Below are 56,485 nucleotides of genomic sequence, written 5' to 3'. Positions count from 1 at the left end.
GTTCTTGCCGGGGAGACGCCGTCGGTACTGGCGCCACGGCCGCAGGCCCGCTTCGTGGTCGCGCGTGGGCGCCTGTTCGATGTGATGGAGGCCGAGGTCACCGAGGCGTTCGAAGCGGGTCTGGACCGGTTGCGGCGCGCCGGCCTGAGCGTCGAGGACGGTTCGCTCGATCCGAGCCTCGATGCCCTGGCCGCGCTCGACAAGATCGGTGGCTTCCCGTCGATAGAGCTCGGCGCGACCCTGCGTGATCTCGGCGTCGACGGCCTCGACGAGGTCGACCCCAAGACCCGCGTGCGCATCGAGGCCGGCGCGGGAATTCTGGGTGTCGATTATGTGCGCATGCAGCGCCGGCGCGCGGCGGCTGTCGCGGCTTTCGCGGCGGCGATGACCGACGATACCGTCTACCTCGTGCCGACGACCCCGATCCGGGCGCCGCTCCTTGCCTCGGTCGCCGACGATGCCGGCTTCCACCATGCCAACGGCCTGGTCCTGCGCAATCCCCGCGTCGGCAATCTGCTCGATACCCCCTCGCTCTCGCTGCCTCTGCCGGTTCCGGCGGGCGCTCTTCCGGTCGGGATGATGCTGATCGGCCGGCGCGGCGCGGACCGCCCGCTGCTGGCAATGGCTGCAAGTGCCGAGGCCGCGCTCGCCCGCGTGTGAGCGGGATCGGTCCGTTCGCGCTCGCCTGGAGGCGTGGCGGTTTAGCCGTACCTGCGCCCGTTGGCGAAGGGGCCGACGCGCCAGCCGAGCTTGTCCTCGATGCGCCGGGCCGCAGCCTTCACTGCTTCGACGAAATTCGCATGCTCCTCGTTGACGCGGAATTCGGGCAGGACGATCGAGACGGTGATCGGGCAAGCGCCGGCCTCGTCCAGCACCGGCGCCGCGATGCAGGCGACCGCGTAGTCGGACTCGCCGGCCTGAATCGACACGCCCGCCGCGAGCGCGTCGCGCGCCTGTGCGAGCAGGGTGGCGGGATCGGTGACGGCGCGCCCGGTCGGCGACGCCTTGGCGCTTCTGCGGAAGAGCGCGGCCCGCTCGGCCTCATCGAGCCCGGCGACCAGCAGGCGGCCGGACGCGGTCCAGTTCAGCGGCACGCGCGTGCCGACGCGCGAGGTGATGACGAAATGGCCGGGACCCTCGGCCATCGCCTCGACCACCATCATGCCGCCGTCGCGGCCGCAGATCTGCACGGTCTCGCCGACCTCGCGTGCCAGCACATGCATCTCATGCGTCGCGACATTGATGACCTGGAGGTCACGGGCATAGGCGAGGCCGTAATGATAGAGCCGGGGACCGAGCCAGACGCCGCCATCGCCGGAGCGCGCCAGCAGGCTCTTGTCGAGCAGATCCTCGACGATGGCATAGACGGTCGAAAGCGGCGCGCCGATCGCGCGGGCGACCTCATAGGCCGTCTGGGCCCGGCCCTCCTGCTGGAGGTGGTCGAGGATCTGCACGGCGCGGTCGATGCCGCTGACGCGCGAGCGTCGCTGCGGCGCGCGCTCCGGCTCGTCTCCGCTGGCTTCCGTCGTCGTGGCTTTGGTCATGTCCGGGCTTTCATCCCTGCCGCGTATCGACTCAAACGGCGGTGACCCGCAGTGGTTTCCGTCGGGGCCGCGAACCTCTCCGCTTTGCCGCCCGTTTCGTCAACGCCGGTCGCTATAGCATCGGCCCGAAAAGTGGCATCCGGTTTTCGGGAAAAGCCGATGCAAGATCAAAGAGCTAGAGTATCGGACTGAATACGATATTCAGTCCGATACTCTAGTCCGGCCATTTCGCCAGCGAGGCGGCGCGCCGGTTGCGGCGCTCGATCAGCGGGCTTGCGATGATCGTGTTGCTGCGCCGCGCGGTCTCCAGTTCGGTGACGATGCGCGCGGCGACGATCTCTTCCTCATCCGGATGCAGGTTGCAGGGATCGAGGAAGAAATGGCCGTGCTCGACCTCGTGATCCCTGACGATGACCGGCGGCGTGCCGCGCGCCAGCGCGTCGGCGAGGTCCCAGGCGGTGATATGCGCCTGCTCGGGATCGACGGAGAGCTTCATCCGGTCGAGCGGATTGTTGGTCGGATCGGGCTCGATGACGGCCGTCACGCCGGGCCGCTCGGTGAAACGGGAAAGCCAGAGGTCGAGCGCGCGCTGCTCGCGCGCCCTGATGCCGGCATGGTCGCGCTTCTCCCAGGCTTCGAGCGCGGCCATCGTGCCGAGCACGCTTTCCTTGCCGACCTTCATGCCGCGGCCGATGCCGCCATTCTGGATGAAGGCGGCACGGACCAGCGCCTTGCGCCCGGCGACGATGCCGCCGGTCGGCCCGCCCAGGAACTTGTGCGAGGAGTAGAGCACGATGTCGGCGCCGGCCTCGAGGAAGCCGCGCAGGTCGTATTCGGAGGCCGCATCGACGATGACCGGCACGCCGCGCTCGTGGCAGATCGCTGCGAACTCGTCGAGCGGCAGCAGCCCGTACTGCACGGTATGGTGCGAGACGACGTAGAGCGCGGCCGCCGTGTGTTCCGAGATCGCGCCGGCGAGCTGGTAGGCGCGGGCGCTGGTGGCCTGCCCGACGACGATCGGCGTCGCGCCCGCAAGCCGGATCGCCTGTTCGACCGGCGCGCCATAGCCGACCATATGCCCCATCATGATCACGACCTCGTCCTGGAGGCCGCTGGCATCCGGCAGTTGCTCGACGGCGTAGAGGTCGTCGCCCGTCATCGCACCGGCGATCGCCAGCGTGATCCCGGCCGAGCAGGAGGCGGTGACGAAGCCGGCCTCGCTGCCGCAGAGCCGCGCGATGACGGCGCTGGCCTTGCGCTGGAGATCGTCGATCTCGACGAATTGCGGCAGGATCGCTGTCATCGCCGCGACCGCTTCCGGCACGACGATCGAGGCGCCGAGCGCAGTCATCGTACCCGAGACATTGATGACGGGGCGCAGGCCGAGGGAAGGGCGGATATCGGGGGCAGTCATCGGTTTCTCCTGAAAGGCGGGCGGGGCTGCTGCCCCGGTTAGAGCATCGGCTCGATGCTCTAGGACACGGCGACGATCGCCTCGATCTCGACGGTGATCTGGCGTGGCAGCGAGCCGAAGCCGACAGCCGAGCGGGCGTGCCGGCCGGCTTCACCGAAGACGGCGACGAAGAGGTCGGAACAGCCGTTGATGACGGCCGGGTGATCGCCGAAATCCGGCTCGGCATTGACCATGCCGAGCAGCTTGACGATACGCCGGACGCGGCCGAGGTCGCCGAGCGCACCATGCAGCACGGCGAGCAGGTTGAGGCCGGTCAGCCGGGCATGGTCATAGGCCTGGGCGACGCTGACATCGCGGCCGACCTTGCCGGTATGGAGCCGGCCGTCCTCATGCGTCGGTCCCTGGCCGGAGAGGTAGATCAGGTCGCCTTCGCGGATATGGGTCGCGAAATTGCCGATCGGCTGCGGCAGCGCGGGAAGCATGAGGCCGAGCTCCGCCAGTCGCCGGTAAGGCGCGCTGTCGGGCAGGGTGGACAGGGCGGCGCTCATGGTTTCCTCACGCCGGGTTGGGGCGGAAGCCGGCGAAGCGCGACAGGAAGGACCGCAACCGCTCATGCGGCTGTTCGCCGAAAACCTGCGCGGGCGGCGCGTCGATGACGATCCGGCCCTGGTCGGTGAAGACGACGCGGTCCGCCACCTCCTGCGCGAAGGCCATCTCATGGGTGACGAGGATCATGGTGCGGCCCTCGGAGGCGAGCTCCTGCACCACGGCCAGCACCTCGCCGACGAGTTCCGGATCGAGCGCGGAGGTGATCTCGTCGAGCAACAGCACCTTCGGCTCCATCGCCACGGCCCGCGCGATGCCGACGCGTTGCTGCTGGCCGCCTGACATCTGCGCCGGCAAGGCATCGACCTTCGCGGCAAGTCCGACGCGGGCGAGCCATTTCTCGGCGGTGGCGCGTGCCTCGGCCTTGGGGCGGCCGCGCGATTTCATCAGGCCCAGCATGATGTTCTGCGCGGCGGTGAGATGCGGAAACAGGTTGAACTGCTGGAACACCATGGCCGCATCGACGCGGATCGCGGCAAGCTCCCGGTCGTTGCGGCGCTTGCGGCCCCCAGTGCCATCGCGATAGCCGACCTCGGTGCCATCGATCCGGATCGAGCCGCCGTCATACTCCTCAAGGAAGTTGATGCAGCGCAGCAGCGTGGTCTTGCCGCTGCCGGAGGGGCCGATGATCGCGACGACCTCGCCCTTGCCGACGGAGAGGTCGACCCCCTTCAGCACCTGGTTGGCGCCGAAGGACTTGGTCAGGCCCTCGATCGCGATGACCGGTTGCGCGGCGGAGGGACGGGCATCCGTCTCGGCCATGGATGCCTCCTTTCAGACGAAGCGCTTCTCGAGCCGGCGGCTGAGCGCCGAGAGCGGGAAGTTGATGGCGAAATACATCAGCGCGCCGATGAGATAGAGCGGCAGCGCCACATGGGTGCGCCCGATCACCTGCTGCAGCGACAGCATCAGGTCGACGATCCCGAGCAGCGAGACTAGCGAGGAGCCCTTCACGGTGTCGACGACGCTGTTGACGAAGGGCGGCAGGAAACGGCGCACGGCCTGCGGCGCCAGCACATGCGCGAAGCGGTCGAACATCGTGAGGCCGATCGCCTTGGCGGCCTCGGTCTGGCCGGCCGGGATCGACTGGAACGAGCCGCGCGTGATCTCGATGATCTGCGCCGATTTGAATGCGGTCAGCGCAACGATCGCGGCGAGCAGGCTCGGCAGGTTCACCTTGATCGCCGGCAGGCCGTAATAGACGAAATAGAGCAGCACGAGGATCGGCACGCCGCGCACGAAATCGGCATAGAGCCGGATCGGCGCACGCGCCCAGAGCGGCCCGAAGGCGAGCACGCAGCCGAGCGGCAAGCCGACGATCAGCGAGAGCACGATCACGCAGGCCGAGACCAAGAGGGTCGTCAGCAGGCCGTCGACGAGGAAGGGCAGGGTCTGGATCAGCGTCGCCATGCCGTCACCGCGCGATCGCGTAGCGCCGCTCGGCGAGCCGAAGCAGCAGCAGGATGGCATAGCTGGTGATCAGGTAGATCGGCGTCGCCACGAGATAGACCTCGACGGTGCGGAAGGTCTGGGTCTCGATCCAGCGCATACCATAGGCGAGCTCGGGCACGGCGATGGCCGAGGCGATCGAGGTGTCCTTGAACAGCGAGACATAGGTGTTGGAGAGCGAGGGCAGGGCGATGCGCATCGCCGTCGGCAGGCGAACATGCCAGAGCACCTTCATCGGTGTCAGCCCGATCGCCTTGCCGGCCTCGATCAGCCCGCGCGGCACGGCTTCCAGTCCGGCCCGCATCACCTCGACCAGATAGGCGCCGGAATAGATCGACAGCGTCGCGACGAAGGAGGTGACCGCGTCATATTGCAGGTCGATGGCGCTGGGGATGCCGTAGAAGACGAGATAGACCAGCAGCAGCAGCGGCACGTTGCGGACGAATTCGACATAGGCCGCGATCAGCGGGCGCGCCCATTTCGGGCCGTCCAGGCTGATCAGCGCCAGCACGAGGCCGATTGCCATGCCGATCGCGATGCTCGCGGCGGCGAGTTCGAGGCTGAGCCAGAGCCCCTCGAACAGCTTGCCGGCATAGCGCCAGACGATCGCGAAGTTGAAGTGATAGTTCGCCATGGTCCCGCGATCAGCCGGGCGACAGGGACGGAAGGGCGCCGGGCGCCCTTCCGCTTGCGAAGCGTGGAACGGTCAGAACCGGGGCAGGCCGGGCTGGCGCTGCGGCGGCTCGGCGCCGAAATAATCCTTCACCGCCGCGTCGTAGAGCTCGTTCTGGTGGCCGAAGATCGCGATGTCGAAGGTGGTGTTGACGAACCGCACCCAGTCCGGGTCGCCCTGTTTCATGCCCGCGCCGTAGAGCATCGTGTTCCAGGACTTGCCGGCATCGGCGTATTTGTCGGGATGGCGCTTGGCGAGCCACCAGACGGTGGAGAGATCGACCGCCGCGGCGTCCGCCCGCTTGGAGTCGAGCGCCAGGATGACGTTGGCCTGGCTGTCGAGCTGCATCACCGTCGATTGCGGCAGCACCTTCTTCACCGAAGCCTCGGCATCGACGTTCTGCAGGATCGAGACGCGGGCCGAGGAGCCGGCTTTGAGCAGCGCGTCGAAGCTCTTCTTGTCGCTGTCCGGCCGGGTCAGGAGCGCGATGCCCTCGACATAATAGGGGCGCGAGAAAGCGATCAACTGGGCGCGGGCCGGCGACATCGTCATGAACTGGATGACGATGTCGACCTTGCCTGTATTGATGTTGGGGATGCGCTGGGCCGCGTCCTGCCGGACGAACTCGACCTTGCTGGCGTCGTCGAACAGCCCCTTGGCCAGGATGCGGCCCATGGTGATGTCCATGCCGACGAGCTGGCCCTTCTCGTCCTCGAAATGCCAGGGCGCATTGGTGGAGCCCGTGCCGACGATCAGCTTGCCGCGATCCAGCACCGTGCGCAGCAGGCTGTTGGGCGCCGATTGCGCCGCGGCCTCGCGGGCGGTGCTCGCAGCCGCAGCCAGCGCGAGGCCGCCGACCAGTCCACCCTTCAGCAGAAGCCTTTTGCCTTCATCCGTCTCGCTCATCGGCGGTTCCCCTCTTTGCAAGAATAATCCATAATTAGAGAATATATCTTGTAATTAAGGATGCTAGAGAGTCTTTCGCCCGGAAGTCAAGCGCCCGGCCGGCGGGCGTCCGCGCCGGGGCGGCGCAGGGCCGCGCCGCAGCATCGTGCCTGCAACTTCAGCGGGCTGCGCCGGAGTTTCGCGAGCCACGGAAGGCATTGACAAGCTCGCACACGAAATCATTCTTTCCCTTCGGCCGTTCGAGCCGCCAAAAACAGGGAGGGGTATTCGATGGTGCCGGTCTCTCGCCGTACCGTGCTCGCCGCCGGTGCAACCCTGCCTCTCCTGAGCCTGCGGACCCATGCCCAGGCCGCGGGCAAGGTGCTCCGCTTCGGCCTGTCGAGCTTTCCGCCGAGCCTCCAGCCCTGGCTTCACACCGGCACGGCGGCGCTCACGGTCAAGCTCCTGATCTTCCGGGGGCTGACCGGCTTCGACGAGAAGGGCGAGGTCAGGCCTGAGCTCGCCGAGTCCTGGGCGCGCGAGGGCGAGACGACCTGGGTCTTCAAGCTGCGCCAGGCGACCTTCCAGAACGGCAAGCCGGTCACCGCCGAAGACGTGAAATGGACGCTGGAGCAGGTCGCCGCACCCAATTCGACCGCCTTCATGAAGGCCGAGTTCGGCGGCGTCGAGCGCATCGAGACGCCCGATGCCAGCACCGTCCGGATCGTCATGAAGCAGCCGACCGTGACGCTGCCGATCTGGCTCGCCAGCCCGCATATGCCGATCATCGCCAAGGATTCGATCGAGGGGCGTGCCGGGCTCGGCGTCGGCGCCGGTCCGTTCATGATCAAGGCGCAGGAGCGCGGCGCCTCGATCGAGGTCGCGAAATTCGACAAATACTACAAGCCGGGCCTGCCGAAGCTCGATGGCATCAGGCTCGTCGCCTATGCCGACGAGAACCTGCGTGTCGCAGCCCTCCAGGCCGGCGATGTCGACCTGATCGAATACGTGCCCTGGCAATCCATGGGCACGATCGAGAACGATTCGCGCCTGCGGCTGGTCGCGGTGGACGGACCCTTCATGGGGCTGAATTTCAACGGCGGTGCCGGGCCGTTCAAGGATGTCCGTCTGCGCCAGGCGGTGGCGCACGCCATCCGCCGCGAGGACATCGTGCAGGCGGCCTTCTTCGGTCGCGGCAGCAAGCTGCAAGGCATCCCGATCGCATCGAGCAGCCCCTATTTCGACAAGGGCCGCTCCGAGTTCTGGCACTACGATCCGGCCAAGGCCAAGAAGCTGTTGGCCGAGGCCGGCGTGCCGAACGGCTTCACCTGTACGCTGCTCTCGACCGCCCAGTACGGCATGCACAAATCGACCGCCGAGGTCGTGCAGGCCAATTTGGCCGAAATCGGCATTCAGGTGACGTTGAACCTGCCGGACTGGGCGGCCCGCGTCGATCTCGCCGGCAAGGGCCGCTACGATTTCATGGTGCAGGGCACGACCGCGGACAATAACGACCCCGACGGCCTTGCCCCGCTGATCGACGGCGACCTGCCGCCCAATATGGCCCGAAGCTGGCAGATTCCCACGCCCGAGATCCATGCGCTCTTCGCCAAGGGCCGCGCCGAGTTCGATCCGGCCAAGCGCAAGGCGATCTATGCCGAGCTGGAGAAGCTCGCTCTGGAGCAGGCGCCGCTCGTCGGCCTCGCCTGGCGCTCGCAGGGCTATGCCATGGTGACGGGCCTCAGCGGCTTCAAATGCTATCCGGGCGGCACGAACTTCTTCTCGGCCTATTCACTGGACGAGGCGGCGCTCGCCTGAGCGCCCGCTTCACCTCGCCCGTGTCGTCCGCTCCAGCCGCGCGAACCTCTCCAGCCGGAAGGGCTTGGGATCGATCAGCGGTGTGCGGCCGCTGACCAGGTCGGCGATCAGGCGGCCGGCGCCGGGGCCGATGCCGAAACCATGGCCCGAGAAGCCCGTCGCAAGGAAAAAGCCGGGCAGGCGTGGCACCTCACCGATGATCGGCACGGCATCGGGCGTCGCATCGATCAAGCCGCCCCAGCTCTCCTTGACCTTGAGGCCGGCAAAACCCGGGAAGGCGGCGATCAGGTTGCGTCGCGCTTCCTGCAAAATACCCTCGGACGGCTTGGGATCGAGGATGCGGTTGCGCTCGAACGGCGTTTCCTGATCGAGCGACCAGCTTTTCGGCGTGCGGGCCTCCTCCAGGAAGCGCTCGCCGAGCCGCAGCCGCAATTCATGGCGCTGCCTGGCCAGGGACGGCAGGAAATCGAACAGCAGCCGGAAGCTGTCCGGCACGATCTCGGCGACGCTCGCCCCGCGATGGGCGATCGTGTAGCCGCCGTCCTGCCGTTTGCGGAAGGCGAAGTCGGAAGCACCGACGGCATGGGTCGGCGGGCCGTCGAGCGGCTCGGTCCGGAACACCGAACCCAGAATCTTGAGCGCCGGCAGGTCTATGCCGAGATTGTCGAGGAAGAGTCGCGACCAGGCACCGCCTGCCAGCACGGCACGCTGGCAGGCGATCCGCCCGCGCTCGGTGACGACGCCGCTGACGCGTCCCCCGGCCGTCTCGATGCCGCGCACGGCGCAGCGCGTCAGCACGGTGCCGCCATGGCGGCGCAGCGCCCGCGCCATCGCCGGAACGGCCTTCTGCGGCTCGGCCCGGGCATCGCTCGGGGTGAACATCGCCCCGGCATAGGCGCGTTTCCCCCCGGGCAGGACGGCGTCGATCTCGCGCTTGCTCAGGAGCCGGGAGTCGAGCTGATAGGTCCTCGCGTGCTCGAGCCAGGCTTCCTGCTCGGCGAACTTCGCTGCCGTGTCGGCGACATAGACGATGCCGGAGCGGGTGAAGCCGGTATCGCCGCCGACGAGCCGGTCCATATCCTCCCAGAGCCGCATGCTTTCGAGCCCGAGCGGGATCTCGCCGGGATCGCGCCCCATGACGCGCACCCAGCCCCAGTTGCGCCCGGACTGCTCATGGCCGACCTCGCCCTTCTCGCAGACGGTGACCGAGATGCCCTCGCGCGCCAGGAAGAGCGCCGTGGTGATGCCGATAATGCCGCCACCGATGACGACGACATCGCTGGCGGCGGGAAGGGATGCGTCCGGCTCGATGGTCTCGATGGTGATGCCCATCACGAAGGCTCCGGCGGTGGCGGGAAGGGGCTGGCGGTCGGCGGCACGAGGTGTCCGGTATAGACCAAGCTCAACGCCCTTCGTAGGCCCGACGAGTCTTGCGCCGAGCCAGTCCTGCGCTGATCGAAGAGATGTTCGGCGTCGACGGCGCTTTCATCGCCGCCGCTTCGCTTGCCATACTGGGAGCCGGCGTTGCAGCCTGCCGAGGCGGCGATGCTGTAACGGGAGGAAGGCAGAGATGGCGTGGCGGATCGGGATCGATTCCGGAGGCACATTCACCGATGTCTGCCTGTTCGAGGACGCGACGGGCATGGTCGCGGTCTGGAAGGTGCCGTCGACCCCTGACGATCCCTCCCGCGCCATCGCGCGGGGCACGCAGGAGGGTGTCGAGCGCGTCGGCGCCGGCCCTGGTGACATCGTCTATTTCGGCCACGGCACCACGGTCGGCACCAATGCGCTCATTCAGCACCGCGGCGTGAAGACGGGACTGATCACCACCGAAGGCTTCCGCGACCTGATCGAGATCGGCCGGCAGAAGCGGCCGGACCTCTACGACCTCCAGGCCGACAAGGCCCCGCCGCTGGTCACCCGCGACCTGCGCTTCGGCGTCGCCGAGCGTGTCCGCCATGATGGCACGGTCGAGACGCCGCTCGACGAGGACGCTGTCAGGCAGGCAGCGCGGGCGCTGAAGGCGGAGGGCGTCAAGGCGGTCGCCATCGGCTTTCTCTACGGCTTCGTCCGGCCGGAGCATGAGGAAGCGGCCAAGCGCATCGTTACCGAGGAGTTCCCCGAGGCCTTCATCTGCGCCTCGCATGAGGTCGCGCCCGAGTTCCGCGAGTACGAGCGCATCTCGACCGCGGTGGTCAACGCCTATCTCGGCCCGGTGATGCAGGGCTATATCCGCCGTCTCGCCGATCGGCTGAAGGAACTGGGGCTCAAGGCGACGCCGCATCTGACACAGTCCAATGGCGGCGTCATCGGCTTCGACATGGCGGCGCGATTGCCGGTGCGCACGGTGCTCTCCGGCCCCTCGACCGGCGTCGTCGCGGGCCAGGCGATCGGTGCCATGATCGGCATCCCGAACCTGATCACCTTCGATATGGGCGGCACCTCCTCGGACGTCGCCCTGCTCGACGACGGCGAGGCGAAGCTCGCTTCCGAAGCTAATGTCCACGGCTACCCGATCAAGGCGCCGATGCTCGATATCCACACGGTGGGCGCCGGCGGCGGCTCGCTCGCCGCGATCGATTCCGGCGGCCTGCTCAAGGTCGGGCCGCGCTCGGCCGGCGCTGACCCCGGCCCGGTCTGCTATGGGCGCGGCGCGACCGAGCCTGCCGTCACCGACGCCAATGTCGTGCTCCAGACCTTGAATCCGACGCATCTGCTCGGCGGCCGCATGCCGATCGACCAGAGCCTGTCGAAACAGGCGATCGGCCGGCTCGCCGACGAACTCGGCCTCGATGTGATGGCGACGGCGCAGGGCATCATCTCGGTCGTCACCGCCAACATGGCCAAGGCGATCCGCGTCATCAGCGTCCAGCGCGGCCATGATCCGCGCGATTACGCGCTGGTCGCCTTCGGCGGGGCGGGGCCGTTGCATGCGGCGAGGCTCGCCCGCGAGCTCGACATGAAACGCATCGTCGTGCCCCGCAATCCCGGCATCGGCTGCGCGCTCGGCCTGCTGCTCACCGACCTGCGCGCCAATTTCGCCACGACCCGGCTCGCGACGCTCTCCGACGCGCTGGTCCCCGACATGGCGGAGATCTTCGTCGCCCTGCAGGAGCAGGCGGATCACTGGTTCGAAGAGGAGGGCGTCGCCTCGGCAGATCGCCGGCTGAAACGCACCGCCGACCTGCGTTATCACGGCCAGAACTACGAACTCGGCATCGACGTGCCGGACGGGCCGATCACGCCGGCGACCGTGGCCGCGCTGGCGGAAGGCTTCGCCGCCACGCACAAGCGGCTCTACGGCTTCGTCGCCGAGGGCGAGGCGGTCCAGCTCGTGACCTATCGTGTCGAGGCGGTCGGCCTCGTGCCCAAGGCCGCCTTCCGGCCGGAGCCCGATGCCGGGCCGGATGCGTCCCACGCTGTCATCGGCAGCCGCGAGGTCTGGTTCCCCGAGGCCGGCGGCTTCGTCGCCTGCCCGATCTACGACCGCGACAAGCTCAAATCCGGCAATCGCTTCGCCGGCCCGGCCATCGTCGAGCAGATGGATTCAACCACCGTTCTGCTGCCGGGCATGACTGCGACGGTCGAGCCCTATCTCAACCTGATCCTGGAGATGCCGTGATGACCGCGACCGCATCCGTCAGCGTTGACCCGATCACCGTCGAGGTCATCGGCTCCTCCTTCGCCTCGATCGCCGAGGAGATGGGCGAGGCGCTGGTCAAGGCGAGCTATTCGACCAACATCAAGGAGCGCCGCGACTGCTCGACCGCGCTCTTCGACGTCGAGGGGCAGACGCTCTGCCAGGCCGAGCATATCCCGATGCATCTCGGCTCCTTCATCGGCATCATCCCGCATATCCTGAAGCGCCACTCCGTCGCGGAGATGAAGCCGGGCGACGTCTTCATCGGCAACGACGCCTATGAGGGCGGCGGCACGCATCTGCCGGACATCGTCCTGGCCGAGCCGGTCTTCCACGAGGGCGTGATGATCGCCTGGGCGGTGAATACCGCGCACCATTCCGATTTCGCCGATCGCGGCCACGCCCATATCTATCAGGAGGGCCTGCGCATCCCGCCGATCCGCCTCTATGACGGCGGTGTGCTGATGAAGGACGTGCAGGAGCTGATCCTGCTCAACTGTCAGGTCCCGCGCGAGCGCCTCTCGGACCTGCGCGCCCAGATGGCGGCGAACCGGCTCGGCGTCGAGCGCCTGCGCGCGCTCTGCGACAAATACGGGCGTGATACGGTGCTCGCCGCCGGAAAGGCGCTGCAGGACTATGCCGAGCGCAAGATGCGCGCCGGCATCGCCTCGATCCCGGACGGGACCTATCGCTTCTCCGATTCCTTCGACAATCCCGAGATCGACGAGCCGCTAACCTTCTCGGTCGCGATCACCGTCGCGGGCGAGGAGATGACGCTCGCCTTCGACTCGCCACCGCAGATGCGCGCCGGCTTCAACATGGTCTACACCGCGCTGCTCTCGACCGTGTACTACGCGGTCAAGACCGTGGCCGATCCGACCATCCCGCCCAATGCCGGGCTCGCCCGGCCGCTGACCGTCACCGCGACGGAGGGCACGGTGTTGAACTGCGTGCATCCCGCCGCCGTCAACGGCCGCATCGCCGCCTGCCAGCGCGTCGTCGACCTGATCCATGGCGCGCTCGCGCAGGCCGTGCCGGATCGGGTCATCGCCGCCTGTTCGGGCGCGGTGGCATCCGCGACCTTCGCCGGCGAGCAGCCCGGCAGCGGCGAGCTCTGGGTCTATCTGGAGACGATCGGCGGCGGTTCCGGCGCCCGCACCAACAAGGACGGGCTCCACGGCGTCCATGTCCATATGACCAACACCTCGAACCTCCCGGTCGAGGCGCTGGAGCTGGAATACCCGCTGACCCTGCTGCGCTACGAACTGGTCGACGGTTCGGGCGGCGACGGCCGCCAGCGCGGCGGCATGGGCCTGCGCCGTGTCTACCGAGCGGAGGCGCCATGCCGCCTGAGCGTCGACAACTCGCGGCTGACCTCGCGACCCTGGGGCCTCGCCGGCGGCGGCGAAGGGCAGGGCGGATCGTTTTCCTTCAGCGAGGGCGTCGTGCCCTTCTTCAAGGGCGACGGTGCGCTGGAGAAGGGCCAGATCGTCGAGATCATCACGCCCGGAGCGGGGGGCTACGGCCCGGCATCCGAGCGCAGCGCCGAGGCGCGGGCACGCGACAAGGCCGAGCAGCGGGGGTGAGATGGGTTGGCGAGGGCTGCGGCCCTCGCTCTGCGCCGCTTAGGCGGCAAGCCACAACAACGAGCGCGGCGACAGCCTGAGCGTCGCCCCGCTGCCGACCTCGAACAAGCCGCTGCCGGACTGGAACGGCACGTCGACCGCCACTTCCGTCGTGCCGATCCGGACGCCATAGCGCACGCTCGCGCCGAGGAACTCGCGATTGGCGACGGTGCAGGGCAGGGCCAGCATCCCGTCTCCGGCCGGGCCTGCATCACCGAGGCTGGCATGCTGCGGCCGGAAGACCAGCTTTGCCCCCTCCGGCACGTGTGCTTCGGCCGGAACCGGAACCCGCGTCCCGCCCTCGATCTCGAAGACTCGGGTCCCGCCGCTACCGGAAAGCCTGCCGCCAAGGATATTCGCCGTTCCGAGGAAGCCGGCGACGAAGAGGTTCGCCGGCCGCTCGTAGAGATCCATCGGCGTGCCGACCTGCTGCACGATGCCATCGTTCATCACGGCGATGCGGTCGCAGATCGTGTTCGCCTCCTCCTGGTCGTGGGTGACGAAGATCGTGGTCAGCCCCAGCCGCTGCTGCAGGTCGCGCAACTCGCGGCGCACCTGCACGCGCATCTTGGCGTCGAGATTGGAGAGCGGCTCGTCGAGCAGCAGCACCTTGGGCTCGACCGCGACGGTGCGCGCCACCGCGACGCGCTGCTGCTGGCCGCCGGACAACTGCGAGGGCCGCCGCTCGGCGAGATGGGCGAGCCCAACGAGCCCTAGCGCCGCCTCGACGCGCCGCTCGACCTCGGCGCGCTTCACGCCGCGTTCCTCCAGTCCGAAGGCGACGTTGCGGCGTACCGTCATATGCGGCCAGAGCGCATAGGACTGGAAGACCATGCCGACATCGCGCTTCCACGGCGGCAGGTCGGTGATCGGCTTGCCGCCGATCCGGACCTCGCCGGTATCGGCATGGTTGAAGCCGGCGATCAGGCGCAGCAGCGTGGTCTTGCCGCAGCCGGACGGGCCGAGGAAGGCAAAGAACTCGCCCGGTTCGATCGCGAGATTGACGTCCTTCAGCACATGATTGGTGCCGTAGGACAGGTTGACGCCCTCGATATCGACGGAGACGGCGGGCGTGGTCAGGGAGACGGTCGCGTTCATGATCAGTGGCCCATTCCCTTGGCCTTCTGGCTGCGTTCGATGATGAGATGAGAGAGGAAGGTGCAGGCCGCGACGAGGATCACCGCGACGACGCCGAGCGCCGCACCGGGACCGCGCCCCGCCGCCGACTGCATGAAGACATAGAGCCCGTAGGCCAGCGGCGCGTCGGAGTTGGACTGGACCAGCATCAATGTTGCCGAGAGCTCGACGGCGGCCGTCGAGAACGAGGTGACGAAGCCGGCAAGGATGCCGCCCGCCATCAGCGGCACGACGATGCGCCGGACCGTGCGCGCCTTGGTGGCCCCCAGGTTCTCGGCCGCTTCCTCCAGTGAAACCGAGATCTGCTGGAGTGCCGCGTAGCAGGCACGCAGGGCATAGGGCAGGCGCCGGATCGCCAGCGCCATCACGATGGTGATCCAGAGCGCCGCGAGCGGCGTCCCGTCCGGCAGCGTGATGCCGTAGAAGGTCCTGAGATAGCCGATGCCGAGCACCACGCCCGGGATGGCGAGCGCGGCCGACGCCATCCAGTCGAGCCATTCGCGGCCGATCAGCTTGGTGCGCAGCACCAGATAGGCGATGGCCACGCCGAGCACGACATCGATGCCGCCAGCGATGCTGGCATAGATCAGCGTGTTCTTGATGTAGACCGAGCTCTCGCCGAAGACGCGGGCGTAGTGCGCCGTGGTGAAGGCATCGGGCAGCGGCGAGAACGACCAGATCGTGGCGAAGGAGAGCAGCAGAAGGCCCAGATGCGGCGCCAGCACCAGCGCCAGGATCAGAATGACGATACCGTAGCCGAACACGGCCTCCATCGGCGTCATCACCCGCTTGGCGAGGCCGCCGCCGCCGCGCTGCGTCGTGGCGTAGTCGCGTCCCTTCAAGGCCCGCGCCGAGAGCCACATCGCCAGCACGGAGGCGATGATCAGCACGACCGAGATGACGTAGCCCATCGGGTCGGCGATGCCGATCGAGGTCACCCTGAGATAGGCCTGCGGCGCTAGCATGTCCTTGACGTTGAGCAGGAGCGGCGTGGCGAGGTCGTCGAAGACCTTGACGAAGACGAGCGAGGCGCCGGCGAGATAGCCCGGCATCGCCAGCGGGAAAACGATCCGCCGGAACAGCCGGAACCCCGACGAGCCCAGATTCTGCGCGGCCTCTTCCATGGCGCGGTCGACATTGCGCAGCGCCGCCGAGAGATTGATCAGGATGAACGGGAAATAATGGACCGACTGGACGAAGATGACGCCGTTCAGCCCCTCCATGAAGTCGATCTTGAAGCCGAACCAGTCGTCGAGCAGCAGGTTGACCGAGCCGTTGCGGCCGAAGAAGAGCTGCATCGCCACCGCGCCGACGAAGGGCGGCATGATCAATGGCAGGAAGCCGAGCGTCTGCACGATGGCCGCGCCGCGGAAGACGAAGCGCGTCGTCAGATAGGCGAGCGGCAGGGCGAAGACCGAGGCCCAGACCACTGACATCGCAGAGACATAGAACGAGTTCCACAACGAGCGCATGAACAGCTCGGTGCGGACGAAATCGTAGAAATTCACCAGCGTGAAGGTCGATGTGCCCTTCTCGGTGAAGGCGACATAGATCACCGTCGCCACCGGCAGCACCAGGAACATCAGCAGGAAGGCGGCGATCGCCAGCGCCAGCGCGATCTGGCCGGGCGTGCCGGCGATGCGACGGGGGCGGGGAACCGAGGTCGGAATGGCTGTCATGAGGTGCGGCCGGGCTGTCATCCCGTGCGCGCCGCGGCATGCAAATGCCGCTGCGCAGACACGGGACCGTTGTCAGGAAAAGGCGCCTACTGGTCGCGCGGTCCCGTGTCTGCGCCGCAGCGTTTCACGCTGCAGCGCGCACGGGAAGACCCGCGGGACGACGATGACGCGCGCGCTTACTTCGCCGCCTTGAGCGCCTCTTCCGCCTTGCCCTTGGCCTTGGCGTAGTTGTCGCGGGCGAAGCTCGCCCACTGCGCCTCAACCTCGGCCTGGCGGGCGCCCTTCTCCTTGCCGCCGGTGAAGGCGCCGCGCAGCTCGGGGCTCGCGGCCTGCGCCTCGCTCACCGGCATGGCGGCGATCAGGACGCGGGCCTCATCGGCCAGCGCTTTCGCCTTGTCGTTCGGCTTTTTGGCCAGCGCCGCATCGACCTCGTGCAGCACCTTGTTGACACCCTTCAGCCCGTCGAGCTGGAAGGAGATCATCTGGTCGAACAGCGTGTCGACCACTGCCGTGCGCTGCTCCGACTTGTCGACGTCGAAGCCGATCATCTTCTGGAAGCGCGGATCGGTGAAGGGGTTCGGATAGTCGGCGCCGGCCTTGGTATAGACAGCCGGGTTGACCGGCAGGCGGCGGATGCCGGGCTCGAGCAGCACTTCCTGGCCGGTCGGCGAGAGCAGGAACTCGATGAAGGCTTCAGCCGCAGCCTTGTTCGGCGGGTTGGCGATGATGCCGACATTGGCCGGGACCACGGTCGTCACGCTCGGATAGACGAACTTGACCGGGAAACCGGAGGCCTGGGCCGAGAAGGCGAAGAAGTCGATGACGATGCCGACGCCGACCTGGCCGGAATTGACCTGCTCCGGCACGCCGAAGGAGCGCTCGTTGATCGAGCGGAAATTGCCGGCCATCTCCTTGATGGTGCGCCAGCCCTTGTCCCAGCCCTCGCCCTGCAGGATCGTCTCGATCGTCAGGTGCGTGGTGCCCGAGCGCGACGGCGCCGCGATCGAGACATGGTCGTAGAAGACCGGCTTGGCGAGATCCTGCCAGTCCTTGGGCTCGGGCAGCTTGTTGGCCTTGGCATAACGGTCGTTCCACATGATGCCGTAGCCGGAGGCCGCGAAGCCGAAATAGAAGCCGGCGGGATCGTTGATCGGATAGGAGCCGATCTTCTCGGGGATGCCGGTCGCCTTGGGCTTGTAGGCGGTGAGCAGCTTCTTGCCCTTCAGCACCTCGAAGGCGTCGGGCGCCGAGGCCCAGAACAGGTCGACCTGGTTGTTGGCCTTGGTCTCTTCGACGTATTTCACGCCGGCATTCGTGTTGCGGTTCTGCACTTCGAGCGTGACGCCCGGAACAGCCTTCTCGAACGCCTTCTTGATGGGGTCGGTGACATCCTTGGAGAAGGAGGTCACCACCGTGACCTTGCCGGCTGGCGCCTGCGCCAGCGCGATGGCCGTAAACGAGGCGCTGAGCGACAGGCCGAGGGTGGCCGCGAGCGCGAGCCTGCGATTGAGCATGATTTCCTCCGAAGCGTTTTTTCTGTTCGACGTCGAGGTCGATGGCTTCTTCTCAGCAACGGTGATGCCAAGTGTCGGCGGCTTTGATTTCCTTGCGGAATTCGGAAGGAAGGGTCCTCAGATACCCAATTTCGGGGGCATGGCGGTAACCGACCAACATCCTCGATGGGTCATTGCGGTAACATCGCCGCTCAGTCCGCGAGCGCCGCCGCGCCGCTCAGGCCATAGCGGCGCATCTTGAGGTAGAGCGTCTTGCGGGTGATGCCGAGCGCCGACGCGGTGACGCCGATGCGCCCGTTATGGCGCTTCAAGGCGGCGCCGATCGCCTCCGCCTCGGCGACGGCGACCAGCTCCTCAAGCGTGCGCTCCGCACCATCGGAGGCTGAGGCGCCGACATCCGCATCCTCGAAATCCTCGTCCATGCCGAGCAGGCTGCGCTCGGCGGCGTTGCGCAATTCGCGCACGTTCCCCGGCCAGTCCTGCCGCGTCAGCCGCTGCAAGAGGTCGCGTCCGAGCGGCGGGGCCGACCGGCCGACGCGCGCGGCGGCGAGCGCGAGGAAGTGCTGGAACAGCAGCGGGATGTCCTCGCGCCGATCGCGCAAAGGCGGCAGGCGCAGCGTCACGACATTCAGCCGGTAGACCAGATCCTCGCGGAAGCCGCCGGCCTTGGCGAGCGCGGCGAGGTCGCTCTTGGTCGCGGCGACGATGCGGATATCGACGGCGATCTCCTTGTTGGAGCCGAGACGCTCGATCCGGCGCTCCTGCAGTGCGCGCAGCAGGCGCACCTGCGCGGCTATCGGCATCGACTCGATCTCGTCGAGGAAGAGCGTGCCGCCGCTGGCATGCTCGATCTTGCCGATCCGCCGCTCGCGCGCGCCGGTGAAGGCGCCGGCCTCGTGCCCGAACAATTCGCTCTCGATCATCGTCTCGGGGATCGCTCCGCAATTCACCGCGACGAAGCGCCCGGTGCGGCGATTGCCGAGATCGTGGAGCGCGCGGGCCGCGACCTCCTTGCCGGTCCCGGTCTCGCCGAAGAGCAGCACGTCGGTATCGGCATCGGCGAGCAGGGCGAGCCGGCTGCGCAGCTTTGCCATTGTCGGCGAATGGCCCACGAGTCGGGTCGACCATGGGTCTTCGCGATTCGCGCCCGCCCTGAGCGAGCGGTTCTCGATGATCAGCCGGCGGTATTCGCTGGCCCGCCGGATCGTCTCGATCAGGCGAACAGGGTCGGCCGGCTTTTCGACGAAATCCCAGGCCCCTTCGCGGATCGCCTTCACCGCCATGGGAACATCGGCATGGCCGGTGATCAGCACGACCGGGATCTCCGCATCGACGGCGGTCACGGCCGAGAGCAGCCCGAAGCCGTCGCGGCCGGGCATGCGGACATCGCTGACCAGCACGACGGAGGCGTCGCGGCCAAGCTCGGCGAGCGCGGCATCGCCCGAGCGCTTCGCGGTGACCGCGAAGCCTTCGAGCTCCAGCGTCAGCCGCCAGGCTTCGAGCACCTCGGCATCGTCATCGACGAGGACGATTGTCGGAGCGCTCATGCGTCGATTTCCAGCGGGGCCATGACGTGGGCTGTCGTCCCTTCGAGCGTGATCAGGAAGCGGGTGCCTTCGGGGCCGGTCTCGGCCACCGCGAGCGTGCCGCCGAGGTCCTTGATGATGTTGTAGGACAGCGAGAGGCCGAGGCCGAGCCCGGAGCCGACCGGCTTGGTCGTGAAGAATGGGTCGAAGATGCGCTCCAGATGCGCCCGGTCGATGCCGGGCCCGCTATCCTCGACCCAGATCTCGACGCTTTGGCCCCTTCGGCGTGCCCCGATCGCGATCGTCGCGCCGTCGATGCCGGCGACGGCGTCGAGCGCATTCGCGACGAGATTGACCAGCACCTGCTCCAGCCGGATTTCCTCGGCATGGACATGGAGGCGTCCCGCCGGGAGGTCCCGCTGGAGCGTCACGCGCTCAGCCTCGAAGCGCGGCCCGAACAGCGACAGCGCGGTTTCGACGACATCGCCGACGGCGACGGGCGCCAGTACTACGCCGGGCTTGCGGGCGAACCGGCGCAGATGCGCGATCAGGTCGGCCGCGCGCGTGGTCAGCGCCTGGATGCGGCCGATCGCCTTTCGGGCCTCCTCGGGCCGGCCCCGCTCCAGCAGCAGCGCGCCGTTATGGGCGTGGGAGCGGATCGCGGCGAGCGGCTGGTTGAGCTCATGGCTCAGGCCCGCAGCCATTTGTCCCAGCGCCGCGAGCTTGGCCGCCTGGATCAGGTCGTCGCGGGTCTGCTGGAAGACGGCGAGTGCGCGGGTGAGGTCGCCGAGCTCGTCATTGCCCGCCTTCGGCAGCAGCGCCGAGGACTGGCCGCTGGCGATGCTGGTCGCGGCCTCGGTCAGGACCCGCAGGCGCGCCACCAGATGGCGCCGGACATAGAACCAGCCGATCAGCAGCGCGCCCAATAGCGAGGCTGCCGCGATGGCGAGCAGCAGGTTGCGGCCGAGCCGGATCGCCTCGGCCGAGCGGTCGGCGGCCTCCTTCGCCACGGCCTCGGTTCGCTGCACCTCCTGCGAGACCAGCGTGCCGAGTTCGGTGACGAGGCGGCGGCTCTCCGAGATCAGGCGCTGCGCATCGGCGAGAGCAGCAAGCTCGGAGCGCTTGAGGCCGGGCAGGCCGGCCGTGGTGTCCGCAAGTCCGATCAGGCGCTGCGTGATCTGCCGGACCGTGATCGTGTCGGGCCAGCCGGCGAGCGCCTTGGCCTCGACCTCGAGCTGGTCGACCGCCTCGCCGATGACATGGCCGGTCTGCTCCATGTCCTCGCGGGTCTGGACGGTCCCGAGCCGCCCGAACAGGCCGACGATCAGATTGGCCTGGGCGTTCAGCGTCATCAGCGCTTCGCTCTTGCGGGTCTCCTCGCGGATCGTGTTCGGTTTGGCCGAGGATGACGCCTCGTTGCCGCTCTGGCCGAGTGCCGTATCGATATTGAAGCGGGCATCGTCGGTCAGCGGCTCGATCTCGTCGATGAGGTCGGCCTGGAGCCAGCGCAATTCCTCGCTGACGCCGCGGATGCGCTCCGCCAGCGTGAAGCGGCGCCCCGAGACGTTGTCGATGGCGCCGAGATTACGACGGATTTCGGCTGCCACGGCGGTCAGCGCGGGTGCGTCGAAGCCGCTGCCCGCTCGCTCGGACAAAACTTTGTCGAGCTCGTTCAAGCGCTCGCCGACCACGCGCCTTCCGCGATCATAACCGTCGCGCCGTTCGGCATTGGCGAGTTCCGGCATGCCGGCGATGACGCGGGCGCTGGCCTCTGCAAGTCGCGCGGCCGAGGCGAGGCCGGGCAGATGCTCGCGGGCGATCGCCGCCAACTCCTTGCTCAATCGCTCGTAGGAGATGACGCCAACGATGCCGGCGCCGACCGCAAAGAGGCCGACGCCGAGGAAGGCCGCGATCAGGCGCCCGCCGATGCCGAAGCGGCGCCTGGATAAGGCAGGCGTCATGGCCTGCTCCCGGTCAGGCTCTCGTCGCGCCAGCCCAGCGCGGTCAGCCGCTCGGCCGCCTGCTGCAGGCTGTCGCCGGCCTCGGTTGCGTGAGTCACGATCGCGTTCCGGAGTGCGGCCTCGATCCGCGCCTGCTCCTCGGGCACGGGCAGGCCGCGCGGCACGCGGACGATATTCTGGAAACGCCCGGGCTCTCCGAGTTCGGCAGCGGAGACCGGCGGCTGCGTCAGGGCGGCTCGCGCCCGGGTCAGGAGCTTGGCGGCCTGCTCGTCGGGGCGGGTAAGCAGGGCCGCTTCCATCGCCTGCAGGCTGCGCCAGAGCCTGGCATGCTCGGTGCGGCGGAAGGTGATCCACTCGTCGAAGATCAGGTTGACCAGCTCGTAGCGCCCGGCGGAAAGCCCAGCGTCGAAGCCAGTGCGGTTGAAGATGCCTTCGGTCTCCGAAAGATGTGGAGGTGTCTCGTCCGGCCCATAGGCCGAGGGCGAGACGGCAAGGCGCCCGATCCGCGGCTCGCGCAGCATCTTCTGCCCTTCGAGCGAGAGCACGAAATCGATGAAGAGCTCTGCCTCCTTCGGGTTGGGCGAGGTCGCAAGCCTTGCGATGCTCGCAGGCGCGAACAAGGTCTCGCCGGGCAGCACGAAGCGGTTGCCCTCGCCCTCGCCCTCGGTCGTCCTGGCCTCCGTCAGGAAATCGATGGAGATGCCGATGCCGAAGCGGCCGCGGGCGACGCCGGCGGTGACGCCGAAGCTGCGTGCCGTGATCGTCGCGAGATTGCCGCCGATCGCCGACCACAGGGCCCAGCCGCGCTCCCAACCGAGCGATTGCAGCAGCGCCTCGACCATGAGGTGCGTGGTGCCGGAGCGGGCAGGCGAGGTCAGGCCGATATGCCCGGCATAGACCGGGGCGGCGAGATCGGCCCAGTTGCGCGGCACCGGCAGGCCGCGCGCCGCGAGGTAGGCGGGGTTGTAGACCAGCCCGTAGCCCGAGACGGCGAAGCCGAGATAGCGATGATCGGGGTCGTTGACCGGATAGCCGGCGATGGTCTCCGGCGCGCCGGTCGCCCGCGGCTGCAACGGCGCCAGCAGGTTCGCGCGCTTCAGCAGTTCGAAGGCATCGGGCGCGGAAGCCCAGAACAGGTCGGCATCCGGTCGCTTCTGTGTGCGGATATCGATGACGGCCGCCGTGGTCTTGCGCTGCACGACCTCGACCGCGATGTCGGGATGCCGGTTGCGGAAAGCGTTGCGGAAGGGCTCGAAGAACGAGGGCGGGAACGAGGTGATGATCTGGACGCGACGTCCCTCGGCCATGCCGATGGCAGGCCAGCCGAAGGCCAGCACGGCGATGAAGACAAGCCTGATCTCTGCGGCGAAGCGGGCCATGAATCCGTCATATAGCCGGCTTGCAGGTCCGGCTAGGCTGCCACGCGTCAGTCGAATTCCTTCTTGAACTTCTCGCTGACTGTTGCAGCGGTGCGGAAGCGTTCGATCGAGAACGGTTCCAGCGGCGTCGGTGTTTCGCTGTCGACGATCATCTCGCTGAGGCACAGGCCCACGCCGGGACCGATCTGGAAGCCGTGGCCGCAGAAGCCGAAGGCGTGGAACAGGCCGGGCGTCGTCCCGCTCGGGCCGATCACCGGGATCATGTCGGGCAGATAGGCCTCGATGCCGGACCAGACGCGGATGACATGGCATTGCGCCAGCATCGGCGCGACACGCGCGAGCGCCCGCATCGCGGCAAGCGTCTTGGCTGGGGGCACCGGTGCGCGGTTCGCCTGCGGATCGGCCGCCGTGCGCGGATAGCCGGCCAGGATGATGTTGCCGCGCGGGATCTGGCGGAAGATCACCGAGCCGTCGATCGCCTGCACCGAAGGCTCGATCCGATAGGGGAAAGGCTCGGTCACGAATTGCGGTGGGCCGGCTGGAAAGACCGGCGCGGTCTCGCCGAAACGCTCGGCTATCTCCAGCGCCCAGGCCCCGGCGCAGTTGACCAGTGCACCGCAGCTCAGCCTGCTGCCATCGGCCAGCGTCAGCGAAAAACCGTCGCCTTCGCGGTCCACGGCTGTGATGCGCGTGTTCTCAAGAATGGTGGCGCCATGTCGCGCGGCGGCCCGCGCGACTGCCGGTGTGGCGAGTCTTGGATTGGCGGTGGCGTCGCGTGCCGAGAAGGTCGCGGCCATGGCGCGCTCGCCGAGCCAGGGCCAGCGTCGGCGCAGGTCGGCCGGGCCGACCCGCTCGATCGCAAGCCCGTAGGATTCGGAGGCCTGCGCGTAACCTTCGAGCTTCGCGTGCTCCTCTTCGTCATAGGCGAGGTAGAGATGACCGGTCTGCTCGAACTCGCAGCCTTCACCGATCAGCGCGTCGAAATCCTCCCATAGCGCCTGCGAACGCAACGAAAGCGGGTATTGCCCGGGAAAGCGGCCCTGCAGGCGCAGGTTGCCGAAATTGACGCCGCTCGACTGGGCGCCGACGACGCCCTTTTCGATCAGCGTTGCGCGCTGTCCACGCTTGGCGAGGAAGAAGGCGGTCCAGGCGCCGATCAGCCCGCCGCCGATAATCGCGACATCTGTCGTTCGCGCGCTCATGCCGGTTCTTCCGCGGCGGCGAGCGCGATCGGCTTCACCGGCGCCTGCCCGCGCAGGCGCCCGGCGGATTCGCCGCCTTGTCCTGTCCCGGCCGCGACGATCTCCTGCAGAGCCGGTCCGCAGACGCGGCCCTGGCAGCGCCCCATGCCGCAGCGGGTCATCGCCTTGACGCGGTTGACCTCGACCGGGCCAAGGCTTTGCGTCATGGCGACGCGGACCTCGCCGATGGTGACGTTCTCGCAGCGGCAGAGCGTGACCGGGTCGGGCAGGGCGGCGATCTGCTGCTTCGGCCAGGCGAAAGCCTGCGCCAGCCCGCGTTGAAAGCCACGCAGCCGCGCGACCCGTCGTGCCAGCGGCCTGATCGCCGCAATATCCTGCAGCCGGCCGAGATCGGAGAGGATGGCATGGGCAGCGAGCGCCCCGCTGGCTTCGGCAGCATCGGCGCCGCCGATCCGCACGCCATCGCCGGCGAGGTAAAGCCCCGGCAGCGCCCGGCCGAAGCCGTCGATCTTCGGCAGGAACAGCCGGAAATCCGGGTCGTAGGCGAAGTCCGCTCCGGCGAGATCGGCGAGCTGCGTCTCGGGCTTGAGGCCATAGCCGAGTGCAACCGCATCGCAGGCGAAACGCCGCTCGCGTCCACTGCCTTCGCGCAGGACGAGAGCCTCGACACGGCCGTCTCCCTCGACGGCGACCGGCGTCACGTCGTTCAGCATCGGGATGCCCGCGCGCAAAGCTGCCGCCATATACCAGAGGCCGCGCAGCAGCGTGCGCGGCGCGCAAAGCAGGGCCGGCATCGCCGCGAGCTTGGCCGAGAATGGCGTCGTATCGGCGATCACCGCGATCTCGGCGCCCATCGCGCGATACTGCTTCGCGGCCAGCGCCAGCAAGGGCGAGGAGCCGAGGAAGGCGACGCGGCTGCCGATCAGGCAGCCCTGGTCCTTGAGCGCGACCTGTGCCCCGCCCAGTGTGAACACGCCGGGCAAGGTCCAGCCGGGCAAGGGGGCGATCCGGTCCATCGCGCCACTGGCGATCAGCAGCTTGTCGCAATCGAGCGTCTCGGCCCGGCCATCGCGCAGCAGATGCAGACGCTTGCCGTCGATCGCCCAGACCAGCGTCTGGGGCCGGTAATCGATCTGGGGACGGAGCGCCACGAAGCGTGCGTGCAGCGCGGCGTATCGGCCGGCTTCCGAGCCCATCAGCTTGTTCATGTCGAGCGCGAGATCATCGGCCGGCCGACGATAGCCCTGTCCGCCGGCGCGTGCGCCTTCGTCGATCAGGATCGGCCTCAGCCCGTTTGCGACGAGGATTTCGGCCGCGCTGATCCCGGCCGGTCCGGCTCCGATGATGACGATCTCAGCCATGGGCGCCGGCCATCGCTTGCGGTTCGGCGAAAAGCTCCATGCCTTCGCTGACGGGCGTGGTGCAGGCCCTGATCCGGCCGCCCGTGGCGCTCCAGACCCAGCAATCCTGGCAGGCGCCCATAAGGCAGAAGCCGGCGCGCGGCTCGCCGCCGAATTCGAGATGGCGGATGAGGGCGCCGTTCTCCAGAAGCGCGGCGAGCACACTGTCACCGGCGGTCGCGCGGATCGGCAAGCCGTCGAAGCTGAGGGTCACCGCCGCTCCGCTCCGAAATGCCACGCGGCGGAACTGGGCCTGCGAGCGGTCCATGCGACCTCAGATTTATCTCAATGCAATAGAAGTTCGTGGATTTTGATAAATCAAAGGATATCCTGTCAAGGCCATCGGCCTGGTTTCCTCAGACGCGCGAGATGGCGTGGGCAGCGGCGATGACCAGCGAGGAGAAGCGCGAGACGACCTCCTCGTGGCTGTAGCGCGAGGTCGAGGTCGCGATGTTGACGGCGGCCTCCGGGCGGCCGTGATGGTCGACGACCACCGCGGCGATCGAGGCATCGCCGAGATAGACCTCCTCGAAGGCGGTCGCGTAGCCCTGGGCGGCCGACTGGCGCAATTTCTCGCGCAGGGCCTCGCGCTCCCAGGTCGTCGAGGGCGTATGCGCCCTGCGGTCGGACGCATCGATGATCGCCATCGCCTCGCTCTCGGGCAGGCGCGACAGCATCGCGATGCCCGGTGCGGTGGCATAGGCGGGCATGCGCGTGCCGATGATGACGTCGGTGTTGAGGACGTGCCGGCTCAGGAAACGCGAGACGAAGATGATCTCGGTCTCTTCCCGCACGGTGAGGTTCACCGTCTCCTCCGTCTCCTTGCTGAGATGCATGAGATAGGGCATCGCCCGGTCGAGCAGGCGGCTGCTGCGCACGAAATGATAGCCGAGATCGAGCGTCTTGGCGGTCAGCTCGAAGCGCTTGGTCTGCGCATCCTTGCGCAGGTAACCGAGCCTGGTGAGCGTATGGGTGAAGCGCTGGGCCGCGCTGACATCCATCCCCGTCTCGGAGGCGACCTGCGACAGGTTGAGCGTCGGGTGCTGGCGGCCGAAGGCGGAGAGCACCCGGAACGCCTTCTCGACCGAATTGACCATCAGCGCGTCGTCCTTGCGGCCGGCCTGATCGGGCGGCTGCGCCGCGCGCTTGCGGCCGGTCTGTGTCTCTTCGGGGATCGTCATCGGGCCTGCTCTCCTCGGCGCGATCAATGGCTGCGGCTAACGATCTTGACAAGCTGGGTCGTTCGCGCAGAATAAGCAATAGAAATTATCGCATTGCAATAAAAACTCATCGGAGAGCGCTATGAAGGACTCTGTTCTGGTCGAGCTGCGTGGCGCGGTCGGCATCATCACGCTCAACCGCCCCGAGATCCTGAATGCCTGGAACGCCCCGATGCGCGAGCGGCTGGTCGCCTGCTTCGACGAGCTGGAGGCGAACGAGGCCGTCCGTGCCATCGTCCTGACGGGCGCCGGCGAGCGCGCCTTCGGCGCCGGCCAGGACCTGAACGAGACCAAGACCTTCGATCCCGACCGCGCCGAACTCTGGATGGGGGAATGGGAGCGGCTCTATGACCGCATGCGCTCGCTCTCCAAGCCGCTGATCGCGGCGCTGAACGGCGTCGCTGCTGGTTCCGCCTTCCAGGTGGCGCTGCTCTGCGACCTGCGCATCGGCCATGACGGGGTCACCATGGGCCAGCCCGAGATCAATTCCGGCATCGCCTCGGTCACCGGCCCCTGGATCATGAAGGAAATGATCGGGATCGCCCGCACCATCGACCTGACCCTGACCGGGCGGATGATGGATGCCGACGAATGCTTCCGCATCGGCCTGATCAACCGGATCGTGCCGAAGGAACAGGTGATGCAGGCCTCGCTCGCGCTGGCCGAGGAGCTCGCCGGCAAGCCGCCGGTCGCCATGCGCCTCAACAAGGCCCGCTTCCGCGAGGTCACCGAGGAGAGCTTCCGCGAATGCCTCGCCGCCGGCATCCGCAACCAGCGCGCGGCCTACGCCACCGGCGAGCCGGCGCGGATGATGGAAGAATTTCTCGCCAAGCGCGCGGCGCGCAAGACCGCCTGACCATCTGACCACCCACGGGGAAATGCGGAAAACCGCTTGTAAGGGGAGAAGACGATGACGAACCTGACCACGAAGCCGACCCGGCGCACCCTGCTGGAACTCGCCGGCGGCGTTGCTGCCGGCGCGGTCGCCGCGCCTTACCTGTCGGGCACGGCGCGTGCCGCGACGCAGATCACGGTCGCCGATCCTGGCGGCCCGTTCGGCCCGGCTTTCCGCAAGGCCTTCTACGACCCGTTCGAGAAGGCGACCGGCAACAAGGTCGTCAATGTCGCCCGCGAGGCCGAGCCCACCGCCCAGTTCAAGGCGATGGTCGAGACCAAGTCCTATACCTGGGACGTCTGCACGCTGACGCTCTCGGCCCGCGACATCCTCAAGAAGCAGGGCCTGCTCGACCCGATCGGCTTCTCGCATGCCGACGTGCCGAAGCTGATGCCGGAAGCGATCTCGGCCGAGTTCATGGGCACGGACGTCTACTCGACCGTCTTCGCCTATCGCACCGACCGCGTGAAGAACGCACCGGCGAGCTGGACCGACTTCTTCAATGTCGAGAAGTTCCCCGGCCGGCGCGCGCTGCGCAAGAACCCGATCGACACGATCGAGCAGGCGCTGCTCGCCGACGGCGTGCCGCTCGACAAGCTCTATCCGCTCGATATCGAGCGCGCTTTCAAGGTGCTCGACAAGATCAAGCCGCATGTCGCGGTCTGGTGGACGGGCGGCGCCCAGTCGACGCAGCTCCTGCAGAGCGGCGAGGTCGACATGCTGCCGGGCTGGAACGCCCGCCTGCAGGCGGCGATCGACGGCGGCACGCCGGCAAAGATCGTCTGGAACCAGGGCCTCTACTCGATCGAGGGCTGGGGCCTGCCGAAGGGCGGCCCGAAGGCGGATGTCGCGCGCCAGTTCATCCGCTTCTGCTCCGATCCGAAGGCGCAGGCCGCTTTCACCGAGGCGCTTGCCTACGGCCCGACCAATCTCGACGCCTACCAGACGATCGCAGCGGATCGTGCCAAGGTCCTGCCGACCTCGCCGGAGAACCTGAAGCAGATGGCGATCGCCAACGAGGATTGGTGGAGTGCCAACCGCTCCAAGGTCACCGAGCGCTTCAACGCCTGGCTGCTGGCCTGATGGTGACGGGGGCGGGGGCCGGGATGGCTGTGCGCGAGCCGAACACGGGCAAGCTGGTCATCGAAGGACTTGGCAAGCGCTATGGCGCGACCACGGCCCTCGAGCCCAGCTCGCTCAGCGTTGCCGAGGGCGAGTTCCTCACCTTGCTGGGGCCTTCGGGCTCCGGCAAGACGACGCTGCTCCAGCTCATCTGCGGCCTCGTCGAGGCCAGCGAGGGCCGAGTGGTGATCGACGGGCGCGACCAGTCGAACATGCCGGTCCACCAGCGCGATATCGGCCTCGTCTTCCAGCACTACGCTCTGTTCCCGCACCTGACCGTGGCGGAGAACATCGCCTTTCCGCTCAAGATGCGTGGGCGTCCCTCGGCCGAGATCGCCGGCCGGGTCGCGTCCACGCTCGACATGGTCCATCTCGGCCATCTCGCCGGGCGCTTCCCGCGCGAATTGTCCGGGGGCCAGCAGCAGCGCGTCGCGCTGGCGCGCTGCTTCGTCTACCAGCCTTCGATCATCCTGATGGACGAGCCGCTCGGCGCCCTCGACAAGAAGCTGCGCGAGCACATGCAGATCGAGATCAAGCGTTTGCACCGCGAGAGCGGCGCCACCATCGTCTACGTCACGCACGATCAGGAAGAGGCGCTCGCGATGTCCGACCGCATCTGCCTGATGAACCACGCGAAGATCGAGCAGCTCGGCACGCCGCGCGAGATCTACGAGCGCCCGCGCACGGCCTTCGCCGCCGATTTCATCGGCATCTCCAACATCTTCCGCGGCAGCTGGGACGGCAACGGCGCGCTCGATACCCCGCATGGCCGCTTCGCCCTGCCGCGTGGCGCCCATTGCCAGAGCAAGGATGCGGCGCTGGTCATCCGGCCCGAGAACCTCCATCTCGGCGAGCGCGACGGCAACGCCGTCAGCGGCCGGGTCAGCGAGATCGTCTATGCCGGCTCGGAGACGCGCGTGATCGCCGCGCTCGGCGATGGCAGCCCGCTCGTGCTGCGGCTCGGGCCGGACGATCCGGTGCCCGCCATCGATCAGGCCATCGTCGCCGGCTGGGCCCGCGACAAGGCGGTGCTGGTCGCATGAGCGCGGTCGCGGCACGAGCGGCTCCGGCGCGCCGGAGCGGGTTCCGGTTCGGCCCATTGTGGCTCGCGGTCCCCGGGCTCCTCTTCCTCGCGGTCTTCTTCGCCTGGCCGGTGGCGCAATTGCTCGGCCTCAGCGTCGTCGATCCCGAGAATGGCGGTTTGTCGACCGAGTCCTATCGGCGCATCGCCGCGACCGACGTCTATCTGCGCGTGCTCGGCATCACCTTCCGCATCGCCGGCTGGACTGCGCTCTGGTCGCTCCTGATCGGCTATCCGCTGGCCTATTGGCTGGCGCGTTTGCCGGACATGTTCCGCGGTCGCATGCTGCTCTTCGTCATGGTGCCGTTCTGGACGAGCTATCTGGTCAAGACCTTCGCCTGGATGATCGTGCTCGGCCGCAGCGGCATCATCAATTCGCTGGCGACGGGCTCCGGCCTCGTCGACCAGCCCCTGCCGCTATTGCACAACATGTTCGGCGTGATGGTCGGCATGGTCCATGCCATGGTGCCGCTCGCGGTGATGACCATGCTGCCGGTGATGACCGGCATCGACCGCCGCCTCGTCCAGGCCGCGCAGACGCTGGGCGCCGCGCCGGCGCGAGCCTTCTGGCTGGTCTATTTCAAGCTCTCGCTGCCGGGCGTCGCGGCGGCCGGCCTGCTGGTCTTCATCTCCTCGCTTGGCTTCTTCATCGTGCCGGCCTTCCTCGGCGGGCGGCAGGAGACGATGCTGGCGCAGCTCATCATCACCCAGGTGCAGGAGCTGCTGAACTGGTCCTTCGCCGGGGCGCTGGCCGCGATGATGCTGGCGGCGGCGCTGGTCTCCTGCTGGATCTACGACCGGCTCTTCGGCATCTCGACGATTGCCGGCGGCTCGGCGCAGGCCGGGGCCGGGCGCATCCGCGATCTCGGCCTCGCCATCCTCGGGGTCGTGGGCGACATTGCCGGGCGCGCCGCCGCCTTAGCACAGCGCGTACTAGGCAAGCGCGTCTGTGCCGCGCTGCTGCCGGGCTTCTGCTGGCTCGTCATCGGCTTCCTCGTGCTGCCGACGCTCTTGGTGATCCCGCTTGCCTTCACCTCCTCGCAATTCCTCGAATTCCCGCCGCCGGGCTACGGAATCGGCTGGTTCCGCACCTATTTCGAATCGCCGCTCTGGATTCAGGCGACGATCCGCTCCTTCATGGTCGCCTTCGCCACGGCGCTGGCTGCGACCGCGATCGGCGGCTTCGCGGCGCTGGCGCTGGCGCATAGCCGCACGCGCTGGAGCGGGCTGATCTTCGCCTTCTTCCTCGCGCCGATGATCGTGCCGCGCATCGTCATCGCGGTCGGGCTGTTCTATCTCTTCGCCCGCATCGGTCTCGTCGCCACCGATCTCGGCCTGATCATCGGCCACACGGTGCTGGCGATCCCGTTCACGCTCGTCACCATCGCCGCCGTGCTCAAGACCTATGACCAGCGGCTCGACCAGGCGGCGGCGACCCTCGGGGCCAACCGCGTCCGTACGCTCACGGGCGTGACGATCCCGCTGGTGAAGGGCGGCCTCGTCGCGGCCTTCCTCTTCGCCTTCATCACCTCCTTCGACGAACTGACCATCGCGATCTTCATCTCGGGCGGCGTCAAGACGACCCTGCCGAAGCAGATGTGGGACGACATGATCCTGCAGCTCAACCCGACGCTTGCTGCGGTTTCGGTCGTCGTCTTCGTGGTGGTGACGGTGATGCTGCTCCTGGCCGAACGCTTCCGCTCCTCCTCTTCTTCCTGATCCTGTCGACCGAAGCGCAACCATGACCTCCCCAGACCAAGACGGCTTCGTAGGCCTCCTGACCGCGCGCGCAGCCGCCGAGCCGGACCGCATCTATGCCCGCTTCGGCGGCGAGCCGGTGAGCTATGGCGAGATCGAGCGGCGCTCGGCCGCCTTCGCGGCGCATCTGCGGGCGCAGGGCATCGTCGCGGGCGACCGCGTCGCGGTGATGATGCGCAATTCCATCGCGACCATCGCCGTGGTCTTCGGTCTCGCACGGGCCGGCGTCGCCTGGGTGCCGGTCAATGCCCAGCAGCGCGGCGAGGGGCTGAACTATCTCCTGACGCATTCCAGCCCGCGCCTCGTCGTGGCCGATGCCGAGCTCGCGCCGCAGATCGCCGAAGCGATGGGGCCGGATGCGACCCTGCCGGTGCTACTGCATGCGCCGGGCGGTGCGCTCGATGCCGTGCTCTCCGCTCCCGCCCGCTTCGACGAGCCAGCCCCGGTAGCCGATGCCGTCTTCGCGATCATGTACACCTCCGGCACGACCGGGCGGCCGAAAGGCGTGATCGTCTCGCACCGCATGCTGCGGCTGGCGGCGGAGAGCGTCGTCCGCCTGTCCGATGCAAAGCCGGGCGATGTCTTCTTCGTCTGGGAGCCGCTCTATCATATCGGCGGCGCCCAGCTTCTGCCGCTGCCGATGATCCGCGACGTGACGCTGGCCATGGTCGAGCGCTTCAGCGCCAGCCGTTTCTGGACGCAGGTCCGGGAGGAGGGCGCGACCCATATCCACTATCTCGGCGGCATCCTGCAGATCCTGCTGAAGCAGCCGCCTTCCGCTGGAGATCGCGAGCATGGCGTGCGCATCGCCTGGGGGGGCGGCTGCCCGGCCGATATCTGGCCGCAGTTCCGCGATCGCTTCGGCACCGAGATCCGCGAATGCTACGGCATGACGGAAGCCTCCAGCCTGACCACCTGCAATACCAGCGGCGTGGTCGGCTCGGTCGGGCGGCCGATGCCCTGGTTCTCCGTCAGGCTGCTCGGTGGCGAGGGCAAGCCCGTCGCGGCGGGCGAGCGCGGCGAGATCGTCGTCGAGACCAGCATCCCCGGCGCGATCTTCCCCGGCTATCTCGACAATCCCGAAGCGACGGCGAAGGCCCTGCGCAACGGCGCGCTCCATACCGGCGACCTCGGCTCCTTCGACGCCGATGGCAATCTCTATTTCCACGGCCGCATGACCGACAGCGTGCGCTGCCGCGGCGAGAACGTTTCGGCTTGGGAGGTCGAGCACGTTGCCGCCGAGCACGACGCGGTCGAGGATTGCGCCATGATCGGCGTTGCCGCCGATATCGGCGAGCAGGACATCAAGCTCTTCGTCAAGCCGCGTCATGGCGCGATCATCGATCCGCAGGCCTTGTCCGGCTGGCTCGGCCAGCGGCTCGCACCCTACCAGAACCCGCGCTACATCGCCCTCGTCGACGAGTTCGAGCGCACGGCGAGCCAGCGCATCATGAAGCACAGGCTCTCGCCCCGGCTCGACGATTGCTGGGACCGGGCCGGGACGGGGCGCTGACATGGCCGGCTGCGACATCCTCATTTCAGGCACCGGCGGTTTCGCCGCACGGATCGCCTTCGACATCGCCGCCACGGCCCGCGAGCCGGTCGATGTGGTCATCGCCGGCCGCAATCTCGAACGGCTGAACTGGCTGCGCACGGCTGCCAATGCCCGCGCCGCGCTCTTCGGAGCGAAGGCGCGCTTCACCACTCATGCGATCGATCTGCTGGCCCCGGACGCCTCAGACACGCTGCTCGCGGCGACCGGCCCGCGCATCGTCGTGCAGGCCGCCTCGATCCAGACCTCGCAGGTGATCGCCCAGAGCGGCAATGCCTGGACGCGCCTCGTCGCCGAGGGCGGCCTGAGCGCGACGGCCGTCTTTCAGGCGCTGATCAGCGCCCGCGTCGCTGCCGCCATCACACGCTGCGGCAAGCCAGTGACCTTGGTCAATTGCAGCTTCCCCGACGTGGTCAACGGGATGATCCGCGCGATGGGGCACGAGGTCGCCTGCGGCATGGGCAATGTCGCGATCCTGTCCAACGTCTTCGCCGGCTCGGCCGCAGTGCCTGCCGGCACCGCGGTCAAAGTTCTCGCGCATTACCAGAACCTTTCAGCCTGGCGGCGCCGTCCCGAGGAACGCGACGGACGCGCCCCGCGCGTCTGGCTGGATGGCGAGGAGGTCGCCGACGTCTATGCCCGCTTCGCCGATATCCAGCTCACGCCCGAGCCGGTGATCGAGATTTCCGGCGCGAGCGGCGTGCCGATGCTGCTCGCCATGGCGGCGGGCCGGCCTTGGCAGGGGCATGTGCCCGGCCCGGACGGCTTGCCCGGAGGCTATCCTGTCCGGCTCGCGGGCGGCAGGCTCGAACTCGACCTGCCGCCGGGGCTGACGCGCGAGGACGCCATCGCCTGGAACGCGTCCTTCGAGGCGGCCAACGGCCTCGTCGTGTCGTCCCAGGGGAGGGCGAGCTTTACCGGCATCCTCGGCGGCAGGGTTGCGGGTCACATTCCGGAGCTGCGGGATGGGTTCGACATCCGCGAGCTGGAAGCCGTTTGCGAAACGCTTCTCGGCTTGCGCGAGACCTTGATGCGAAGCGCGTAGCCCGCGTTGCCGCGGATTGTGCCGCTATACGGGGCGTGCCACTATTCCGCCTCATTCGCGGCGGGGTTCCTTATGAGCAACACATCGACCGGCGGATTTTCCGCCGCGCCCGGGCAGTTTCGCATCGGCTCGGTCATGAACAAGACTTTCGCGATCCTCGGACGACAGTTCGGCAAGTTCGCCCTGCTGGCGCTTGTGCCGATGATCCCGATCTTCCTGCTGACGCTGGGCGCGCTGTCGTCGGGTGCCCCCTCGCCGTCGGGCATCGCCTTCGGTGCGGTGCTGACCGGGCTCCTGACCTTCGTGCTCCAGACCGTGGCGCAGGCGACGAGCCTTTACGGCGCCTTCCAGGAGATGCGCCAGCAGCCCTTCACGATCGGCGACTCCCTGCGGATCGGGCTCGCACGTGCCGTTCCCGTCATCGGTGTCGGCATCCTCGTCGGTCTCGCGACCGGTCTCGGCTTCCTGCTCTTCGTCGTGCCGGGCGCCATCATCGGCTGCATGCTCTATGTCGCGATCCCCGCCTGCGTCATCGAGAAGACCGGGGTGACGGCGAGCATGAGCCGCAGCGTCGCGCTGACAAAGGGCTATCGCTGGCAGATCTTCGGACTCTTCCTGCTGGTCATCGTCATCGCCCTGGTCGGCGCTCTCGTGCTGGCGCGGATCGGTGGCGGCGGCCTGATCGGGGATATTCTCGGCTTTGCCTGGCAGGTCATCTCGACCGCTTTCGGTGCCGTGCTCTCGGCCGTGATCTATCACGACCTGCGCATGGCCAAGGAAGGTATCGACCTCGATACGCTGGCGAGCGTCTTCGACTGACGCAAGCTTGCCGAACTGCGGCAGGCCCTTACGGGCCGGTCGCAGCCGGCTCGTTCTTGTCGGCGCGGTAGCGGCCGAATTGCTGTTCGCCTTCGAGATGCGCCCGCTCGGCTGTGTAGAAGGCCCTCAGGAAATCGAGCGTCTCGACTGGCGGAACCTCTTCCGTCCAGCCGATCTTGCGGCGGATCTTCTCGCAGACCTGGCGCTGCATGCTGTGCGTGTCGGGTGAGGACGGGCGGCGCAGCAGTTCCTCCAGAACCTGCAATTCGAAGACGCCATAGGCGTCGAGCTGCTTGCGGCTGAAGACGAAGCGGCTCTGCGCCTCCGCCAGCTCGGCCAGTAGCGCCCGCCGCGGCACCGAGATGACCATGGTCCCGCCGATCAGGTCGCCGGCCCGCAGGTGGTCGCGGTTGAAGAAGGGCAGGGCCGAGAGGGCGACCGCCCAGCCGAAATAGCTCGCCGCCGTCCAGAATTCCGCGCCGGCCCCGATCTTCGGCACGGCGAAGAACAGCCCGAGCGGCAGGAAGATCTCGACCTCGCGCGTCAGGTTGCGGGCGACGATCGCGCCGGGCAGCAACGGGCCGCCGCTGCGGTCGATCACCTTCAGGTTGACGATGCGCTTGCCCGGCGTCGCGCCCTGGCTCTGCAGCTCGAAATGGATGAAGTAGAGGTTCCGGAGCAGGAAGGACAGGAACAGCACGACCGTGACCGTCACAGAGCCGGTGACACCGTGGAGCAGGGTGAGGCCCAGCACGAGGAAGAGCAGGGCGGTCGCCAGCATCCAGAACAGGAAGTCGATCAGGAAGGCGACGAGCCGCTCGCCATGGTTGGCGATGTCGACCTCCAGCGTCACACCCTCCGGCGTACTGATCTCGCGCCGGTTGCGGGTGGTGCCGTCGAGCAGGCGGTTGATGCGGTCAAGTCGCTGGGCCATGCTTCAGCGCCTGCCGCTCAGGAGGAAATAGGCGGTCCACAAGGCGCCGGTCGCCGCGCCGATCGCCAGCCGCCAGGGCGTCGAGGCGATGAGCTGGCGCAGGCCGCCCTCGATGATCCCCGCGACGAAGAGCATAAGCACGGCCCCGCCCGCGAGCCCGGCCGCCGCCTTGCCGGCCATGGCCAGGCTGTCGAGGCGGCTGTAGCGACCCGGAAACAGGATCTTCTCTGCGATGACGAGCCCGCCGGCGCCGCATAGGATCAATGCGCCGATCTCAGTCACGCCATGGATCGAGATCCAGCCGATGAAATCGACGAGCAGGCCGCGATTGTAATGCAGCGCCAGGAAGGCGCCGAGCACGAGGCCCTGATAGCCGAGCAGCAGCAATGTCGGCACGCCGCCGAGCACGCCGAGCCCGAAGGTCATGATTCCGATCGTCGCGTTATGCCGGAACAGGAAATTGGCGAAGACGACGAAGGAATCGACGAAGCCGGGCCAGGGCGCGAAGATCTCGGTCCGGCGTAGCTGGTCGGCGGTGCTCGCGGCCCCGCGCCCGCCGGCCATGCTCTCGGGCACGAGCATGCCGAACCAGGCTTCGTTGGGCAGCACCATCAGGTAGCCGATGGCGATTCCGGCGGCGATGGCGAGCGTCGCCAGCAGGATGTGCCAGCCGGCCGCGCGGACGGCAGCCGGGAAGCCGCGCTTCAGGAAGCCGCCGAGCGCTTCGAGGATGCCGATGCGCGGCCCGTAGACGACGAAGAAGGCGCGCAGCACCAGCCCTTCGAGATAGAGGATGAGGTTGCGGTCGAGCGCGATCGAGCGGGCGACGGAAAGCGAAGAGGCCGCGGTCCGATAGAGCAAGGGCAGTTCCTGCAACTCCTCGGCGGAGAGGCGCGACAGGCCCTTCTTCTCGACACGCGAGACGAGACCGTCGAGCATCCGCCAGGCCGTCTCGCGGCTGCGGCGGAATTCGGCGCTGCGCAGCGTCACGGTCGCGACCGGGGCCGGTGGCGGAGCGGCGGAAGGGCGAAGCGGTTCTATAGCAGCCCCCTCTGCTTGATCGTAAGGTAGCGGTTGACGAGACCGACGGCGAGGCCGCGTGGCGGGATTTCCAGGCAATGCACGCCCATCCGTGCCAGCCGCTCCAGCACGACGGCGCGTTCGCGCTGCAGGTCGCGCGCGACGACCGCCTCGGCGACCGGCCGGAAGCCCGCGGGCTCGGCCTCGACGATATCGGCCAGCAGCGGGTCGCGCAGCGTGACGAAGATCACGGCATGGCGGTTGGCCATGCGCTGCAGGCTTTCGAGCAGCAGCCCCGCTGTCGTCGTGTCGATGAACTCGGTGAACAGCACCACCAGCGCCCGGCGCTTCAGGCGGGTGTTCAGCTCGGCGAGGCCGAGGGTGAAATTGGTCTCTTCGGCACGGTAGCCGAGCTGGCCGGACGCATTCTGGAGCCTGGCGAAGGCGTTTCGGCCGGGCGAAGGCTGGAGATATTGCCGGATGCGTGAATCGAAGCCGAAGGAGCCGACATGGTCGCCGCTGCGCAGCGCGACCCAGCCGAGCAGCAGCCCGGCATGGATGGCATGGTCGAGCCGCGGCAGGCCGTCGATCGGCTCGGCCATCAGGTACCCGGTATCGAAGGCGAGCACGATCTGGTGGTTGCGCTCGATCCGGAATTCCTTCGACAGCAGCTTGAGATGCTTGGCCGAGTGTTTCCAGTCGACGAAGCGGTTGTCGAGCCCCTGGACATGGTCGCGCAGCGCCTCGAACTCGGTGCCTTCGCCCTTCTGGCGCTGGACCTTGATGCCGTCGATCGCATCGCGGCTGAAGAACTGCACGGCGGCCGAGGCGATGCCGCGGATATCGGGCACGACGTCGATCGTGAGCGCCTGCGGCCGACGCTGGCTCCGGCCGGCGAGACCGAGCGGCCCGCGCCAGCGCAGCCACAACGCCTCGATCGTGATCCGCCCGCGCCGGAGCGGACGCACCCGCAGCGTGACCGAACCCACGGCTCCCGGCGGGACATCGAGCCGAGCTGGCTCGGGCGGCGCGGTGTCGCCGCTCTGCTCCGGCAGGACCTGGATCGACACCGCCCGCGACGCACCTTCGATCGCGGCGCTGACGCTCAATTGCCCCTCGCTGCCGATATACAAGCGCGGCGGCGCATCGACTGTCAGCGAAAGCCGCGACGGCCGGGCACAGAGCAGGGCATCGAGCCCGATCAGCGCCAGCACGAACAGGCCGAGATCGAGCGCGATCGGCCAGAGCGTCTGGTCATGGATCATGAGGCCGATGGCGACCGGCACGGTCGCCCCGAAGAGCAGCACGGCGCGCGGGGTCGGCCTGATCATCGCGGCACGGCAACCTGATCGATCAGTTCCAGGATGACCTTGTCGCTGACCAGCCCGTCGATCTCGGCATTCGGCGCGAGCACGATCCGGTGCCGCAGCAGCGGCAGGGCGATGCCCTTGACGTCGTCGGGGATGACGAAGTCGCGCCCCTGCGTCGCGGCCCGCGCCCGGCTGGCCGAGGCCAGCATCGTCGCGGCGCGGGGCGAGGCGCCGGTCTCGATCGCCGGATGGTTGCGGGTCGCGCGGATCAGGTCGACGATATAGCCGACCAGAGGCTCGCCGAGCGCGATCCCGCCGACCAGCGCCCGCGCCGCCAGCAGGTCCTGCTCAGAGACGATAGAGGCAAGGCCGAACTCCGCGAGCTTCGGCATGGCGGCGCGGTGCCCGTGCCGCGCGACGATGGCGAACTCCTCCTCGCGGCTCGGATAGGCGAGGTTGACCTTGAACAGGAAGCGGTCGAGCTGCGCCTCGGGCAGCGGGTAGGTGCCCTGCTGCTCGATCGGGTTCTGCGTCGCCACCACCATGAAGGCCTCGCCCAGCGGATGGGTCGTGCCGTCGATGGTGACATTGCGCTCGTTCATCGCCTGCAGCAGTGCGGCCTGCGTCTTGGGCGGCGTGCGGTTGATCTCGTCCGCGAGCAGGATGTCGGTGAAGATCGGGCCGCGCGTCAGGTTGAAGCTGCTGGTGCGGAAATCGAAGAGATTGGTGCCGAGCAGGTCACCCGGCATCATGTCCGGCGTGAACTGGATACGCCCGAAGCGCAGCGACAGCCCGGCGGCGAAGGATTGCGCCAGCAGGGTCTTGGCCGTGCCCGGCACGCCCTCCAGCAGCACATGCCCGCCGCAGAGCAGGCTGACGAGCATCAGCTCGACGACCTCGTCCTGGCCGACGACGGCTTTGCGGATTTCGCCGCGAAGCGCTTCAGTGATCGTCGAGACGTCGCGGAGTTCCATGCGGCAGGTCCTTGCGCCAGTGATGGAGGGCCTGCGCCGCGGCGAGCAGCGAGGCGAGATTGCGGGGGCCGGCCGCAGGGCTGTCGCCCAGCCCTGAGAGGGGTTTCGGATCGATGCCGCGCGCCTCGGAGGCCCGCGCGAGCCACTCGGTGAGCGCGGCACCTTCGAGCCCGGCGGGAGCGCGCAACGCCCGCGCCGCGTCCTGGAGCGTCATCGCGATATAGCGTTGCAGGATCGCGCCATGGTGCCCGGCATAGTCGACCAGCGCCGCAGCATTGCCGATCAGAGCATGCCGGCCGGCATCGAGCCGGCGCGGCGCCGGCAGCGGCGCGCCGAAGCGCCCCATCGCGGCCCAGAGCAATAGCGCCACGGCAGCGAGGATCTGGACGAGCACCAGGTTGAGCGGGAATTCATAGAGGAACTTCAGCAGGTTCGGCGGCGATCTTCTGAAGCCGTGGATGGTCTCGTCGAAGACCAGCGTGCCGCTTTTCCCGTCCAGCAACGCGGCGACGATGTCGCGTGCGAAGGTGGCGTTCCCGCCCTTGCCGATGCCGTGGTTCTCGATCGGGTCGGGATCGGCCAGAATGAGCGTCCGACGATTGCCCTGCCGCAACTCGCCGAGCAGGATGCCGTCCGGCGTCGAGATCAGCGGCGTGAGGTTGGAGCCCTTGATCAGCTGGAGCTCGCCCTGAACGGTCGGGTCCGCCGCTGAAATCGTCTTCTGGAAGGAGGCCGGCGGCTTGGTCCGGACGATGTCGCCGCCGCTGACGGCTGCGCCGAGCACGGATTGGACTTGTAGCACTGGAGCCAGTTCCGCCTCGCCGATCCAGTCCTTGCGCCGCTCGCCCGGTTTCACGGTCCATTTCGGCAGGACGAGCAGGATGCGGCCGGCGATCCGGAGCTTGTTGCGATTCTCCTCGCCCGCGAGGTTCCCGGAGGGCTCGGCAAGGACGAGCACGCCATTCTCGCCGACGGCGGCAAGCGGACGGTCCTCGGCTTGCACCGCCTTGTGGCCGAGACCCTCGAGCAGTTCGTGGAAAGCGAGATGCCCGACGGCGGAGCTGGAATAGCTGTTGGCGCCGGAGGCGAGGCCGCCCGCCTCGCGCCCGCCCATCCCCGTCAGCAGCAGAGATGCCGCGAAGAGTGCGAAGAGCGCGGCAGCGAGTGCGGCCAGAACGCGCGGCTGGAAGGTTATTCCCCCCATCAGGCCGGCCCTGTCGCAAGGGAGCGCCGCAGCGTCTCGAATTCCTGCCGGCAGCCGAGATAGTCCTTCTGCCCGGCCGGCCGCCCGCCGAAATACGTTTGCTCGACCGATTGCACGATCGCGCCGAGCGCGCCGGTCCCGCTCTGCGGCAGGGCAACCCGGCGCAGGATCTCGCGGCTGGTCAGCGACACCGCGAAACTGGTGCCGAGCCGCAATCGGATTTCGGCGAGGCTCTTCAGCAGCAGCACATGCATGGCCTCGCCATACTGCCCTCGTCTGGCGAGATCGTCCGCCTCGAGCTGTGCTTCCTCCATCCGGCCGGAAGGGTCGGAGAAGCCGGACATTGTCTCGGCCGCTTTGATCCGGCGCGAGCGGCTGAAGGCGGGCAGGCTGTCGCGCAGCGACCAGAGCGTCACGGCCACGCCGAGAATGACGGCGCCCCAGAGCAGGATGCGCAGCGTATCGGGCGAGAGGTCGAATTTCAGCCAGTCGAGCCAGCCCGGCTGGCGTGGCTCGGGCGCCGGCATTGTCGTCTGGATATCGTGGCGGCGGATGGCCAGCCTGACGATCTCGCCCGCATCGCTGGCGGCCTGCGCCACGCCGCTCAGGGTGACGGCGCAGAATGCAACGAGCAGGAGAGGCAGTCGCTTCACAACCTTCGAATCCGTCGGCGGCCGAAGGGCACTATGGCGAAGAAACCGGCCGCGCCATAGCCGGAGAATGCACGGCGGGGCGATATGCCCCGCCGGCCTATGCGATCAGTTCAGGCTGGCGCGCTTCATGAAGGCGCCGGCCTTCATGATCAGCGGGATATGCCGGCCCTGACGGGTCAAGAGCGAGAGATCCTTCAGCGGGTCGCCGTCGACGACGATGAGGTCGGCATGGGCGCCGGCCGCGACCGTGCCGATCAGGCCTTCCATCTTCAGGAGCTTCGCTGCGACATGGGTCGCCGAGGCGATGACCTCATGGGCCGGCAGGGCGCGGCCGCGGATCACGAACTCCTCCGACTGGTACTTGTGCATCTCGCCGAGCAGGTCGCTGCCATAGGCCATGGTCAGGCCGGCCTTCCTCATGATCGCGAGCGATTCCATGCCGGCCGAACGCACGACATCGACCTTGGCGACCGAATCCGGCGGGAAGCCGAGCTTCGGCCCGTCCGAGACCAGCTTGTCATAGGTCACCAGCGTCGGCACGGCGACGGCACCCTTTGCGGCGGCGAGCTTCGCCGTCTCGGCCTTGATCAGGTTGCAATGCTCGAGCGAATGCACGCCGGCCTCGACGCAGCGGCGGATGGCGTCGTCGGTATAGACATGGGCCGAGACATAGGTGCCGGCCATCCGGGCTTCCTCGACCACGGCCTCCAGCTCGCTGACCGAAAAGCCGAGGAAATGGATCGGGTCGGTCGGCGAGGCGCAGCCGCCATTGGCCATGATCTTGATAAAGTCGGCGCCGCCCTTCAGCTCCTCGCGTGCGGCGCGGCGGACCTGATCGACGCCGTCGCAGATGCGGCCGAGCGCGCCGAGGCGATGGCGCTCGATCACGCTCGGGCGGTCGTCATAGCGGCCGCGGAAATCGGCATGGCCGCCGGTCTGGCTCAACGCCTTGCCCGAGATGACGAGGCGAGGCGTTGGGAAATCGCCTTCCTCGGTCGCCTGCTTCAGGCCGAAATCGGCGCCGCCGACATCGCGCACCGTGGTGAAGCCGCGCATCAGCATCGCCCGCATGATCCCGAAGGAACGGGCGGTGACCAGCGAATCCGGCAGGCGGGAATTCGCGCCGAGATCGGCGAGGCAGGCGATGACATGGACATGGGCGTCGATCAGGCCGGGCATCAGCGTCTTGCCCTTGAGATCGACGACCTTGGCCTTGGCCGAGGTCACCGACTTGCCGACCTCGCGGATGGTGCCGCCCTCGACGAGGACGCTGACGGGTGCGCCCGCTTCCGGCGCCGAGCCGTCGACGATGCGGGCATTGGTGAAGAGGGTGGAAGCCACGGGCTTGTTCCTTCGAAACGGCTAAAGGGAGGAGATCAGGCGGCCTTGTTGGCGGCACGCGCGGCGAGGAAGCCGGGTACCAGCAGCGGCGCCAGCCGCTCGACCGGCGCGACATGCTCTTCGCGGTAATGGTGCTCGGGGGCGAGCAGGTTGATCGTGCCGACCACCTTCCCGTCATAGATCGCGGGGATGTTGATGACGGAGCCGAGCCCCATGCTCTCGATCAGTTCATGATCGAAGAAGGCCCAGCGGATGCCGGCCTTGTCCTTGCCGAGATAGGGCTGGCGGCCGTCCAGCACATGCTTGCCCCAGGGCGTCGGGCCCATCGTCTTGCGGCCGGAGACCGGGTACTCGGTCGGCCGGTTGGAAAAGATGCGCGCGACCTCCTGCCCGTCGACATAGAGCAGCGTGAACAGCTCGTGGCCGACGAGGCGGCGGGTGATGTCCTCGAAGGCCTTGAAGACCGTATCGGGCTGGCCGGGCTCCTTGATGAGCGCGGAGAGGGTGGCGAGATCGTCGGACATGGGCAGGCCTTCGGTTCAAGCGGCGGTCGGAGGGACCGGCGCTTTGGGGATACGCTCGGGAAGAATGCCCTGCGGCTTGAGGTGCAGGACGAGGATGAGGGCGATGCCGATCAGCATCTCGCGCGTGGCGGCGAGCTGGACCGGCTGCAGGCCCGGCACCCATTCGGTGATGAAGCGCGTCGCCTCCAGGAAGATCACGACGAGATAGGCGCCGAGCACGGCTCCGCTCGGCCGTCCGACGCCGCCGGCGGTGACGGCGAGGAAGATGTAGATCGTGATCAGCGGCTGGAAATGGTCCGGCGAGACATAGGATTGGAAATGCGCGTAGAGCGCGCCGGCCAGCGCCGCGATCGCGGCCGAGAGCGCGAAGGCCTGGAGCTTGAAGCGTAAGACCGGCTTGCCGGCGAAGGCCGCGAGCTGCTGGTCTTCGCGGATCGCCTTCAAGGCGCGGCCATAAGGCGAGGCGTCGAGCCGGCGCAGCAGCGCCCAGACGATCACCAGCACCAGCGTCGCGACGCCGAGATAGAAATAGGCGAAGTTCTGCGTGCCGAGCTCGGCCTTGAGCGGCGCCTTGATGCCGGAGATCCCGTCCGAACCATTGGTCAGCCAGCGCTCGTTCAGCGCGACGAGACGGATGACCTCCGCAAAGCCGAGCGTCACGATGGCGAGGTAGTCGTCGCGCAAGCGTAGCGTCGCGAAGGTGACGACGAGTCCGACCGCCGCGCCCACCACGAGCGCCGCCCCCCAGCCGATCAGCACGGGTGCGCCTGCCCCGGTCGCCAGCGCCGAGGCATAGGCGCCGACGGCGAAGAAGCCGGCGAGGCCGAGATTGACGAGGCCGGCGCTGCCCCAGATCAGGTTCAGGCTGAGCGCGAGCAGGCCATAGATCGCGCAGAGCGTCAGGGTGAAGATCAGATAGGACAGCATCAGGCGGCCCTTTCCCCGAGGAGGCCGCGCGGCCGGAAGGTCAGCATCAGCAGGATCGCGACGAAGCCGACGCCGGTGCGGTAGGTCGCGGGCACCACGAGCAATGCCAGCTCCTCGGCGATCCCCAGCATCAGCGCACCTGCGACCGCGCCGGGGATCGAGCCCAGACCGCCGAGCACGGCCGCGGCGAAGACCGAGAGCAGCACGCGATAACCGGTGAGCGGGTCGATCGAGGTGTCCAATCCGATCAGCACGCCGCCGACTCCGGTCAGGCCTGCGCCGAGAAACAGCGTGACGATCGCGATCTTCGCGGGGTCGATGCCCTTGAGCCGGGCGAGGTCGGGATTGTCGGCGACGGCGCGCATCGCCTTGCCGAAGCGGGTATAGCGCAGGAACAGGAACATCGCGGCCATGATCGCGACGGCGAGCAGCAGGCTCTGGAGCTGCTGCGGGCCGATGCGCAGGTCGCCGAAGCGCATGTCGCGCGCGATCGGCAGGTCATAGCCGCGCATCTCGTTGCCGAAGATGAAGCGGACGATGTTCTCCAGCACGAGATTGAGCGCGATCGAGGCGATGGCCACGATCAGCGCGCCGTTGCCGCGCAGGCGCTTCAGCGAGGTTTCCTCGGCGACGACCCCGACGAAACCGGTCACCGCGAAGGCGACGAGGAGCGCGGCAGGTATCGGCAGCCCCATCGCGACATTCGCCCACCAGGCGGCAAAGGCGCCGATGGTGGCATAGGCCGCGATGGCGAAGTTCGGATAGCGCAGCACCGCGAAGATGGCGGAGAAGCCGATGGCCGGGACGGCGATCAGCGTCCCGGTCATCACCCCGTTGATGAGCGCCTGCAGGAGCTGGCTCACGCGATCTTCACCAGCGCCAGCTTGCCTGATTGCACCTGCTCGTAGCGGAACTGGCAATCGGCGATGTCGCCGGTCTCGGTGAAGTCGCAGGGGCCGCTGGCGCCGTCATAATCGACCGGCTGCTTGGCGGTGATCGCCTTAAGCCCGTCGAGCGCGTTGTCGACCTTGGCGCCGCCCTGCGCCTGGCTGACCTTGCGGACCGCATCCTTGATCGCGGTGCCCGACGTATCGCCGGCGATGGCGATCGCCATCAGGATCAGGTTGATCTGGTCGTAGACCTGGGTGGTGTAGGGATCGGGCGAGGCGACGCCGATCATCTTGACCAGCCTTGCATAGGCCTTCGAGCCTTCGGCCGGCGAGGGCGCGATGGTGAAGGTCTTGTCCACGACCTCGGCCGGCACACTCTCGACCAGCTTCTGGTTGACGGCATAGCCGAACGCGACCTTCAGCCCCGTATAGCCGGCGCGATAGGCGTCCTTCAGCATCACCGCCGTGTCGGGCGTATAGCCGCCGAAGATGATCGCGTCGGGCTTGAAACGCAGAACCTCGTCGATCTCGCTGCGATAGGCCGGCTTCTTGTCGTCATAGATCAGCGAGCCGGTCTCGCCGCCTGCCTTCTTCACGGCCTCGGTGATGTTGTCGAACTGGCTCTTGGCGAAGGGCGTCTGCGGCGAGAGGAAGAAGACGCGCTTGGCCTTCGCGGCGATGCAGAACTCGCCGAACTTGCGGCCCTGCAGCGTCGTGTTCGGCTGGGTGCGGATCAGGTAGCCCTGATGCGGCAGCTGTGTGATCGAATCGGCGCCGGAGACGGTGGCCAGGAAGGTCTTCGATTCCCAGCAAAGCGGGGCGACGGCGGTGGTGACCGCGGAGGACCAGGTACCGAGGATGGCCGAGACCTTGTCGACATCGATCAGCTTGCGGGCGGCGCGCACGCCGGCTTCCGGGCTGGTCTGGTCGTCTTCCGAAATCAGCTCGATCTTGCGGCCGAGCACGCCGCCGGCGGCATTGACCTCGTCCACCACGGCCTTCACCGCCTTGACCATGACAGGGCCATAAGGGCCGCCGGCGCCGGTGAGCGGCGTCAGCGTGCCGATCTTGATCGGGGCGCCCTGGGCGAGCGCGCGGCCGGGCAGCGCTGAGAGGCCGGCAAGTGCGGCGGCGCCAGCCAGAAGCGTGCGGCGGTCGGTCGTGAAAGCGGTCATGATGTTCCCCTGTTGTCTTGTTGGTTTGATGTCGTGTCGGCGTCGTCCTAGCCGCCGAGGAAGAGCCGGCGGATTTCGGGATCGGTGGCGAGCGCGGGGCCCGCGCCCTCGCGGCTGTTGCGGCCGGAAACCAGCACATAGCCGCGCGTCGAGATCTGCAGAGCTTCGAGCGCATGCTGCTCGACCATCAGGATCGGCAGGCCGCCCTTGTTGAGGGCGACGATCGCGTCGAACAACTCGTCGGCGGCTTTGGGCGAGAGCCCCGCCGTCGGCTCGTCGAGCAGCAGCAGGGCAGGGGCGTTCATCAGCCCCATCGCCATGGCGAGGATCTGGCGCTGGCCGCCGGAGAGCGTGCGCGCCAGCGCCTTGCGCTTCTTCGCCAGCATCGGATAGCGCGCATAAAGCTCCTCAGCGCGTGCGCCGACTTGGCCCGGCTCCTGGAAGCCACTGATCTCGAGGTTCTCGGCGACCGTCATCGCGCCGAAGACGTTGCGTTCCTGCGGTACGAAGCCGATGCCGGCTTTGGCCCGGCCGAGCGCGTTCTCGCGGGTGACGTCGTCGCCCTTGAGACGGATCGTGCCGTCGCGCGCCTGGACAAGGCCAGCGATGGTCTTGAGCAATGTCGACTTGCCGGCGCCGTTCGGGCCGATGATCGAGACGATCTCGCCGGGCGCCACCGTGAGCGAGGTGCCTTTCAGGATCTGCTCGGCCGCGCCATAGCCGGCAACGACGCCGTCGACGACGAGCAATTCGCCTTGTGCCGCGCTCAATGACGCCTCCCGAGATAGGCTTCCTGCACGCGGGTGTCAGTGGCGACCTCGTCGAACGTGCCCTGCGTCAGCGTCTTGCCCTCGGCCATGACGATGACGGGCGCGCAGAGCTTCCGGATCAGCCCCATGTCGTGCTCGATCAGGCAGATGGTCAGCCCGTCGTTGTTGAGCGCCACGAGATGCGCGGCGATCTGCTCTGTCAGGCTCGGATTGACGCCGGCCATCGGCTCGTCGAGCAGCAGCAGCTTCGGCTCGGCCATCAGAGCGCGGCCGATCTCGACCAGCTTCTTCTGGCCGCCGGAGAGCGCGGTGACGGGATTGTCGAGCACATGGTCGAGCTTCAATCGGCGGGCAATGCCGAAGGCGCGCTCGGACAATTCCGCCTCGCGTCGTTTGGCCCCGCCCGTGCCGATCAGCCCGGCCAGCAGGCCTTCGCCCGGCTGGTCGGCGCCATAGAGCATCAGATGCTGGAAGACGCTGAGCTTGGGAAAGCCGCGCGCGAGCTGGAAGGAGCGCACCAGCCCCGCCGCGACGAGCTTCTCCGGCGGCATCCCGGCCGTTTCCGTCGTGCCGAGCCGGACCGAGCCGGCCTGCGGCCGGTAGAGCCCGGAGACCGCATTGAACAGGGTCGACTTGCCGGCTCCGTTCGGCCCGATCAGCCCGGTGAATGAGCCCTGCGGCACCGCGAAATCGACGCCGCGCAATACCTGCACGCCGTAGAAGCCGAGCTTCAGCCCCTGGATGGTCAGTGCAGCCGTCATGCCGTCGCCGTCTTGCGCCGGCCGGTGAGGGCGGCCGCGGGTTTCATCGGGAAATGCTGCCGGACCTGCTGCTTCCAGAAGCCGAGCAGCCCCTCGTAATAGGCCGGGTCGTTCGGCCGCAGCACGGTCTGGCTGATCATGCCGCGCACCAGGCACATCGTCGCGTTCATCACGGTGCGGGTATGGTCGGGGTCGGTGCCGGCGCGGGCCGCGAGCGCGGTCCAGACCGCGTCGAGCCCGGCATGGAATTCCTTGACCGTCGGAATGAGATCGGCGCGGAAGGCCGGGTTGTGGCGGGCCTCCGGCAGATATTCCATCGTCACGTAGAACAGCCGGTCGTCCATCATCCGCCAGGCGTAGTCGACGATCTCGTCGCTGGAGCCGCCGCGCGCCATGAAATCTTCGGCGAAGCGGTGCAGGTCGCGGGCTGCCTTGCCCAGCATGTCGGCGACGGAGGCGCTGATGATCGCCTCACGGCCGGCGAAATGATGGGTCAAAGCTCCGCGGGAGACGCCGGCCATGCGGGCGATCTCCGGGGTGGTGGTGCGGGCCAGCCCCTGGTCGTGCAGCAGGTCGATGGTCGCGTTCATCAGCCGCGCGGATGTCTCCGCGCTGCGCTCCTTCTGCGATCGTCGCTTGCCGGAAACCCTCATGCCGACCTCGCTCCCCTGACGATTGGAAAACGGTGTGACTCAACTTACAAACAGTCAAGCCTGTTTTTTGAAAGCCGAGAGAGTGTCCTGAATGCGGGACCTGTCGTGACTTTCAAAGGAGCGGGCATCCCGGGCGGAGCGCAGCGAATCGTCGTCATGGTCGGGCTTGTCCCGGCCATCCACGTCTTTATTGATGCCGTGCGGTGTCCAAGGCATGGATGCTCGCCACAAGGGCGAGCATGACGTGAGCTGGAACCGCGCCTTCGCGGAAAGGATCCTACCAGGGCCGCCGCGGCCCGGTGTCGATATGGATCAGGCCGTTCCAGTAGACATGATGGCCACCGACCTCGGGCATGGCGCGCACCCATTCCAGCACGGCGCGGGGCCTGGCGCCGGGGACGCGGAAATCCATCGCCTGGCAGCCCTTGTGATAGGAGCCGCGCCGGGCGCGCCAGGGCGGCCGCCAGGTTGAGGTCACCTTAACCGCCCCGTACTTGTCGGCGATCTTGCCGAGAATCTGCTTCAGTTCCTGCGGCAGGCAGGCGGTCGAGGTGCCGGGATCGGTCGAGATGCCCGGTCGTTCCGCTCGTTCGTTCGGATCGAAATCCGGCTCCGCGCCGGCTTTCTGGCCGGGCGTCAGCTTCGGCCATTCGACACCCTCGTCGTCATCCGGCTCGCCGGGATTGGGCGGGGAGGATGGCGTCGGCGGCGTCTCCGATCCCTTTGTCACCGCAGGTGTCTCTTCGGAGAAGGCCAGCGCGGGCGTATCGGGGGCGGAGGCGCGCGGCGTCGGCGGCGGTACTACGATCGGCGGCAGTTTCGGCGTGCCTTCGAGATCGAGGTCGAACGGGCGCTGCGGCGGTAGCGGCGCGCGCATCGGCTCGCCGTCCTGAGCGCGGATAACGGTCGTCGAGAGCAGCAGGGCGAGCGCCGGCATGGCCAGAACCCGCGGAAGGCCGGCGCGGGTCATCGTGCCGTCATGCGTCCGGATTCAGCTGGCAAGGAGGAGGGGCGAGGGGCACGAAACATCGCAGGCCTTTCGGGGAGAGCGCTCGCACAGCCGGCAACGATTCGGCAGGGTGAACGGATGATTGCCGTTCCCGCATGCCGAAAGCAGGCGGTTTTGTCGGATTTTCGCCACTGCTCTGCAGGGCGATGGCGGGACGTGGCCGGATTTTGCCGCATTCTGCGCTGGGTTCAACCCGGATACGGCGATTGTGCGGCGCGGCGGAGTCTTGCTTCATTCTAATCGAGGGTCTAAGCGACTGGGACAGCGCGCCGCCCCACGGCCGTCTGAAGTGAGTTCGACCATGCAAGCTGCCACGGTGCCTTCCATCCTGAGCGACTACCTGCCTCTGGTGCTGTTCATCGGCGTCTCGGCGGTCATCGGCCTGGCCCTGCTCATCGCGCCCTTCGCGATCGCCTATTCGAAGCCGGATGCGGAAAAGCTCTCGGCCTATGAATGCGGCTTCAACGCCTTCGACGATGCGCGCATGAAGTTCGATGTCCGGTTCTACCTGGTCGCGATTCTCTTCATCATCTTCGATCTGGAGGTCGCGTTCCTGTTTCCCTGGGCCGTCGCCTTCGGCGGGCTCGGCTGGTATGGCTTCTGGTCGATGATGATCTTTCTCGGCGTGCTCACCGTGGGTTTCATCTACGAGTGGCGCAAGGGCGCGCTGGAGTGGGACTGACTGTCGGGTTGCGAGGCGGCGCTCCGCTTTCGATCCGGCAGGCAAAGGTTCACAAGGATTAGGTTATGGCAATCACAGCGATCGATCGTGGTGATCCGCTCGTTGCGCAGGCGCCGAGGGGCTTGCTCGGTCCCGACGGTAAGCCGCTGGGGACGCGTGATCCGTTCTTCGTCGAGATCAACAACGAGCTGGCCGACAAGGGCTTCCTCGTCACCGCGACAGACGACCTGATCAACTGGGCCCGCACCGGCTCGCTGATGTGGATGACCTTCGGCCTGGCCTGCTGCGCCGTCGAGATGATGCAGCTCTCGATGCCGCGCTACGACGTCGAGCGCTTCGGCTTCGCGCCGCGCGCCTCGCCGCGCCAGTCCGACGTGATGATCGTCGCGGGCACGCTGACCAACAAGATGGCTCCCGCTCTGCGCAAGGTCTACGACCAGATGCCGGAGCCGCGCTACGTCATCTCGATGGGCTCCTGCGCCAATGGCGGCGGCTACTACCACTACAGCTACTCGGTGGTGCGCGGCTGCGACCGCATCGTCCCGATCGACATCTATGTCCCGGGTTGCCCGCCGACGGCAGAGGCGCTGCTTTACGGCGTCCTGCTGCTGCAGAAGAAGATCCGCCGCACCGGCACGATCGAGCGCTGAGCGCTCCGTCGGTCGATGCTGCAGGCGATGAAGGTGAGACGATGAGCGAAGCGCTCGTACAACTCGGCGAAGAGATCAAGGCCGCGCTGCCCGGCGCGGTGACGGAGGCGGTCGTCGCCTTCGAGGAACTCACGATCCATGCCGAGGCGGCTTCGATCGTCGAGGTCCTGCGCACGCTCTACAGCGACCCGCGCTTCCGCTTCGTGAACTTCACCGACCTCGCCGGCGCCGACTATCCCGGCCGCGAGAAGCGCTTCGACGTCGTCTACCATCTGCTGGCGCCGCACCATAACCGCCGCATCCGCGTCAAGGTCCAGACCGACGAGGCGACGCCCGTCCCCTCCGTCATCGACGTCTTCCCGGCCGCGAACTGGTTCGAGCGCGAGGCCTACGACTTCTACGGCATCCTGTTCTCCGGCCATCCGGACCTGCGCCGCATCCTCACCGATTACGGCTTCGAGGGCTATCCGCTGCGCAAGGACTTCCCGCTGACCGGCTTCGTCGAGGTCCGCTACGACGACGAGCAGAAGCGTGTCGTCTACGAGCCGGTGAAGCTCAACCAGGAATTCCGCAACTTCGATTTCCTCTCGCCGTGGGAAGGCACGGATTACGTGCTGCCGGGCGACGAGAATGCGAAGGGGGCGTGATGACGGCTGCGGCGGAAAAACTCTCCGGCGGTTGTCTCTGCGGTTCCATCCGCTTCACGGCGACGCCCAAGAACGATGAGATGGATGTCTGCCATTGCGGCATGTGCCGGAAATGGAGCGGCGGCGTCTTCATGGCCGTGTCCTGTGGCGACGTGACGATCGAGGACGACAGCCAGCTCGGCAGCTACGTCTCGTCCGAATGGGCGATGCGGCAGTTCTGCCGGAATTGCGGCTCGAGCCTGTTCTGGCGCCTGCGCGAAGGCGAGGGCCATGTCGCCGTGGCCTTCCAGAGCTTCGACGACACCGGATCGTTCAAGTTCCTCGAAGAGATCTTCATCGATGAAAAGCCGGCGCTTTATGCCTTCGCCGGCGAGCGCCCGCGGCTGACGGGTGCCGAAGTGATGGCGCGCTTCCAGGCGCAGCAGGAAGGCCGGTCATGACCGAGCACAATATCCGCAATTTCTCGATCAATTTCGGCCCGCAGCACCCGGCCGCGCACGGCGTGCTGCGCCTCGTGCTGGAGCTCGACGGCGAGATCGTCGAGCGCGTCGATCCCCATATCGGCCTCTTGCATCGCGGCACCGAGAAGCTGATCGAGGCCAAGACCTATCTCCAGGCCGTGCCCTATTTCGACCGGCTCGACTATGTCGCGCCGATGAACCAGGAGCATGCCTTCGCACTGGCGGTCGAGCGCCTCGTCGGCGTGACCGTGCCGCGCCGCGGCCAGCTCATCCGCGTGCTCTATTCCGAGATCGGCCGCATCCTCTCGCATCTGCTCAACGTCACCACGCAGGCGATGGACGTCGGCGCCCTCACGCCCCCGCTCTGGGGCTTCGAGGAGCGCGAGAAGCTGATGATCTTCTACGAGCGGGCCTGCGGCGCGCGCATGCATGCGGCCTATGTCCGGCCCGGCGGCGTGCATCAGGACATCCCGGTCTCGCTGATCCACGACATCGCCGAGTGGTGCGATCCCTTCCTCAAGGTCTGCGACGACCTCGAAGGGCTGCTCAGCGACAACCGCATCTTCAAGCAGCGCAACGTCGATATCGGCGTGGTCGATCTCGAAACCTGCTGGAAATGGGGCTTCTCGGGCGTGATGGTGCGCGGCTCCGGCGCGCCCTGGGACCTGCGCAAGTCGCAGCCCTACGAGTGCTACGAGGAGATGGAATTCGACATCCCCGTCGGCAAGAACGGCGACTGCTTCGACCGCTATCACATCCGCATGGAAGAGATGCGCCAGTCGGTGCGCATCATGAAGCAGTGCTGCGACAAGCTCTTGGCGCCTGATGGTGGCGGCCCGGTCTCCTCGCTCGACGGCAAGATGGTTCCGCCCAAGCGCGGCGAGATGAAGCGCTCGATGGAAGCGCTGATCCACCACTTCAAGCTCTATACCGAGGGCTACAAGGTGCCGGCCGGCGAGGTCTATGCCGCCGTCGAGGCGCCGAAGGGCGAATTCGGCGTCTATCTGGTCTCCGACGGCACCAACAAGCCCTATCGCTGCAAGATCAAGGCCCCGGGCTTCGCCCATCTCCAGGCCATGGATTTCATGTGCCGCAAGCACATGCTCGCCGACGTCTCCGCGATCCTCGGCTCCCTCGATATCGTCTTTGGTGAGGTGGACCGCTAATGTCCGTCCGTCGTCTCGCGCCCGATCCCATCCAGCCTGCCTCCTTCGCCTTCACCGCGGCGAACGAGAACTGGATCGACCAGCAGATCGCCAAGTACCCCGAAGGCCGCCAGGCTTCCGCCGTCATCCCGCTTCTGTGGAAGGCGCAGGAGCAGGAAGGCTGGGTCTCGCGCGCCGTGATCGAGACCGTCGCGAAGCGCTTAGGGATGGCGCCGATGCGGGTGCTGGAGGTCGCGACCTTCTACACCATGTTCAACCTGCAGCCGGTCGGCGAGTTTTTCGTCCAGCTCTGCGGCACGACGCCTTGCGCGCTGCGCGGCGCGGAAGCGCTGAAGAAGGTCTGCGAGGACGTCATCGGCCCGCAATCGACCGTGACCGCCGACGGCAAGCTATCCTGGCTCGAGGTCGAGTGCCTGGGCGCCTGCTGCAACGCTCCGATGGCGCAGATCAATGTCGATTACTACGAGGACCTGACGCCGGCTTCCTTCCGCCAGCTTCTCGACGACATGCGCAATGGCCGCGCCACCAAGCCCGGCCCGCAGAACGGCCGCACCGGCTCCGAGCCGGAAGGCGGCCCGCAGACGCTGACCGACAAGGCGCTCTATGACGGCTCGATGATCGGCGCCGGCGACTGGCAGAAGCGCGTCGTCGAGCAGCGCAAGGCTGCCGCCGAGGCCGCCGCCGCCAAGGCCGCCGCCGAGGCTGAGGCCAAGAAGGCTGCCGAAGCCGAGGCCAAGAAGGCCGAGGCGACCCCGGCCGCCGTCGCTGCCAAGCCTGCGACCGAGACGGCCGCTGCCGGCCGTCCGAAGCCCTCTGCTCCCGCCCAGCCTTCGAGCGCCGCGAACGATACGCCGGCCGCCAAAGGCAAGGTCGAGAAGAAGGATGTCGCCGAGGCTGCCAAGCCTGCTGCTGCGGCCAAGCCTGCTGCTGTGGCGAAGCCCGCGCCTGCGCCGGCTGCACCCGACGAGAGCAAGCCCGAACTGCTGACCGCCGCGCGCGGCGGCAAGGGCGACGATCTCGAACTGATCTGGGGCGTCGGGCCGAAGCTGGCTAAGATGCTCAACGAGATGGGGGTCTGGCATTACGACCAGATCGCCAAATGGACACCGGCGGAGCTCGCCTGGGTCGATGCGCGGCTGACCGGCTTCAAGGGCCGGGCGCTGCGTGACGACTGGATTGCTCAGTCGAAGAAGCTCGCGACGGGCTGGCGCCCGGAGTCGAAGCTTGGCGACAAGCCGGCAGAGTGAGGCACTAGGACATGCTCGCAGATCGCGATCGCATCTTCACCAATCTCTACGGCCTGCATGACCGTACCCTGAAGGGTGCGATCCAGCGCGGCGCCTGGGATGGCACCAAATTCCTGCTGGAGCAGGGCCGGGACTGGATCATCGACGAGATGAAGAAGTCCGGCCTGCGCGGCCGTGGCGGCGCCGGCTTCCCGACCGGGCTGAAATGGTCGTTCATGCCCAAGGTCAGCGACGGGCGCCCGCATTATCTCGTCGTCAACGCCGACGAGTCGGAGCCGGGCACCTGCAAGGATCGCGAGATCATGCGCAACGACCCGCATACGCTGGTCGAGGGCTGCCTGATCGCCTCCTTCGCCATGGGCGCGCACGCGGCCTATATCTACATCCGCGGCGAATATGTCCGCGAGCGCGAGGCGCTGCAGCGCGCCGTCGACGAGGCCTATGCCGCCAAGTTGATCGGCAAGGACAACGTCCACGGCTATCCCTTTGATCTCTATGTGCATCACGGCGCCGGCGCCTATATCTGCGGCGAGGAGACGGCGCTGCTGGAGAGCCTCGAAGGCAAGAAGGGCATGCCGCGGCTGAAGCCGCCATTCCCCGCCAATATGGGCCTCTATGGCTGCCCGACCACGGTGAACAACGTCGAGTCGATCGCAGTCGCCCCGACCATCCTGCGCCGCGGCGCGAGCTGGTTCTCCTCGCTCGGCACGCCGAACAATGTCGGCACCAAGGTGTTCTGCATTTCCGGCCACGTGAACAAGCCCTGCAACGTCGAGGAGGCGATGGGCATCCCGTTCCGTGAGCTGATCGAGAAGCATTGCGGCGGCATCCGCGGTGGCTGGGACAACCTCAAGGCGGTCATCCCCGGCGGTTCCTCGGTCCGCATGGTCCCGGCCGAGCAGATCATCGACACGCCGATGGATTTCGACTCGCTCTCGAAGCTGCGCTCCGGCCTCGGCACGGCGGCGGTCATCGTGATGGACAAGTCGACCGACATCGTCCGCGCCATCGCCCGCATCAGCCATTTCTACAAGCACGAGAGCTGCGGCCAGTGCACGCCCTGCCGGGAGGGCACGGGCTGGATGTGGCGCGTCATGGAGCGCATGGCCGAGGGCCGCGCCCAGAAGCGCGAGATCGACATGCTGCTCGACGTCACCAAGCAGATCGAGGGCCACACCATCTGCGCGCTCGGCGACGCAGCCGCCTGGCCGATCCAGGGCCTGATCGCGCATTTCCGTCACGAGATCGAGCAGCGCATCGACGACTATGCCGCCAACCCGCACAGCGAGCCTGTGCGCCTGATGGCGGCGGAGTGAGACCATGACGAAACTCCTCATCGACGGCGTCGAGGTCGACGTACCCGCCGAGTACACGGTTCTCCAGGCCTGCGAGGCGGCTGGCGCCGAGGTGCCGCGCTTCTGCTTCCACGAGCGCCTCTCGATCGCCGGCAACTGCCGCATGTGCCTCGTCGAGGTGAAGGGTGGCCCGCCGAAGCCGCAGGCCTCCTGCGCCATCGGCGTGCGCGACCTGCGCCCCGGCCCGAACGGCGAGCCGCCGGTCGTCCTGACCAAGTCGCCGATGGTCAAGAAGGCGCGCGAAGGGGTGATGGAGTTCCTGCTCATCAACCACCCGCTCGACTGCCCGATCTGCGACCAGGGCGGCGAGTGCGACCTGCAGGACCAGGCGATGGCCTATGGCGTCGACACCTCCCGCTATGCCGAGAACAAGCGCGCGGTCGAGGACAAGTATATCGGCCCGCTGGTCAAGACCTCGATGACGCGCTGCATCCAGTGCACGCGCTGCGTCCGCTTCACCACCGAGGTCGCCGGCGCCTCCGATCTCGGCGCCATCGGCCGCGGCGAGGACATGGAGATCACGACCTATCTCGAGCAGGCGATGTCGTCGGAGCTGCAGGGCAACGTCGTCGATCTCTGCCCGGTCGGCGCGCTGACCTCGAAGCCCTACCAGAACAAGGCCCGGCCCTGGGAACTCTCCAAGACCGAGAGCATCGACGTGATGGACGCCGTCGGCTCGGCCATCCGCGTCGACTCGCGCGGCAAGGAAGTGATGCGCATCCTGCCCCGCCTCAACGAGGCGGTGAACGAGGAGTGGATCTCCGACAAGACCCGCCATGTCGCCGACGGCCTGCGCACGCAGCGTCTCGACCGGCCCTATATCCGCGAGAACGGCCGCCTGCGCCCCGCGAGCTGGAACGAGGCTTTCGCCGCCATCGCCAACAAGGTGAAGGCGACGGCGCCTGAGAAGATCGGCGCCATCGCCGGCGATCTCGCCGCGGTCGAGGAGATGTTCGCGCTGAAGAGCCTGATCGCCTCGCTCGGCTCGGCCAATCTCGACGCCCGCCAGGACGGCACGAAGCTGCATCCCAAGTTCGGCCGCGCCTCCTACGTCCTCAACGCCGGCATCGCCGGCATCGAGGATGCGACCTCGCTGCTGATCATCGGCTCGAACCCGCGCCGCGAGGCGCCGATCCTGAACGCCCGCATCCGCAAGCGCTGGCTGCGCGGCGATCTCAAGGTCTCCGT

52 protein-coding genes (2 of these 52 running past the window's edge) are annotated in these 56,485 nt (G+C 67.6%); 19 read left to right on the top strand and 33 right to left on the bottom strand.

The window, feature by feature from the left end; genetic code table 11:
* Positions 1-660 carry the 3' portion of an amidase family protein gene (locus ASE61_RS15355; protein WP_061968243.1) on the top strand. The gene continues 651 nt to the left of window position 1, outside the view, so only the last 660 of its 1,311 coding nucleotides appear in the window; its start codon lies beyond the left edge, outside the window; it ends in the stop codon at positions 658-660.
* Between the two features lie 41 nt (positions 661-701).
* On the opposite strand, the gene ASE61_RS15350 is transcribed toward ASE61_RS15355, so the two are convergent.
* From ASE61_RS15350 to ASE61_RS15320, 7 genes are all read right to left on the bottom strand, one after another.
* Complete coding sequence (locus ASE61_RS15350) at positions 702-1,544, bottom strand: IclR family transcriptional regulator (protein ID WP_061968241.1); 843 nt, start codon at positions 1,542-1,544, stop codon at positions 702-704.
* 214 nt (positions 1,545-1,758) lie between these two features.
* Complete coding sequence (locus tag ASE61_RS15345; protein ID WP_061968239.1) at positions 1,759-2,958, bottom strand: aminotransferase class V-fold PLP-dependent enzyme; 1,200 nt, start codon at positions 2,956-2,958, stop codon at positions 1,759-1,761.
* Positions 2,959-3,017: 59 nt separating this feature from the next.
* Complete coding sequence (locus ASE61_RS15340) at positions 3,018-3,506, bottom strand: RidA family protein (RefSeq protein WP_061968237.1); 489 nt, start codon at positions 3,504-3,506, stop codon at positions 3,018-3,020.
* A 7-nt stretch (positions 3,507-3,513) separates the two neighbouring features.
* On the bottom strand, positions 3,514-4,326 hold the full coding sequence (locus tag ASE61_RS15335; protein WP_061968236.1) for an amino acid ABC transporter ATP-binding protein: 813 nt from the start codon (positions 4,324-4,326) through the stop codon (positions 3,514-3,516).
* 12 nt (positions 4,327-4,338) lie between these two features.
* Positions 4,339-4,974 (bottom strand): amino acid ABC transporter permease, encoded by a 636-nt coding sequence (locus ASE61_RS15330; RefSeq protein WP_061968234.1) that lies wholly within the window; start codon positions 4,972-4,974, stop codon positions 4,339-4,341.
* Positions 4,975-4,978: 4 nt separating this feature from the next.
* Complete coding sequence (locus tag ASE61_RS15325) at positions 4,979-5,647, bottom strand: amino acid ABC transporter permease (RefSeq protein WP_061968233.1); 669 nt, start codon at positions 5,645-5,647, stop codon at positions 4,979-4,981.
* Between the two features lie 72 nt (positions 5,648-5,719).
* Positions 5,720-6,592 (bottom strand): transporter substrate-binding domain-containing protein, encoded by an 873-nt coding sequence (locus tag ASE61_RS15320; protein ID WP_061968231.1) that lies wholly within the window; start codon positions 6,590-6,592, stop codon positions 5,720-5,722.
* Positions 6,593-6,862: 270 nt separating this feature from the next.
* Here ASE61_RS15320 and ASE61_RS15315 point away from each other — a divergent pair, with 270 nt between their 5' ends.
* Complete coding sequence (locus ASE61_RS15315; RefSeq protein WP_061968229.1) at positions 6,863-8,389, top strand: ABC transporter substrate-binding protein; 1,527 nt, start codon at positions 6,863-6,865, stop codon at positions 8,387-8,389.
* Between the two features lie 9 nt (positions 8,390-8,398).
* Here the strand turns inward: ASE61_RS15315 and ASE61_RS15310 are convergent, their stop codons facing one another.
* Positions 8,399-9,724, bottom strand: a complete 1,326-nt coding sequence (locus ASE61_RS15310; protein ID WP_413813539.1) for an NAD(P)/FAD-dependent oxidoreductase — start codon at positions 9,722-9,724, stop codon at positions 8,399-8,401.
* 235 nt (positions 9,725-9,959) lie between these two features.
* On the opposite strand from ASE61_RS15310, the gene ASE61_RS15305 reads away from it, so the two are divergent.
* Both ASE61_RS15305 and ASE61_RS15300 read left to right on the top strand, forming a co-directional pair.
* Positions 9,960-12,011, top strand: coding sequence for a hydantoinase/oxoprolinase family protein (locus tag ASE61_RS15305; RefSeq protein WP_061968226.1), 2,052 nt, complete (start codon positions 9,960-9,962; stop codon positions 12,009-12,011).
* Positions 12,011-13,615, top strand: a complete 1,605-nt coding sequence (locus ASE61_RS15300) for a hydantoinase B/oxoprolinase family protein (RefSeq protein WP_061968224.1) — start codon at positions 12,011-12,013, stop codon at positions 13,613-13,615. Before ASE61_RS15305 ends, ASE61_RS15300 begins: the two co-directional genes overlap by 1 nt.
* Positions 13,616-13,654: 39 nt before the next feature.
* On the opposite strand, the gene ASE61_RS15295 is transcribed toward ASE61_RS15300, so the two are convergent.
* The 10 genes from ASE61_RS15295 to ASE61_RS15250 form a co-directional block, all read right to left on the bottom strand.
* Positions 13,655-14,752 carry an ABC transporter ATP-binding protein gene (locus ASE61_RS15295; RefSeq protein ID WP_061968222.1) on the bottom strand — a complete coding sequence of 366 codons (1,098 nt, stop codon included), beginning with the start codon at positions 14,750-14,752 and terminating at the stop codon, positions 13,655-13,657.
* 2 nt (positions 14,753-14,754) lie between these two features.
* Positions 14,755-16,470: an ABC transporter permease gene (locus ASE61_RS15290; RefSeq protein WP_061968221.1), complete on the bottom strand. Its 1,716-nt coding sequence runs from the start codon at positions 16,468-16,470 to the stop codon at positions 14,755-14,757.
* A gap of 176 nt (positions 16,471-16,646) precedes the next feature.
* Positions 16,647-17,984 (bottom strand): ABC transporter substrate-binding protein, encoded by a 1,338-nt coding sequence (locus tag ASE61_RS15285; RefSeq protein ID WP_061968219.1) that lies wholly within the window; start codon positions 17,982-17,984, stop codon positions 16,647-16,649.
* Between the two features lie 191 nt (positions 17,985-18,175).
* On the bottom strand, positions 18,176-19,531 hold the full coding sequence (locus tag ASE61_RS15280) for a sigma-54-dependent transcriptional regulator (protein WP_061968217.1): 1,356 nt from the start codon (positions 19,529-19,531) through the stop codon (positions 18,176-18,178).
* Positions 19,528-21,471 carry an ATP-binding protein gene (locus ASE61_RS15275; protein WP_061968216.1) on the bottom strand — a complete coding sequence of 648 codons (1,944 nt, stop codon included), beginning with the start codon at positions 21,469-21,471 and terminating at the stop codon, positions 19,528-19,530. The genes ASE61_RS15280 and ASE61_RS15275 overlap by 4 nt, the downstream gene beginning before the upstream one ends.
* Positions 21,468-22,850 carry an ABC transporter substrate-binding protein gene (locus ASE61_RS15270; RefSeq protein ID WP_061968214.1) on the bottom strand — a complete coding sequence of 461 codons (1,383 nt, stop codon included), beginning with the start codon at positions 22,848-22,850 and terminating at the stop codon, positions 21,468-21,470. The genes ASE61_RS15275 and ASE61_RS15270 overlap by 4 nt, the downstream gene beginning before the upstream one ends.
* Before the next feature lie 47 nt (positions 22,851-22,897).
* A complete protein-coding gene (locus ASE61_RS15265) occupies positions 22,898-24,052 on the bottom strand; it encodes an NAD(P)/FAD-dependent oxidoreductase (protein ID WP_061968212.1) in 1,155 nt (384 codons plus the stop codon).
* On the bottom strand, positions 24,049-25,413 hold the full coding sequence (locus ASE61_RS15260) for an NAD(P)/FAD-dependent oxidoreductase (RefSeq protein WP_061968211.1): 1,365 nt from the start codon (positions 25,411-25,413) through the stop codon (positions 24,049-24,051). The genes ASE61_RS15265 and ASE61_RS15260 overlap by 4 nt, the downstream gene beginning before the upstream one ends.
* Positions 25,406-25,666, bottom strand: a complete 261-nt coding sequence (locus ASE61_RS15255; protein WP_320409877.1) for a (2Fe-2S)-binding protein — start codon at positions 25,664-25,666, stop codon at positions 25,406-25,408. The genes ASE61_RS15260 and ASE61_RS15255 overlap by 8 nt, the downstream gene beginning before the upstream one ends.
* 142 nt (positions 25,667-25,808) lie before the next feature.
* Entirely contained in the window at positions 25,809-26,633 is an 825-nt protein-coding gene (locus ASE61_RS15250) for an IclR family transcriptional regulator (RefSeq protein WP_244492852.1), read from the bottom strand.
* A 121-nt stretch (positions 26,634-26,754) separates the two neighbouring features.
* Between ASE61_RS15250 and ASE61_RS15245 the strand changes: the two genes are divergently transcribed.
* The 7 genes from ASE61_RS15245 (at position 26,755) to ASE61_RS15215 (ending at position 34,944) form a co-directional block, all read left to right on the top strand.
* Positions 26,755-27,528, top strand: a complete 774-nt coding sequence (locus tag ASE61_RS15245) for an enoyl-CoA hydratase/isomerase family protein (protein WP_061968208.1) — start codon at positions 26,755-26,757, stop codon at positions 27,526-27,528.
* 54 nt (positions 27,529-27,582) lie between these two features.
* Positions 27,583-28,650, top strand: coding sequence for an ABC transporter substrate-binding protein (locus ASE61_RS15240; RefSeq protein WP_061968206.1), 1,068 nt, complete (start codon positions 27,583-27,585; stop codon positions 28,648-28,650).
* Positions 28,651-28,673: 23 nt separating this feature from the next.
* Entirely contained in the window at positions 28,674-29,732 is a 1,059-nt protein-coding gene (locus ASE61_RS15235) for an ABC transporter ATP-binding protein (protein WP_061968204.1), read from the top strand.
* Positions 29,729-31,489: an ABC transporter permease subunit gene (locus ASE61_RS15230; RefSeq protein WP_061968202.1), complete on the top strand. Its 1,761-nt coding sequence runs from the start codon at positions 29,729-29,731 to the stop codon at positions 31,487-31,489. Before ASE61_RS15235 ends, ASE61_RS15230 begins: the two co-directional genes overlap by 4 nt.
* 22 nt (positions 31,490-31,511) lie before the next feature.
* On the top strand, positions 31,512-33,041 hold the full coding sequence (locus ASE61_RS15225) for a class I adenylate-forming enzyme family protein (RefSeq protein WP_061968201.1): 1,530 nt from the start codon (positions 31,512-31,514) through the stop codon (positions 33,039-33,041).
* Between the two features lies 1 nt (position 33,042).
* Entirely contained in the window at positions 33,043-34,125 is a 1,083-nt protein-coding gene (locus ASE61_RS15220; protein ID WP_061968199.1) for a hypothetical protein, read from the top strand.
* 72 nt (positions 34,126-34,197) lie between these two features.
* A complete protein-coding gene (locus ASE61_RS15215; protein WP_061968197.1) occupies positions 34,198-34,944 on the top strand; it encodes a hypothetical protein in 747 nt (248 codons plus the stop codon).
* 28 nt (positions 34,945-34,972) lie between these two features.
* On the opposite strand, the gene ASE61_RS15210 is transcribed toward ASE61_RS15215, so the two are convergent.
* From ASE61_RS15210 to ASE61_RS15140, 15 genes are all read right to left on the bottom strand, one after another.
* Positions 34,973-35,878 (bottom strand): RDD family protein, encoded by a 906-nt coding sequence (locus ASE61_RS15210; RefSeq protein WP_061968196.1) that lies wholly within the window; start codon positions 35,876-35,878, stop codon positions 34,973-34,975.
* Positions 35,879-35,881: 3 nt separating this feature from the next.
* A complete protein-coding gene (locus ASE61_RS15205; RefSeq protein ID WP_244492851.1) occupies positions 35,882-36,868 on the bottom strand; it encodes a stage II sporulation protein M in 987 nt (328 codons plus the stop codon).
* A 47-nt stretch (positions 36,869-36,915) separates the two neighbouring features.
* Positions 36,916-38,229: a DUF58 domain-containing protein gene (locus ASE61_RS15200; protein WP_061968194.1), complete on the bottom strand. Its 1,314-nt coding sequence runs from the start codon at positions 38,227-38,229 to the stop codon at positions 36,916-36,918.
* Positions 38,226-39,182: an AAA family ATPase gene (locus ASE61_RS15195; RefSeq protein ID WP_061968192.1), complete on the bottom strand. Its 957-nt coding sequence runs from the start codon at positions 39,180-39,182 to the stop codon at positions 38,226-38,228. The genes ASE61_RS15200 and ASE61_RS15195 overlap by 4 nt, the downstream gene beginning before the upstream one ends.
* A complete protein-coding gene (locus ASE61_RS15190) occupies positions 39,151-40,386 on the bottom strand; it encodes a DUF4350 domain-containing protein (RefSeq protein ID WP_061968191.1) in 1,236 nt (411 codons plus the stop codon). The genes ASE61_RS15195 and ASE61_RS15190 overlap by 32 nt, the downstream gene beginning before the upstream one ends.
* Positions 40,386-41,039 (bottom strand): DUF4129 domain-containing protein, encoded by a 654-nt coding sequence (locus ASE61_RS15185; RefSeq protein WP_061968189.1) that lies wholly within the window; start codon positions 41,037-41,039, stop codon positions 40,386-40,388. Before ASE61_RS15185 ends, ASE61_RS15190 begins: the two co-directional genes overlap by 1 nt.
* Before the next feature lie 105 nt (positions 41,040-41,144).
* Positions 41,145-42,380: a metal-dependent hydrolase family protein gene (locus ASE61_RS15180; protein ID WP_061968188.1), complete on the bottom strand. Its 1,236-nt coding sequence runs from the start codon at positions 42,378-42,380 to the stop codon at positions 41,145-41,147.
* Positions 42,381-42,415: 35 nt separating this feature from the next.
* The gene (locus tag ASE61_RS15175) at positions 42,416-42,904 is read right to left on the bottom strand and encodes a GAF domain-containing protein (protein WP_061968186.1); all 489 of its coding nucleotides are present in this window, start codon (positions 42,902-42,904) and stop codon (positions 42,416-42,418) included.
* A gap of 15 nt (positions 42,905-42,919) precedes the next feature.
* Positions 42,920-43,831 carry a branched-chain amino acid ABC transporter permease gene (locus ASE61_RS15170; protein ID WP_061968184.1) on the bottom strand — a complete coding sequence of 304 codons (912 nt, stop codon included), beginning with the start codon at positions 43,829-43,831 and terminating at the stop codon, positions 42,920-42,922.
* The gene (locus ASE61_RS15165) at positions 43,831-44,694 is read right to left on the bottom strand and encodes a branched-chain amino acid ABC transporter permease (RefSeq protein WP_244492850.1); all 864 of its coding nucleotides are present in this window, start codon (positions 44,692-44,694) and stop codon (positions 43,831-43,833) included. The genes ASE61_RS15170 and ASE61_RS15165 overlap by 1 nt, the downstream gene beginning before the upstream one ends.
* On the bottom strand, positions 44,691-45,896 hold the full coding sequence (locus tag ASE61_RS15160; RefSeq protein WP_061968182.1) for an ABC transporter substrate-binding protein: 1,206 nt from the start codon (positions 45,894-45,896) through the stop codon (positions 44,691-44,693). The genes ASE61_RS15165 and ASE61_RS15160 overlap by 4 nt, the downstream gene beginning before the upstream one ends.
* A gap of 47 nt (positions 45,897-45,943) precedes the next feature.
* Entirely contained in the window at positions 45,944-46,666 is a 723-nt protein-coding gene (locus ASE61_RS15155; RefSeq protein WP_244492849.1) for an ABC transporter ATP-binding protein, read from the bottom strand.
* Positions 46,663-47,427, bottom strand: coding sequence for an ABC transporter ATP-binding protein (locus ASE61_RS15150; protein WP_061968180.1), 765 nt, complete (start codon positions 47,425-47,427; stop codon positions 46,663-46,665). Before ASE61_RS15150 ends, ASE61_RS15155 begins: the two co-directional genes overlap by 4 nt.
* Positions 47,424-48,017 carry a TetR/AcrR family transcriptional regulator gene (locus tag ASE61_RS15145; RefSeq protein ID WP_244492848.1) on the bottom strand — a complete coding sequence of 198 codons (594 nt, stop codon included), beginning with the start codon at positions 48,015-48,017 and terminating at the stop codon, positions 47,424-47,426. Before ASE61_RS15145 ends, ASE61_RS15150 begins: the two co-directional genes overlap by 4 nt.
* A 340-nt stretch (positions 48,018-48,357) precedes the next feature.
* A complete protein-coding gene (locus tag ASE61_RS15140; RefSeq protein ID WP_061968176.1) occupies positions 48,358-49,050 on the bottom strand; it encodes a YcbK family protein in 693 nt (230 codons plus the stop codon).
* Positions 49,051-49,390: 340 nt separating this feature from the next.
* On the opposite strand from ASE61_RS15140, the gene ASE61_RS15135 reads away from it, so the two are divergent.
* The 8 genes from ASE61_RS15135 to nuoG all read left to right on the top strand — a co-directional run.
* A complete protein-coding gene (locus ASE61_RS15135) occupies positions 49,391-49,771 on the top strand; it encodes an NADH-quinone oxidoreductase subunit A (RefSeq protein WP_061968175.1) in 381 nt (126 codons plus the stop codon).
* A gap of 65 nt (positions 49,772-49,836) precedes the next feature.
* Positions 49,837-50,421 carry a NuoB/complex I 20 kDa subunit family protein gene (locus ASE61_RS15130; RefSeq protein WP_061968173.1) on the top strand — a complete coding sequence of 195 codons (585 nt, stop codon included), beginning with the start codon at positions 49,837-49,839 and terminating at the stop codon, positions 50,419-50,421.
* 41 nt (positions 50,422-50,462) lie between these two features.
* On the top strand, positions 50,463-51,068 hold the full coding sequence (locus ASE61_RS15125) for an NADH-quinone oxidoreductase subunit C (protein WP_061968172.1): 606 nt from the start codon (positions 50,463-50,465) through the stop codon (positions 51,066-51,068).
* Positions 51,068-51,508 (top strand): GFA family protein, encoded by a 441-nt coding sequence (locus ASE61_RS15120; RefSeq protein ID WP_061968170.1) that lies wholly within the window; start codon positions 51,068-51,070, stop codon positions 51,506-51,508. Before ASE61_RS15125 ends, ASE61_RS15120 begins: the two co-directional genes overlap by 1 nt.
* Positions 51,505-52,695: an NADH-quinone oxidoreductase subunit D gene (locus ASE61_RS15115; RefSeq protein ID WP_061968168.1), complete on the top strand. Its 1,191-nt coding sequence runs from the start codon at positions 51,505-51,507 to the stop codon at positions 52,693-52,695. The genes ASE61_RS15120 and ASE61_RS15115 overlap by 4 nt, the downstream gene beginning before the upstream one ends.
* A complete protein-coding gene (gene nuoE, locus ASE61_RS15110) occupies positions 52,695-53,942 on the top strand; it encodes an NADH-quinone oxidoreductase subunit NuoE (protein WP_061968167.1) in 1,248 nt (415 codons plus the stop codon). Before ASE61_RS15115 ends, nuoE begins: the two co-directional genes overlap by 1 nt.
* 11 nt (positions 53,943-53,953) lie before the next feature.
* Positions 53,954-55,258 carry an NADH-quinone oxidoreductase subunit NuoF gene (nuoF, locus tag ASE61_RS15105; protein WP_061968165.1) on the top strand — a complete coding sequence of 435 codons (1,305 nt, stop codon included), beginning with the start codon at positions 53,954-53,956 and terminating at the stop codon, positions 55,256-55,258.
* Positions 55,259-55,262: 4 nt separating this feature from the next.
* Positions 55,263-56,485, top strand: partial view of an NADH-quinone oxidoreductase subunit NuoG gene (gene nuoG, locus ASE61_RS15100; RefSeq protein WP_061968164.1) — the 5' portion only. 841 nt of this gene lie beyond the right edge of the window; 1,223 of the gene's 2,064 nt are visible here — the first part of the coding sequence; its start codon is at positions 55,263-55,265; its stop codon lies beyond the right edge, outside the window.

Source organism: Allobosea sp. Root670 (assembly GCF_001429415.1).
In the GTDB taxonomy this organism is placed as follows: domain Bacteria; phylum Pseudomonadota; class Alphaproteobacteria; order Rhizobiales; family Beijerinckiaceae; genus Allobosea; species Allobosea robiniae.
The sequence above is the reverse complement of the archived record's forward strand: the minus strand, read 5'-3'. Positions and strand labels throughout refer to the sequence as shown.

Excerpts from the sequence above, each read along its gene's own strand:
- ASE61_RS15350 (WP_061968241.1), bottom strand. The coding sequence starts at position 1,544 with ATGACCAAAGCCACGACGACGGAAGCCAGCGGAGACGAGCCGGAGCGC.
- ASE61_RS15345 (WP_061968239.1), bottom strand. The coding sequence starts at position 2,958 with ATGACTGCCCCCGATATCCGCCCTTCCCTCGGCCTGCGCCCCGTCATC.
- ASE61_RS15340 (WP_061968237.1), bottom strand. The coding sequence starts at position 3,506 with ATGAGCGCCGCCCTGTCCACCCTGCCCGACAGCGCGCCTTACCGGCGA.
- ASE61_RS15335 (WP_061968236.1), bottom strand. The coding sequence starts at position 4,326 with ATGGCCGAGACGGATGCCCGTCCCTCCGCCGCGCAACCGGTCATCGCG.
- ASE61_RS15330 (WP_061968234.1), bottom strand. The coding sequence starts at position 4,974 with ATGGCGACGCTGATCCAGACCCTGCCCTTCCTCGTCGACGGCCTGCTG.
- ASE61_RS15325 (WP_061968233.1), bottom strand. The coding sequence starts at position 5,647 with ATGGCGAACTATCACTTCAACTTCGCGATCGTCTGGCGCTATGCCGGC.
- ASE61_RS15320 (WP_061968231.1), bottom strand. The coding sequence starts at position 6,592 with ATGAGCGAGACGGATGAAGGCAAAAGGCTTCTGCTGAAGGGTGGACTG.
- ASE61_RS15315 (WP_061968229.1), top strand. The coding sequence starts at position 6,863 with ATGGTGCCGGTCTCTCGCCGTACCGTGCTCGCCGCCGGTGCAACCCTG.
- ASE61_RS15305 (WP_061968226.1), top strand. The coding sequence starts at position 9,960 with ATGGCGTGGCGGATCGGGATCGATTCCGGAGGCACATTCACCGATGTC.
- ASE61_RS15300 (WP_061968224.1), top strand. The coding sequence starts at position 12,011 with ATGACCGCGACCGCATCCGTCAGCGTTGACCCGATCACCGTCGAGGTC.
- ASE61_RS15295 (WP_061968222.1), bottom strand. The coding sequence starts at position 14,752 with ATGAACGCGACCGTCTCCCTGACCACGCCCGCCGTCTCCGTCGATATC.
- ASE61_RS15290 (WP_061968221.1), bottom strand. The coding sequence starts at position 16,470 with ATGACAGCCATTCCGACCTCGGTTCCCCGCCCCCGTCGCATCGCCGGC.
- ASE61_RS15285 (WP_061968219.1), bottom strand. The coding sequence starts at position 17,984 with ATGCTCAATCGCAGGCTCGCGCTCGCGGCCACCCTCGGCCTGTCGCTC.
- ASE61_RS15280 (WP_061968217.1), bottom strand. The coding sequence starts at position 19,531 with ATGAGCGCTCCGACAATCGTCCTCGTCGATGACGATGCCGAGGTGCTC.
- ASE61_RS15275 (WP_061968216.1), bottom strand. The coding sequence starts at position 21,471 with ATGACGCCTGCCTTATCCAGGCGCCGCTTCGGCATCGGCGGGCGCCTG.
- ASE61_RS15270 (WP_061968214.1), bottom strand. The coding sequence starts at position 22,850 with ATGGCCCGCTTCGCCGCAGAGATCAGGCTTGTCTTCATCGCCGTGCTG.
- ASE61_RS15265 (WP_061968212.1), bottom strand. The coding sequence starts at position 24,052 with ATGAGCGCGCGAACGACAGATGTCGCGATTATCGGCGGCGGGCTGATC.
- ASE61_RS15260 (WP_061968211.1), bottom strand. The coding sequence starts at position 25,413 with ATGGCTGAGATCGTCATCATCGGAGCCGGACCGGCCGGGATCAGCGCG.
- ASE61_RS15250 (WP_244492852.1), bottom strand. The coding sequence starts at position 26,633 with ATGACGATCCCCGAAGAGACACAGACCGGCCGCAAGCGCGCGGCGCAG.
- ASE61_RS15245 (WP_061968208.1), top strand. The coding sequence starts at position 26,755 with ATGAAGGACTCTGTTCTGGTCGAGCTGCGTGGCGCGGTCGGCATCATC.
- ASE61_RS15240 (WP_061968206.1), top strand. The coding sequence starts at position 27,583 with ATGACGAACCTGACCACGAAGCCGACCCGGCGCACCCTGCTGGAACTC.
- ASE61_RS15235 (WP_061968204.1), top strand. The coding sequence starts at position 28,674 with ATGGCTGTGCGCGAGCCGAACACGGGCAAGCTGGTCATCGAAGGACTT.
- ASE61_RS15230 (WP_061968202.1), top strand. The coding sequence starts at position 29,729 with ATGAGCGCGGTCGCGGCACGAGCGGCTCCGGCGCGCCGGAGCGGGTTC.
- ASE61_RS15225 (WP_061968201.1), top strand. The coding sequence starts at position 31,512 with ATGACCTCCCCAGACCAAGACGGCTTCGTAGGCCTCCTGACCGCGCGC.
- ASE61_RS15220 (WP_061968199.1), top strand. The coding sequence starts at position 33,043 with ATGGCCGGCTGCGACATCCTCATTTCAGGCACCGGCGGTTTCGCCGCA.
- ASE61_RS15215 (WP_061968197.1), top strand. The coding sequence starts at position 34,198 with ATGAGCAACACATCGACCGGCGGATTTTCCGCCGCGCCCGGGCAGTTT.
- ASE61_RS15210 (WP_061968196.1), bottom strand. The coding sequence starts at position 35,878 with ATGGCCCAGCGACTTGACCGCATCAACCGCCTGCTCGACGGCACCACC.
- ASE61_RS15200 (WP_061968194.1), bottom strand. The coding sequence starts at position 38,229 with ATGATCAGGCCGACCCCGCGCGCCGTGCTGCTCTTCGGGGCGACCGTG.
- ASE61_RS15195 (WP_061968192.1), bottom strand. The coding sequence starts at position 39,182 with ATGGAACTCCGCGACGTCTCGACGATCACTGAAGCGCTTCGCGGCGAA.
- ASE61_RS15190 (WP_061968191.1), bottom strand. The coding sequence starts at position 40,386 with ATGGGGGGAATAACCTTCCAGCCGCGCGTTCTGGCCGCACTCGCTGCC.
- ASE61_RS15175 (WP_061968186.1), bottom strand. The coding sequence starts at position 42,904 with ATGTCCGACGATCTCGCCACCCTCTCCGCGCTCATCAAGGAGCCCGGC.
- ASE61_RS15170 (WP_061968184.1), bottom strand. The coding sequence starts at position 43,831 with ATGCTGTCCTATCTGATCTTCACCCTGACGCTCTGCGCGATCTATGGC.
- ASE61_RS15160 (WP_061968182.1), bottom strand. The coding sequence starts at position 45,896 with ATGACCGCTTTCACGACCGACCGCCGCACGCTTCTGGCTGGCGCCGCC.
- ASE61_RS15150 (WP_061968180.1), bottom strand. The coding sequence starts at position 47,427 with ATGACGGCTGCACTGACCATCCAGGGGCTGAAGCTCGGCTTCTACGGC.
- ASE61_RS15145 (WP_244492848.1), bottom strand. The coding sequence starts at position 48,017 with ATGAACGCGACCATCGACCTGCTGCACGACCAGGGGCTGGCCCGCACC.
- ASE61_RS15140 (WP_061968176.1), bottom strand. The coding sequence starts at position 49,050 with ATGACCCGCGCCGGCCTTCCGCGGGTTCTGGCCATGCCGGCGCTCGCC.
- ASE61_RS15135 (WP_061968175.1), top strand. The coding sequence starts at position 49,391 with ATGCAAGCTGCCACGGTGCCTTCCATCCTGAGCGACTACCTGCCTCTG.
- ASE61_RS15130 (WP_061968173.1), top strand. The coding sequence starts at position 49,837 with ATGGCAATCACAGCGATCGATCGTGGTGATCCGCTCGTTGCGCAGGCG.
- ASE61_RS15125 (WP_061968172.1), top strand. The coding sequence starts at position 50,463 with ATGAGCGAAGCGCTCGTACAACTCGGCGAAGAGATCAAGGCCGCGCTG.
- ASE61_RS15120 (WP_061968170.1), top strand. The coding sequence starts at position 51,068 with ATGACGGCTGCGGCGGAAAAACTCTCCGGCGGTTGTCTCTGCGGTTCC.
- ASE61_RS15115 (WP_061968168.1), top strand. The coding sequence starts at position 51,505 with ATGACCGAGCACAATATCCGCAATTTCTCGATCAATTTCGGCCCGCAG.
- nuoE (WP_061968167.1), top strand. The coding sequence starts at position 52,695 with ATGTCCGTCCGTCGTCTCGCGCCCGATCCCATCCAGCCTGCCTCCTTC.
- nuoF (WP_061968165.1), top strand. The coding sequence starts at position 53,954 with ATGCTCGCAGATCGCGATCGCATCTTCACCAATCTCTACGGCCTGCAT.